Origin of the sequence: Hoyosella altamirensis, assembly GCF_014191505.1 — a bacterium.
Lineage (GTDB): Bacteria > Actinomycetota > Actinomycetes > Mycobacteriales > Mycobacteriaceae > Hoyosella > Hoyosella altamirensis.
Window position 1 is genome coordinate 1,595,537 of the sequence record NZ_JACHWS010000001.1, and the last position, 57,671, is coordinate 1,653,207.

The following is a 57,671-nucleotide window of genomic DNA, read 5'->3' on the forward strand; positions in this document are numbered from 1 at the left end:
TCGATAGCGCGGAGTTTTCGTCCTCGCCACGATTCGATCGACTCGGGTGACCGCGCCGCGAGATAGCCTGTCACGACGAGATGTTCGACCGCCTGGGAAAACCGGCTGCCGCGTACCACCGCGTGAGCTGCACTCCGGGTGCGGAGGACCAGAACATGCGTCGCGCCCCAGTGCCGCGCTGACGCTACCGGCACAGGCTCCGCGAGCCCCCCGTCGAAGAACTCCCTATTACCGACGACTACCGGTGGCCCGCCCACTAGGGGCAGGGCACAGCTCGCGCGCAGGGCAGAACGGATCTGCTCTGGGCCTGTCAGCAGCGCGTTGAGGTCCGCGGCTCGCCCATCAGCGAGCGCTGTAGCAATGGGGTGAAAGCTCGTGGGGTTGTGCATGATCGCGTGGAAGTCCATCGGGGCGATGCTCCGGTAGACGGTGTCGACGAGGTGGGCTGTGTCGAATGCCCGCCCGCGCGTGAGCAGCCGGGACGGGTCGACGACACGTTTGACGACGCGTGGGTCCCACCAGGTCCACATGGCCTCGCTTGCTCGCCCGGTGAGGAACCACGCGGCGTTCAGCGCTCCTGCCGAGGTGCCGAAAACTGCGTCGAAGCTACTGCTGAATCCGAGTTCTTCAAGAGCCGCAACCATCCCGCCGGAGTACGCACCGCGAGCCCCGCCGCCTTCGATAACCAGCGCAACCCAATGCGGGTCGTCGCGCGTTGCCGCCGTTGTTCCGGCCGTTCGCCGCGTATCCAGCACGCTGGCAACGGAGAGCGCCTCGAGGGGATCGAACACCATGAGCGGCAATCTACCCATATGTTGGGGTGCACGCCGCTTTGGGGCTTTGGTCCCTTGAGGTTCGGCCCAAGTTCTCTACCCGTGGCGGCCCTGAATGTGTGGGATGGGATGCATGGAGCGTAGGGACCGCGTGGACCGAACAACGTCTGTGGGCGCTTCGGTGAGCGCGCGCGGACATTTCGCCCGCACGTGGACCCTGGCGTTCGTTGGTGGTGAACTCGCCGGTTTCGTTCCGCCCGCGATCGTGGGCGTGGCTTTGGGAACTCTTGGGGCGCACGACGTCGTTTTCGTCGTTGCGCTAACGATCGCGGGAATCGCAGAAGGAGCGGCGCTCGGTGCGGCGCAAGCGTGGGTGCTACGTCGCTTCGCGCCGTCGATTGACTGGAGGCGGTGGGTGGCGGTCACCGCCAGCGCCGCTGGATTTGCTTGGTTCATTGGAATGAGCACGAGCCAGATCGGCGGCGCGTCGCCACTCGCGCCCTGGTTGCTGGTGTTGCTCTTCGTTCCCCTATGGCTTGCCGCGCTCCTCGCCATGGGTTTCGCACAGTGGACGGTGCTACGGCGTGTTGTTCCTGGATCCTCGAGGTGGATATGGGTGACGGCTGGTGCCTGGCTCATCGGGGTCAGCATTCCAGTTATCGCGCTCTCGATCGTTCCGGACGGCTGGCCGTTGTGGAGCCACGGAATCGTTGGTGTGGTCGCAGCCGTGGCCATGGGTCTCACGGTGGGTGCGCTCACGGGCCGGACACTCGCCTCGCTTCTTGCGAGACAAACGCGCAGCCTGCGCATGCTGGTTGAGCCGGGCCGGTTCGGGGTACGCGAGGCATGAACAGTCAACAGGAGGAGTCCCCATGCCACTGCGTACACCAACAGCGCAAAGCCCTCTAGCTGCCATCGTGACCGGCTCCGATTCGGGCATAGGACGCGCGATCGCGTCCGAACTCGCAGCACAAGGTATCAACGTCGGCATCACCTACAACAGCGACATTCAGGGCGCAGATGAAACGGCTGCGGAAGCCCGTGAGCACGGTGTACGGACCGCAGTCGCCAAGCTGGATCTCACGGGCCTTCCCCAGTCCGCACATGTCATCGACGACCTTGCGGATGCCTTAGGCGCGGTCGACATCCTCGTCAACTGCGCGGGTACCGGATCCTCCCAGCCCGCGTTGGACATGTCGTTCGCGCAGTGGCGTGAAGTGCTGTCAGTAAACCTTGATGGAGCTTTCCTCTGTAGTCAGGCGGCAGCGCGGCGAATGGCGGCCCGCGGCGAAGGTGGCCGGATAATCAACATTACGAGCGTGCATGAGCACGCGCCGCGCGTGGGCGCCGCCCCGTATTGCGCCTCGAAAGCCGGTCTCGGAGCGCTCACGAAGGTTCTGGCTCTCGAGCTTTCTGAATACGGGATCACCGTCAACTCAGTGGCACCTGGCGAGATTTCTACGCCAATGACCGGCCAGGCTGATGTTGACCCGAATTCGCAAGACCGGCCTGGCTACCCGCTCAAGCGGCCCGGGCATGCGCATGAGGTCGCTGCGGTCGTGAGCTTTCTCGCTTCGCCAGCGGCGGAGTACGTGACCGGAGCGTCTTACGTCGTGGACGGAGGCATGCTTCTGATGGGGCCGCAGGCGAGCGGCGCGCTCGAGAGCGCGGCGTGGCGCGAAGGGTAATTCCTCTGGTCTCGATACTCGTTCAACCGTCCCGGCGCAGCATATGGCGCAGCACATCTTCGGCGGTGAGTACTCCAGCGATCGCGGAGCCATCCATCACGACCACGATGTCCTGTCCCGTCTGCAAGGGTGTGCGCGTCACGACACTGCCGAGATCTGCGTCGATCCCGACGACGGAGCCGGGAGGGAGCGGCCGGGCGACCTGGCCGACCGTCGTGTTTACCCGGTCTTTCTCGGAAATGTTCCACAATTCGGCACCGCTGACCACGCCGACAGGCTCCCCGTCGTACCTCACGACGGGGAAAACGCTGCCGCGAGACGTGTGTGGGGTGCGTGCCAGGAAAGCATCAACGCACCACCATTCCGGTGCGGCATCGAACACCTGGGACATCACGTCACCGGTGCGGATACCGGTGAACTGGGCGCGTGCGGTCTCGGTAGCACGCTCAGCCGAAGCCGCCATCAGCATGAACCACCCGATCAGGACAAGCCACAGTCCGCCCGGAGAGCCGAGAATCGTCTGTATGAGGCCCAGTGCGATGAACGAAAACCCCAGGATTCGACCGATGCCTGCCGCCTTGAGCGAAGCCTGCGCACGGTCGCCTGTGCGCCGCCACAGGAATGCGCGCAGCACGCGCCCGCCATCAAGTGGTGCCCCGGGCAGCATGTTAAAGACAGCGACGATAGCATTGACAAGACCAAGCCAGATTATGGCCGCTAGCATCAGCGGGTCCAGCCACGTGCGAGTCAGGTAGGCGGCACCGAAGGCCACGATCGCTATGCCCATGCTCGCAACCGGTCCGACAATGGCGATTCTGAACTCAGCGCGGGCATCCCGGGGATTCGCTTCGAGTTCGGCCACGCCGCCGAGCAGCCAGAGCGTGATGCGTTTTACCCTGACGCCATGCTTCTGCGCCACAATCGCGTGTGCAAGCTCGTGCGCGAGAAGTGAGGCCAGGAAAACAACCGCGCCGACGATCGCGATTGGTGCGTAAGCCGCGCCGCTTCGCCCTGGGACGGCGGCCGGCAAAATCGATGTCGCCAGGATGATGGTGATGAGGCCGAAGATCGCCAGCACTGACCAGTGCGCGCCGATTGGGATCCCCCGCACCGTTCCCATTGAGACTCGTCCACGATCCATACTCGCCTCCCACGACTTGGCAGCGCCGTCACTACCCATTGTCCGCGTCGCTGAGCCGCCGAATCTGCTCAACGGACCACGGGCTCAACAGGCGGGGTGCCTCGAGTGCGAGAGAGACTACTGTGGCCCAGGGTAGCCAGGCCCAGTCACAGACTTCTTCCGGATTGGGTTCGGGATCCTTTTCGAGGGTCCCAGTCAGAATTGGGCAAAACTCATGCTCGACCATGCCGCTCGCGTCGACAGCGCGGTAGCTGAATTCCGGCACAGCGATTTTCACGCCAATGGAATGGGCACCGAGTTCAAAGTGCACGCGGCGGGCCGCTGCATCCACGAGCGACTCACCGGGCGCCGGGTGACCACAACATGTGTTCGTCCACACGCCCGGCCACGTCTGCTTGCTGAGTGCACGCCGAGTCATCAGCACTCTCGTTCCCGTGCTGTCAAAGAGGTAGCACGAGAATGCGTAGTGATACGGCGTCTCCGTACTGTGCACCTCCCGCTTGAGCATGCTGCCGGCCGGCTGGTTATTCCCGTCGAGCAGCACGACCAGCTCGTCGGATTCTGGCTGCACGAGGAGTCTCCATTCCCACTGCGCGGGCGGCTGCCAGTGTGGTCACGCAACTCGGCCGCCGCGACGAGTAGACGCAGCACCAGCATACTTACCAGCTACCTCTTGGCGTCGAACTCCCCGAGCACGAAAAGGCGAAATGCCTGCACTGGTCTACTCATTACGGTTCCTGCTTTCCAGATGATGCCGACGTCGCGAGTCGCACCTGGGCCCGCCAATGGAATCTGAACCAGGCCTTCCGGCAGCAACGGGTTCTGCTCGATAGGCATGATCGCCACACCGAGGCCAGCCGCGACCATCCCAGAGATCGTGAAGAGTTCGGAGGTCTCGAACGTGATGCGCGGCTGGAAGTTGGCGGCTGCGCAAAGTTCGTCGAGGATGCGGCGCATACCGTAACCCTGGCGCATCGTGATAAACGGTTCCGACGCAGCCTCAGCAAGGTCGACGCTCTGCCTCGTCGCCATGGGATGGCCTTCCGGGACTGCGAGTGAGAGCTGCTGATTGGTGAGAAGGCTCCACGCCACGCCGCCGGAGACTGGACGTGGAGAAACGATACCCACGTCTATTCGCCCGCTCTCCACCATGTCAGTGATGACGGTCGCCGCGTCTTGGGATAACTCGAACCGGACTCGCGGTTCGTGTGAACGGAATTCACGTATGAGGCGCGGGACAAGACGGACACCGAATGAATGCAGGAAGCCTATGCGGACGGTGCCCTGTGAGGGATTGGCCAGATCTGCAATACGCCGCCGTGCGGCGTCGAGTTCCGCCTTAGCGCGGCGCGCGTGTTCGAGGTAGATCTCGCCATTGACATTCAGACTGATGCGTTTGCCGTGACGGTCGAAAAGCGAAGCGCCGACCGACTGTTCTAAACGCCGGAGCCTCCGTGAGAGCGTCGGCTGGGCAATGCCGAGTTCTTCTGCCGCAGCGGTGACCTGCCCATACTCGGCAACTGAGATGAAAAGGTGAAGCTCATCACTCTCCATGCTGATATCCCTCCGCCGACCAGCCTATATACGGCATCAGCATAGAAGATCTATCGCTTATGCATTTCCATTAAATTACTACCGGGGCGGACGATCGATGCCATGACCGCCGTGATCGCCCGCTCGAACTCAGTTGAGCCCTACCCTGTGCGTTCACGCGGGTACCGCCGTATAACCGCGGCGCTCTTCATCGCGGGAGTAACCACTTTCGGCTCGATGTACTCGACCCAAGCCGTACTCCCCGAGTTCACCCGGTACTTCGGCGTGAGCCCGGCGACGTCCGCACTAGCCATGTCACTGACAACCGGCATGCTCGCACTGACGATCATTCCGGCAAGCGCCCTATCAGCGCGGTTCGGCCGAACCCGGGTCATGACCATCTCCGCTGTCAGCGCCGCGGTGATCGGAATTCTCATCCCCCTGTCCCCCACTATCGAAGTCGTACTCACCCTTCGAGCCCTCCAGGGTGTCGCCCTCGCGGGTGTCCCTGCTGTTGCCATGGCGTACCTGGCCGAAGAAGTGGACCGCGCCTCTCTCGGCCAGGCAATGGGCCGCTACATTGCTGGTACTACGGTCGGCGCGCTCATCGGACGTCTCCTGGCATCCTCGATGCTCGATGTCACATCGTGGCGCTGGGCGCTCGAAGTTGCGGCACTCGTCGCCGCGTTCAGCGCCATCGTGATGATCCGGATGCTGCCGCAGTCCCGGATGTTCTGTCCGCAACGAACGACGCCCTCAACTGTGGCGCGCGGTGTGGCCAGTCACCTGAAGAACCCGGCGATGCTGTCGCTTTTCATGCTCAGCTTCCTGCTGATGGGCGGTTTCGTCTCCGTATATAACTTCCTGGGGTACCGGCTGCTCGACGATCCATTCCGGCTCACCGCCACCCTCGCTGGGCTCGTTTTCCTGTTCTACCTTTCAGGAACAGTGTCGTCCCCTAAAGCCGGGCAGCTCAGCGATCGCTTCGGGCAGCGCCGAATTCTGCTCGGGGCTGTCGCGATCATGGCGTGCGGACTATTCCTCACGTTGCCCGACTACATGCCTACGTTGTTGACTGGCGTAGCGATCTTCACCATCGGCTTCTTCGGCGCGCACTCCGTGGCAAGCAGCTGGGTAAGCAACCTGGCCGCCAGCAACCGCGCGGAAGCGTCGTCGCTCTACCTGTTCAGCTACTACTTGGGCTCATCATTACTGGGCGGGACGGCAGGCCTTGTGTACATGTCTGCGGGCTGGTCCGGGATGGTCGTGTATGTTGGCGTCCTCGTCATTGTGGGTTTGCTGCTGGTGACGGTGACGCTGCGTTCCCGCAATCAGGGTCTTTCGGCCCCTGTGTCCCGGTTATCCGCCGGCTAGATTCGGGTTCATGATCGCGTGGAAAGACATGACCCCGGCCCAGCGTGGAGTGCTCCTCGGTGCGGCGTCCATACAACTCAGTCTCGCCGTGTCCGCCTGGGCCGACCTCGCGTCCCGCCCCGCAGGTGAGGTGAACGGATCGAAGGCGAAGTGGGCCGGGATCATTGCGATCAACTTCGTTGGTCCAATTGCCTACTTTGCCCGGGGCCGCAAGCGCTGAACCAGCGATGTACCCCGTTCGGGAAGGACGGATAGGACAGAAATGGCAACCCCGACCGTCTGGTTCACCCGCCCGGAAACACCAGCGGATCAGCCATCGATCCGTGCGGTCAACCTCGCTGCGTTCGACACCGCAGAGGAAGCTGATCTCGTCGATGCGCTGCGTGCTGACTCTGCGTGGATCGACGGGCTCTCCATCGTCAGCACGGACGGTGACGGCATGATCGTGGGCCACGCACTGATGACGAGGTGCCACGTCGACGATGTGGCCGCGCTGTGCCTCGCGCCGTGCGCGGTTCGGCCCGAATATCAGCGCTCCGGTGCCGGGGCGGCCGCAATCCGCGCGGTGCTCGACGCCGCGCGCGAAATGGGTGAGCGGTGCGTGATCGTGCTCGGACATCCGACGTACTATCCACGGTTCGGGTTCAGCCGCGCGTCCCAGCACGGAATCAGCCTCAGCATCGAGGTGCCTGATGAAGCGCTGATGGTACTGAGTTTGGACGGCGATCCGGAACTGCCCCGCGGCACCGTGCGCTACGCCGCACCATTCGGTATTTGATCTCACGCTTTCGCCCGAACTGTCAGGCGCGTTTCGCTCCAGCAACCACAGCCCCCGCTGCGATAGCTACGACACCCAGCGCCAGGATCGAAAACTTCAGCAGCGCTGCCCACCACGCAATTTGAGGCCAAGGCTCCGAAGGAGTCGTAAGCAGCAGGTTGAGCAGCGCTACATTCTCGATCATGTCGAACATGCCGGCCACGATCTGCAACGTCGCAAGTGCCCGCAAAGCCATGACGAAACGTCCGAATCGCTGTGCCACCCAGAGACATCCGATTGCGACGGCAGGCACCCAAGCAAGGATGAACAGGAAATCCAGCCCGAGGTTGAACGCAGCTTCGATACGACCACGCTCACCCCAGCTGTCCAGCATTGCCGCCGCAGCCTCCGAATCGCCCACAAATTCGAAAGACACGATGCCATGCGGCGCAAGATCATTGGTCAGGCTGCCGCTCGTAGCCCACATTCCCGCAGAAATGAGCACGGTCGCCGCGAGGAAGCCGAGGAACAGTTTCCACAGGGTGCGCGGGTGAAGGGAGTGGGGTGATACGGGCACAGCACGAATACTGCCAGATTTCACTCCATCTCGGACTCCGCCAGTAATTGTGCTGCCTTAGCTGGTTCGCGTAGCGCAGCGGCAACGAGATGGCGGCGTTCCCATTGACCGGCCGTCCAGCACAGGGCGCGAGCCAGCCCATCGTCGGTCGACGCATGAAGGTTACCCCCAGCGGTGAACCATTCGACCTCAACGTCATTGACTGTGAGAGGAGTGTGGTACCAGTAAGCACTCGCCGCGCCGATGATGAACTCCCGGACCCCGGGTGGTACATCACGCTGCGAACCTGTCGAGGTGACTCGCCCTTCGACTTCTTCGCTCGCCAATGCGATATCGAGAACATCAGCGAGGTCGGCGGCCAGTGGCGCGGGAACAATGATCAGGGGCTGCCCCGCCACTAAAGGCAGCAGTTCCGGCTGGTCAAGGATCAAAATTTCGTTGGCGTGAGCAACGACAATCTGGTTTCCCCGCACTGCCCGCGTCCGATCGGGCGGGGTCACCAGGTCGGCGTCAAGACCCGCCAGTTCCCGCCAGACCGTTCTTAAACCGTCGCGCTCCACGGGCTTCTCTGGATCTCCCAGCCTGCCAAGCAAATCTTCGGGACCGCCGGGCTCAGTAAGAATCTGTTGCAGATTACGCCGCACACCTATCGCCCGCGCCAACCCCGGGTCGACAGAAGACGGTATTTCCGCGTACAGGCTCTGCAAAGCTGGGTCCGCGTCCGCTGTACGGAATGACGACATCAATTCTCCGCTGACGCGTGCATTCATGCGGAGCCACCAGGCCGAATAAGACGGCACGTCGATCGTTTCACCTGTTTCCGTCAGCACTCGGCAGGGAGTCGTGACAGCAGCACGTACAGCAGGATCTTCCAGCATTGCCAGCGCGTGAGGCCAGCGATCGTCGGCAACGAGGTCAAGGTCGGCGACGCATACCAATTCAGCGATCATGGGCGGGACTGCCGGATCGCCGAGTCGGTGGAGAACCTCCTTGCCCCATGCATCGAGGCCGTCAATCAGTCCATCGAATGTCGCGTCGAGATCGTGACCGATCTCCACATTTTCAGCGCGCATGATAGTGAAGGCCCACAATGCGCCGACGGCCCGGAGAGGTTCGGTGCCGTAGCGCTCAACAACCGAATCGTGCACCGTGCCCAGCGGTGCGTCGTCGTACAGGACTCCCTGAATCGGCGCGCCCGGTATGACCAGCTCCGCCGCGGCCGAGAAGTCGTCCTCGTCGTCGCGCAGCGCGAGTTCTGATAGCCACGATACGTCCGCAGTCGTGATCCCTGACGCTTCCACGAGCATCAGCACGGCATCGGAAATGGCTTGCGGGTCATCGCTTTCGAGAGAGCCACGAACGGCCGCTTCAGCGCGCGGATCGGTGAGCGCGGAGGCTGCGGTCACTGGTGCCGCACCGAGCCGCTCGAGGAGTGGATCAGCGGCGTCCGGATGAATTACACGCAATCCGAGAGGGGCAAGCGCATCGGGATTCAGGTGTCCGCGCTGCTTGGTTCCGTCCCATTCCGGGGGTGGGAGGAGCGCGGTCCGCGCGCCTTGCACTAACCGTCCGTCCGCCAGCGGCACCGGTAGCGCACCCAGTTCGCCTAGGTCGGAGCCGTGGCCGGTAGATGCCCGGATGGCAGCATAGAGCTGACCCCACCAGACTGGGGAGTTCTGCCGTCCGGCAAGAATGTCGGCGACATCCGCGAGGCCTAATCGACGTATTCCGAGCGTGCGCAGGGCCGGAAACCGGGGCGTCCACGAACCAGGAAGAAGCCCAGAAACAATCGGCGCGAGCATGTCCGCAAGTGGTGCCGCGCCCTCCCCCGTTCCCAGATCGAGAATGGCGGCATCAGACGGAGCGACGCGCTGCCCCTCGTGTGTGACGAGAAAGGGAGTTTCGATAATCGCGGGTGACAGCTGCTGTCGTAACGCTGCTTCGAAGGAACCGCTGCTGAGCGAAGCGGAGGGAACTAAGTCGAGCACCGACTGGCCTTCGAAGCGAGTCAGCAGCTCGCAATAGGCATCCGCTGCCTGCGCTATAAGGAAGTCGGTAGCAGGCCCTGGCTGAATCTTGCGCCGGTCTGCGCCGAGCGGGAACGTACCGATCAGCACTGCGGGAAGGTCGAGCGCCGTGTCGCTTGGCGTGGGTGCATACACTACGGGTTCCACGTCCGGCGGCATCGGCGCGACCGATCCCGCCTCATTCACCGGCGTTGCCCATGTCAGCGTCCACGCGGTGTGTCTGCGTTCCTCACGCGGACGATCAGCGAGCAGCGCATCGGCGTGGACACCACTGCGCCGGACGGCGCGCCATAATGTCACGGTGCCATCCACTGTGGTGGCGAAGTCCGCGCCGTTCGCATCCTCGGAACGTGTCAGCAGTCGTTGCTGACCGTCGATCTCGATCACGACTTCCGTAAGGCCGGTAAGGGCAACGAGCAGTGTTTCTCCGGTCTGCTGCAGCAGATCCCGAATGCGCTCGCGTTCCCCTTCGGAACGCAGAAGCATCGCTACTTCGGTGTCGTATCCCGTGTGTTCTCGCGGTTCGCAAGGAAACGGAAGTCGCAGCGCCGGAACATGCCCGCCGCGACTGTGCACCTCGTTAGCGAGCCCAGTCAAAGCTTTTGTCGTGGAGCAGGATTCAATCATGGAGACCACCGCGTGCCGAGCGTCCTCCTGGGAAAACCGCACCGCGCTTCCGGTGGACGAGACGACGATGTCATCACTGACGGCGGCGACCGCCGAGAATCCCACACCGAACCGACCGGTTGACGCGCCCGCGTCGCGTTTCGAGGAGGCCCGCAGAGTCGACAGCGATTCGACGCCTTCCGGCGTGAGCGGTGCGCCGGTGTTGGCGGCAGTGAATCGCCGCCCGTGCAGCCTCAGCCGAAGGCGGCCAGGCTTGTTACCGCGGCGTGCCGCGTCCGCTGCGTTCTGAGCGAGTTCGACGACCACCCGGTCGCGGTATCCGCTCAGCGCAAAATCTTCTTCAGCATTGGCGTCTTCGCGGAAGCGAGCTGGCGCGTCGGCCCAGGCGGCAAGGACACGTCGCCGGATTTCCGAGGTCCCGAAGGGGTCACCGGCTGACGTGCTTTCCGGCATTGTGGATTCATCTTCGCGACGCATTTCTCTAGCTTGCCAGCATCGCGTCCACAATGGCCGCTGCCCGCACCGCACGCCACAAGGAGTTCAGCGCATTGTATTAGAGCACCCGCTCCGTTACTGTCTCCTCATGGCCCGTCCGCGCATCCACGATCTGGATCACGTCTATGACGCGACGGAACGCCTCCTCGTGCACGCAGGGCCAGCGGCCGTCACCGTTCGCGCGGTCGCTGCCGCAACCGGAATGCCGAACGGCGCGCTATACCACGCGTTCGGCTCGCGAGCCGGACTTCTGGGCGGCACATGGCTGCGTGCAGCGCAGCGCTTCCTGACGCTACAGACCACGCTCATCGACAATGCTCTCGGATCGACGACGGACGGGATCGAAGCGGTAGTTGCGGCAGCGGACGCTCCAGCCGTTTTCGCCAACCGGTTTCCGGCATCCGCGAAGATGCTCCACACCGTGAACCGCAACGAACTACTCGGGCAAGATCTGCCGCCAGACACAGCCACGGACCTTGGCAAGCTCGAACAGTTCCTGACCGATCTGCTGGTCCGGCTGGCCCTCAGACTCTGGGACCGCAAAGATCGCTGGGCGGTCGACGTGATCACCACCTGCGTGGTTGATCTCCCCACAAGCATTCTGCTCAGCCGGGATCGTCTGAAAAGCTCCATTGCTCGTGAGCACCTGCGCGCCGCCGTGCGCGCAGTACTGGAAGTCGGACCACCGCCACTTACAGCCCCAATTAAGGAGTAACCGCATGGCAACCAGCCTCACCTACCACGACAAGATCGCTGTCATTGACCTAGGTGACGACGAAAACCGTTTTGCACCAGAATTTATCGAAGCCATGAACGGTCACTTAGCTACTGCGGTCAGTGACGGCGCACAAGCGCTGGTCACTACCGCCAGCGGAAAGTTCTATTCCAATGGCCTCGACCTCGAATGGTTAATGGCAAACGCAGACCGCACCCAGTGGTATGTCGATCAGGTGCACGCGCTTTTCGCGCGTGTCCTCGCATTGCCCATACCGACTGCCGCAGCACTGCCTGGACATGCCTTCGGCGCGGGCGCAATGCTCGCGATGGCCCACGACTACCGGGTGATGCGCGCCGACCGCGGCTTCTTCTGCTTCCCTGAAGTCGACATCCACATCCCGTTCACCACCGGTATGGCGGCGCTCATTCAGGCGAAACTCACTCCGCAGGCCGCGATCGCTTCGATGACAACTGGCCGCCGCTTCGGCGGTACGGACGCGCTCGCCGCGGGAATCGTCGACGCCACCGCGGTGGAAGGTGCTGTCAAGAATGACGCGATCGGGATGGTTGCGCCGTTAGGGATCAAGGATCAAGCCACACTCGGCGCGATCAAACAGACGATGTTCGCCGATGCGATCGCTGCGCTGACGAAAAAATCTGAGGCGGAGGACGTCTAGATCCTGGAGAGCGCCGCTGCTCACAGCGGCGCTCTCTACAGCTAACGGGCTGCGGCTGGACTATGAGCCGAACCCGCCGCGGATTACTGCGTCGAGACCTCCGTCGAGGTACAACCTCCAGAGGTGCAGCGCGAACTCCAGTGCTAGGTCAAAGTCGAACATCGGGGACCCCTTCCCTTCGTTTTCCCGACCCTTTTTAAACGGCCAGCCAGAGGCGGCCTTACTCCATTTCACCACCAATGGGCTAAGATTTCGAGTGCTAATTAGCTACCCTAATAAGAAACGTGCTGTCAGTTTCCGGAAAGCCACGCGCGGTCACGCGCATTGTGCTGACGTTGCACGAGGGCAGTTAGGGGCAGCAGATGAGCATCGAGCAGACCCGCAGAGCACTGCACGGTGTGGCAGAGCTGCTAATCGCCGGGCCTCAATACCGGCGCCACGGCACAATTAGGCTGACGGTAACGCCTGGTGGATTCGGGGGCACTGCCTTGCCTGTGCGCGTAGACGGATCAGAACTGGTCTGGGCAATGGGGCGAGCCCGCATCACCGTTCCACTCCACGACATCGCGGAGAACGCACACATTGATGCCGGTGCGCCCCATGGCCTCTACACCGACGGAAGTGGCGTCTCCCTCGATGAAGTCATTGAGATAGACCCAGCAGCAGCCCGCCTTATCTCCGGCTGGTTCAGGCTGGGAGACCGGGCACTGCGGCATTTTGCTCCGGACTTGACGCCTGTGCTGTGGCCCGAGCATTTTGACCTAAGCATCACGCTCGAGAACACCACCTACGGTGTGAGTCCCGGCGACCAGAACGTCGACTTGCCGTATGCCTACGTCGCGCCCGCTGACAGGGGTGACCTTGGCGGAACGGACCCATTCTGGAATGCAGGTTTTGGCGCCTTCAGAACCATTGATGACATTTCGACCGAGCGTTCCATGATCGAGTTCTTTGAAGCAGGCAGGAAACTGCTGCTGAATCAGTGAGACCGTCTCGGGATCTTCTGTGCGAACTCCACAATGTTGCCGTCTGGATCTGCGATATGCAGGGTGCGTTCGCCCCACGGACGATCGACTGGACCGGTCAATGGCGTCACACCCAGCGCGCGCAGCGATTCAGCGGTGGCATCCACGTCGCTGACACGAAATCCGAGCTCGCCACATGGCGCCGTTCCAGCACGCTGACCGATGAGTTCTGCCAGTTTGCTGCGCTCGAACAGCGACAATTTGACGTTCTCCATCGCGAACTCGACATAACCGTCTCCCTCAATGCGGACCTCGAGCCCGATGATGTCGCGGTAGAACCGAACAGACTCGGAAAGCGAGTCGACGTACCAGATCACATAGTCAACGCGGCGCATCTTCGCGAGGCTATCAGTGCACGATCAAGAGCGGCGACTGTGCGCTATCCAGCAGCGCGATGCTTGTCGAGCCGACCACCATCCCCATGAAGCCACCGCGCCTGCGGCTCCCAACAACGACCAAATCGAGCGTCTTCGACAGCTTCGCGAGGGTGCGTGCCGCATCATCGGCAACCACGCAGCGGCTGACGTCAACTTCAGGGTACTTCTCGCTCCAGCCCGCAAGCGCCTCCGCCAGGATGATCTCCTCCGCCACGCGCGTTTCGTCCCACGGAAAGTCCCGGCCCGCCAGCGCTGACGCTGTCCCAATCTCAGCCCAGGTGTAGACGGCGATAAGCTCAGCGCCACGCGCAGCCGCTTCTTCGAAGGCCGTGCCGATCGCGGTCTCATTCCGGCGTGTTCCGTCGATGCCCACGGCGATCTTGCCGTTCCGGGAATGCGCCGCACCTGCGGGCACGATCGCTACCGGGCACTGTGAATGGGCGGCGAGTGCTGCAGCCGTGGATCCGATGACCTTGGGAATGCCCGAATCCATCGCACCCTGTGAACCCACAACGAGCCTGCTCGCCGACTTCGACATCACGACGAGTTCACGCACAGGCGGTCCCGTGACGATCCGCGAGAGGACGTCGACCAGCCCGTCACCAACCTCCTCACGCACAACACGTTCAGCACGCTCGATCGACGCGACACTCTCTCGTTCCAAGTCAGCAAAGTAACTCGACGGCATCCACGTCGACAGGAAGCCACCCGTCACACTGAAAAGCATGAGCGGCGCCTGCGCCTGTGACGCATCATGTGCCGCCCAGCGCACTGCGTCGTATGACTCCTCGGATCCGTCAACACCCACCACTACCGGCTGCTTCTCACTCATAGAAGCTATCTTCCGGGGATTATGGGCGGTGCGAGAGAGCCGAAGGTCACCAGAATTAAGGCCCTAGGGATGATCAACCGGGGCGCGTTACGCCGCGTCACCGGTCGGCTCAAACTCTGGCAGCGCAGCCTCCGCTGCGCCCAGGACGTTTGTGATGATTTCGCCAAAGCCGCGTGGGTCGTACAGCAGCCAGCCGTGACTCCCGTCGACCGTCACCGCCTCTCGGCTGCCCGCGGCGGCGCGCATCGAGGCGGTAGTGGCGGCGGGAATCACGTTATCTCGACTGCTCCACACAATCACTACTGGAAGCCGTCTCCGCTTGAGCTCTTCTAGCTCGCTTGTGAGGTCCGCCGTGCGCGCCATGAGCCCAGCCTGCCAAACAGACCTGAGATTTTTGACGAGGTTTGGCACGGCATCGCGGATTATTACCGGCAAAATCCTCGTCATTTGCCGCACGGGAAACAGATCGGCAGACAAGTGCAGTCCCCAGTCCCACAGCGGCCGTTCCACCAGCGACCTCGCGATGCCACGATCATCCGTCCAGGCGGATCCACCGATCGAGTTCACGAGCACAAGTCGCGCGACAAGATCCGGGTGATCATGCGCGGTACGAATTGCTACACCACCGCCGAATGAATGGCCGACCAGCGTCACAGGTGCAGTAATTTCTCCCCGCGCGGCAAGTTCACTGATGAAATCGGCGACCCAAACCCCATACTCCTTCAGGGTGACCTTTCCCGGATGCTTTCTCAGCAATGTTGCAGATCCACCGAAACCGGGCATCGTCGGCGCGACAACTCGCATACCCGCGGCAGCCAGCGCCTGGAGGCTGCGCGCGTAGGTCCGATGGGTAAGTCCCCATCCATGCAGGAAGACCACGCACGGCCCGCGTCCTCCAACAAGGTATTTGGCACGTGAACCAGCGATGACGGTCACGCGCGTTTCGAGACTCACCGTTCCTGAGGCGCACTGTATCGCCATTTGTCACCGCCGTTCACCGACCTGAAAGGCACTCTTCCGGGACCTTTCGGAACGATCCCGGTGCGCTACATCGGGAGGTTCTCTGGAGTCTCCCGAATTCATTCGTACTTATTCAACACGCGGACCTCGCTCTAAAATTCCCGCACTCGAGTGGTCATCAGTTGGCGGCACGCCATGTGTCGTCTCATATTCCCGAACGTACGCAGACACTGCGGTTGCGAGCGTGGGAAATATACGGTTCTCCGTCACCACGCTGACGAGGCCCCCTGCTTCTAGTGCCTCGCGAATGTCCTGCTTGACGCGAGCAATCCCGAAGACCACTCCCCTGCGCTCCAACTCGGCCTGCAGTTCGATCAGCATGTCCATAGCCGTGATATCGATCTCGACGTTCGCTTCCGCATTGAGGAGAAACCACTCAGCCCGCACAGGCGCATCGTCAACCGCAGCGAGAGCACGCCGCCGAAAGTCGTCTGCGTTGGCGAAGAACAACGGTGCGTCGTACCGATACACGACTAGTCCTGGAATGCGCAGTGAATCGGGATAATCATCAATGTCATGCATTCCGTCGATTTCCGCCGGATATCCGAGGATCGCGTCGTGCGGCCGCGCAACTTTACGGAGCACATCAAGAATCGACAAGGCGAGCGCAGCTAGTACGCCGTACAAAACCCCGAAAGCAAGAACCGATATTGTAGTCGCCAGAGCGAGGAATAATTCGCTCCGCCGAAACGCGCCGATCCGCCGGAATTCGCGGATGTCGACGAGCTTGATCGCAGCGAAGATAACCAGTGCGCCGAGAGCCGCCAGAGGGAAGACGGCAAGAACGGTCCCGCCGAACAGGAGCACAAGACACACCGCCGCCAGCGCGACCAGCGAATGGAGCTGCGTCCGGCTTCCAAACACATCACCTACCGCGGTGCGGCTGGCGCTGCTGCTCACTGGGAAACCTTTGAAAAGCCCGGCTGCGAGATTCGCCGCGCCCAACGCGAGTAGCTCCCTGTGAGCGTCGACGCGATAGTGGTTACGGGCCGCAAAAGCGCGTGCGGTGAGCACGTTGTCGGAGTAGCCGACGATCGCGACTCCCAGCGCGGGCAACAACAGCATCCCGACATCTCGAATTGTCACCATGGGAACTGAGGGAACCGGGAGGCCTTCGGGCAGCGCCCCGACAACAGCGACCCCCTTCTCCCTGAGGGATAGCATCACCGTCAGTCCCGAGGCCACGAGCACAGCGAACAAAGTCACTGGAAGCCGCGGCAAAGCTTTTGTCGCGGCGAGAAGGAACAGCAGTACGGCGATCGCAACCGACAGTGTCGGCCAATGCACAGTGGCGATGTTCTGCAGGAATGAGCGCACTTCAGTCAGCATCGAGTGTCCACGAACCTCAGCACCCGTTACCTTGCCGAGCTGACTCACGATCATCAGAACTGCGATGCCCGCCATGTAGCCAACGAGAACCGGCCGGGACAGCAAGTCAGCGAGGAACCCTAACCGCGCTGCCCAGCCAATGAGGCACACGACTCCGACTAGCATCGCGAGCGTCGCGGCAAGCGCGGCGTAGCGAACCGGATCACCCGCCGCGAGCGGACCGATGGCCACCGCCGTCATCAGCGCGGTTGTCGACTCAGGGCCGACGGAGAGCTGTCGCGACGAACCCACCAGGGCGTATACGACGATCGCTACCGCGATCGTCCACAACCCGGTAACCGGGGGTAACCCCGCGACGGCAGCGTACGCCATGACCTGCGGGATCAAGTAGGCAGCGACCGATACCCCCGCGAGAACATCGGCTCGTAGGTAGTCCTTCCGGTAGCCGCTTGTGAGCGTCGGCCAGCGTCCCTCGTCAGTCACGGTGGCTCCCAGATCAACAGGCGGCTGAGTAATCTCAGCCTTCCGCATTCCGGAGCCGCCCGGGAGGGCCGATCGTCGCCCCCGTTAGGGACCTTCTGCCCTCACCCTGCCACGATCACTCGTTCCGGGGATCGTCTTCAGGATTGATGTAATCGAGTGCCCACGGGCCAACCGTGCTGAGCTGAATGATGGTCTCCCCCTCTGCCCTGGCGTGGTGTGGGTTCTCGGGCGGAATCATGATGTAGGAACCCGTGTCGAGCTGCGTCATGTCATTCGCGATTTCCTCGCCATGACCGACATAAAACGTTCCAGAGATCACGGTGACCCGTTCGGTCGCGGGATGTGTATGAGGCGGGATGATGTAGCCGTCGGGAAGCTTTAGGCGCAGCGCAAAATAGTCGCTCACGGCAGGATCACCATCGAGGACTGCGACCTCTGCTCCCTCAGGCAGCACCTCTGGCCCCGGCTCCCACATAATGTCATCGGGCGTGAATACTGCGTGCTCGTCATTGGCATCCTCACCGTTGGACTCGTCGTTGCCGATGACAGCGTCCGGGCTAGCCGGGGCTGCGCCGTTCATATTTGGGTCATCTGCATCCGCGCATCCCGCCAGCAGGCCCGCCGTCAGTGCGCCGGCAGCGACGCAGGCTCGAATTCTCATTTCAGTTCCCCTCACTCGTCAAATTACTCTTCTTTACCCCATTGTTCTCTTTGCCCGTTTCGTCTCAATGACCCAAGTGATCAATTACCGTGTGTGGCCGCTTACGGCAGGTAAACACGGTGTTAGTTCGAGCTCTGAACGGGTAGCCGGTTTACACACTCGTTTGGAGAGGAGCGACGGATGAGGCACCACTCAGACGCCGATGCGTTAATCGGGATGACGTGTTATGGATCAGATGGCGAAAAAATCGGGAAAGTCATTGACCTCTATATCGACAATGCGACCGGCGAACCATCATGGGTCACGCTGCGTACCGGACTGCTCGGCGTTAAAGAGTCACTGGTACCGATTACTGAGGCGACGGTAACTGACGATGGCCTGCAGTTTCCGTTCACGAAACACAAGGTCAAAGACGCACCAGACATGGGCACAGAGGGAGACCTGACGCCCCAGCAGGAAGCGGCGCTCTTCCAGTACTACGGCCTGCCGTACCAGGATCCGAACATACAAAAGGCAGGTCAGCCTGTGACGCTGCAAGACGCCAATCCAGCGCCACCCGCACCCCCAGTGCCCCGCGCGCCTGCACACCGCGAGCCCCGCCCTGATGAATCCGGATACCGTGAAACACAGCCTGCCAGGACGGTGCCCCCCACGCCCGTAGCGCCCGAACACGGAAAGCCGCCCCCTGAGGGAGCCACTCCTGAAACACCCCGCCCTGAACCTCAGGGCCCCCGTCTGCGAAGACGGATTGTCCGGGAGACCCAAACCATTTCGGTGCCGGTCGAGAGGGAGGAATACGTCGTTGAGGATGACGATGACGAGCGCCGTCCACCCCCATCACGCAGATAAAGTACTGGTACTTACCACTACACTCTGGACTTTTCGGGCGTATTGTCAATAGAAAGGACAGCACAACGGTGTGCTGTCCACCTAGCGCCGAGGACGGTTCACGATGACATCGTCAGACTCGCTTCGAGAGACCCCCGTCGAGGAGTGGCACGACAAGAAGCGCTACTGGTGGATGCTCGGCTTTGTGGTGCCGAGCCTGTTTTTTGTCATGCTCGGCGCTATCCGGCTGTTCAACGAGGCAGGCTGGACCGTCCCGTCCCATATTGCCTGGTGGATGGGGCCGATCCTTGTATATATTCTCATCCCGATAATTGACGTTCTTCTCGGGCCCGACGGCTCGAACCCGCCCGATGAATGGATGGAACGTCTCGAGAAGGACAGGTACTACCGCTACATTCTGTACGCCTACATTCCTCTGCAGTACGTGGCATTCTTTGCCGCTTGCTACTTGCTGACAGCGGACAGTGTGAATTGGCTCGGTTATCCTGACGGACTCGCGCTGATCGACAAGATCGGACTCACGGCAAGCATCGGGATGATCGGCGGTATCGGTATCAATACCGCACACGAGCTGGGTCATAAAAAAGAGCACCTGGAACGCTGGCTGTCAAAGATCACCCTTGCGCAGTCGTTCTACGGTCACTTCTTTGTGGAGCACAACCGTGGCCATCACGTCCGAGTCGCCACACCTGAAGATCCCGCGAGTTCACGGCTCGGTGAGAGCTTCTGGGCATTCTGGCCGCGCACCGTCTGGGGCAGCCTCACATCCGCCTGGCACCTCGAGAAACAGCGCCTCGCCCGCGGTGGACACAGCCCATGGACGATCAAAAATGACGTCCTCAACGCATGGCTGATGTCGATAGTCCTCTACGCCGCGGTCATCGCAATCTTTGGTTTCTCACTCCTCCCCTGGCTGATCGTCCAGGCCGTCATCGCGTTCTCCCTGCTCGAGGTCGTCAACTATCTCGAGCACTATGGGCTGCTTCGGGAGAAGACACCAAGTGGCAGGTACGAACGGTGCAGCCCTCGGCACTCCTGGAACAGCGACCACATCTGCACGAACGTCTTCCTCTACCACCTGCAACGCCACAGCGACCACCACGCGTACCCGACGCGGCGCTACCAGATCCTGCGGAGCTGGGATGGTGCGCCAAGCCTTCCCGGCGGTTATGCGAGCATGATCTTGCTTGCGTACTTTCCACCGATCTGGCGTCGAGTTATGGACAAACGTGTGCTCGCGCACTACGAAGGTGACGTCACCAAAGCGAACATCCAGCCGAGCAAGCGAGAGAAGATTCTGGCAAAGTACGGCGCCAGCACAGACAGTTAAACCTGCTGGATATGGTCGAAATCCGCGGGGCGTGAGCAGTATTCGCGCACCGCGTTCGCCAGCCGGGATGCATGGCTGCCGTCTGCATAACGATGGTCGAACGTCGCCGTCACAGTCAGCATGGGACGGACGACGATCTCGCCGCGCACCGCTACAGGACGGTCCGTAACAGCTCCGACGAGCACCAGCAAGGGAACCTTGTAATACGGCGCCAACGGAGAGAAGGCGCGCCCGACTCCCCACATGCCGACGCTAGTTACCATTGCGGATCCAAATGCCTGCCGCCGCATCCCTAATCGCGCCAGGTCGAGATTCCGGTCAGAAGTTGCCCATGCCGCAACACGCAAGCCGATACGCAGAACAGGCAGAGGAAGACGCGTCATCAGCGCTTTGCTGCGGCCGAAATCCTCGTCCCTGCCAGTCCCCAGTGAACGCACGCGAGCATCAAGCTCCGCAGCGATGTCAGCCACTGGCTGGGCGTCAACGTCAGCTACCTTGACTCCAGTCAATTCCTCCCCATTCTCCGTGGCGACGATGAAGAAAATGTCGACGCTCTCCCGCGGGTACACCTTGCGACGAGTGATACGCACATTGAGTTCAGGGACGCACGTGAGTCCGTATGCGAGAGCCTTGCCAACCAGATGGGTAAGCGTGACGTGCGCGCCTGTCCGGGCACGTTCCTCCTGGAGAAACGCCACCAGTGCCCCTGCATCGATCTCGAGTTCACCGAAGAACTGAGGATCCTTCGGCGGACCCCAGGAGGCTCCCGCGAGCTTCCGCCAGCCACGGATCTTACGGCCATTGGATCCTTGAAAGACTCGGTCAGGCACCATGCGGCGGCTTCTCCTCGTCTGGTCACTCGGTTCAGATGGACAGGCACTACGGTGCGCTCAGCAGTTCACAACCAATCATGGAGCGTGAACGCGAATCTGGATAGGGTTCGACACCTCCACTTCGTTAGAGTCGAAGGTCCCACCGCCTGGGAACGTTTGGCTCTACCCGCTTCATCCGCGCGCCGGAAGCATTGGCAGGCATCAGCACATCAAGTTGAGGGAGCCTCATGATGGACCGCCAGATGCCCGATGCGGACACGATCAGATCCGCAGTTTCGCTCGCACTTCGCGCACCGTCGGTACACAACACCCAGCCGTGGTTGTGGCGCATCGGTGACGAAAGCATCAATCTGTATGCCGACCGTTCTCTGCATCTGCGGCACACCGATCCTGACCAGCGCGACCTTATCCTCAGTTGTGGAGCCGCGCTGCAGCACATGCGGGTAGCCCTCGCAGCGCTTGGCTGGCGCTCCGAAGTGCACCGGCTGCCGAATCCGGCTGACAAGGATCACCTCGCGTCGCTCGTGCTGCACCGCCACCACCCGAATGAGAAGGACGTGGCTCTCGCTGCCGCGATCCCCCGACGCCGAACTGACCGGCGCCACTACGGCGCATGGCCCGTACCCCCTCAGTATCTTTCCCGGCTCGCACAGTGCGCCGAGGACGAAGGCGTCGTATTCCGTGTGCTTGAATCGCGCGGCCGTTTCGCAGAACTCATCACAGACGCTGCAGCCATTCACACAACCGATAGCGCATACCAAGCTGAACTCGCGACCTGGAGCGGCCGGCACGGTTCCCCTGACGGCGTGCCTTCACACAATGCGCCAATCGCGGAGATCACGGCAGAGGGCATATCTGCCCGCCAATTCGCCTGGCCCGCACTTGCGCCAGCACCGGGCACCGACGCCGCCAGCGACGAAGCGGAAGTTGTCATGCTGACCACGGCGTCGGACGACGTACTGTCCCGATTGCGCGCCGGTGAAGCATCGAGCGCGGTACTGCTCGAGTCCACAGTACTGGGGCTTGCGTCCTGCCCGATCACTGAGCCGCTCGAGGTCAGATCTACACGCGAACAGGTACAAAGCGATGTCCTCCATGACAGTGGTGTCCCCCAGATCGCCATCCGTGTGGGGTGGGCGCATATCAACGCGGACCCACTTCCCGCGACCCCCCGCCGTCCTGTCGACGACTTCATTCGTCCGCTGGGAAGCTGACCGGAGGCCCCTTTATGGACTATGTGCGAACGATTCAAGAAGTTCGTCTCGAGGATGCCTCAGAAGCGGGAGGCAAGGGCGCAAATCTCGGTGAGTTGCAGGCCGCGGGACTCCCAGTACCCGGCGGGTTCGTCGTACTCGGAATCGGGTACGCACTCTCGATGGACCGCGGTGGAGTTGCCGGAGAACTTTCTGCGCTCCATCGTGAGGCCCTGTCACGCGCAGGTGATAGCGATCAACTCAACGAAATCTGTGACCGACTCCAATCGCTCACACACAAAGCTGCGATGGACGACAACATCCGTGAACAAATAGCTGCTGCGTACACCGCGCTCGGCACTAGCGAATCCGTTGCTGTCCGTTCATCGGCGATCGGCGAGGACAGTCTCGCAACGTCGTTCGCAGGGATGAACGCTTCGTTCACGAACGTGATCGGTGAAGATGCCGTCATCAGCGCGGTGCAACGGTGCTGGTCGTCGCTCTTTACCCCCCGCGTCATCAACTACCGTGCCAGCCAGCGCATTACGTCGGATCCGGTGATGGCAGTTGTCGTTCAGAAGATGCTGAAATCGGACCGCAGTGGTGTCGCGTTCACTGCAGATCCCAGCACGGGGAACTCCGGTGTGATCATCATCGAAGCCGCGTCCGGGCAAGGTGAAGTCGTCGTGTCGGGTGCCGTCGAACCTGACCACTATGTGGTCAGCAAAAGCGACATGAAGGTCAAGAGCACACACCTGGGTCACCAGACCTTCGAAATCATCGCTGACGAAAGCGGTGGAGACCGGCAAGTCCCGGTCGACCGCCACACGCAGCGAGTGCTCAATGATCGAGAGGTTGAGACTATCGCCAGGCTGGCACGACGCGCTGAGGACCACTATGGCTCGCCCCAGGACGTCGAATGGGTTTTTGAAGGCGGCACGCTGTGGTTTGTTCAGGCGCGCCCCATCACCACATTGGGAAAACCTGCCGCACCTCCGCTTTCAGCACCCCTGTCCGTTCCGCTGATCACTGGCCTTGGTGCCGCGCCGGGACGGGTTACGGGCGCCGTCCGGGTCCTCGCCATGCCGAGCGCAGGCCATCGTTTGGCCGACGGAGATATTCTCGTCGCCCCAATGACCAATCCGGACTGGATTCCTGCCATTCGCCGTGCCGCCGCAGTGATCACCGATAGCGGGGGCATGACGTGTCATGCTGCGATCGTTGCTCGCGAGCTCGGAGTTCCTTGCGTGGTGGGCGCGCGCACCGCCACGTCGGTTCTGTCGGATGGCCAGATCGTCACCGTCGACGGCGCTAGCGGCGAAGTGTTCGCGGGCAGTGTGCCTGCGAGTCCGCAGATATCTCAATCACGCCCCGCCACGTCCGGACCCATCAGCTTCGTGCCGACCACCGCTACAAAAATCTACGTCAACCTTGCGATGGCAGAGAAAGCGGAAGCCGTCGCAGCAGAGCCGGTAGACGGTGTCGGGCTACTGCGCGCGGAGTTCATGCTGACAGAAGCACTCGGTGGCCGGCATCCTCGAGAACTCATAGCGAACGGCCAGCAGGAAGAATTTGTCGCATCAATGGCCGGTGCCCTGGGCAGGATCGCAACGGCATTTGCTCCGCGCCCCGTTGTTTATCGGGCAACGGATTTGCGTTCGAACGAGTTCCGTGGGCTCACCGGCGGCGCAAAGTTCGAGCCTGTTGAGAACAATCCGATGATCGGGTACCGCGGCTGCTACCGGTACATTCGCGAACCCGAAATGTTCAGGCTGGAATTGGAAGCGATCCGGCGGGTTCGAGAGCGTACACCGAACGTTCACTTGATGATTCCATTCGTCCGTACCAAGTGGGAACTCGAGGAGTGTCTTTCGCTCGTTGACGCGTCTCCGCTTGGCCGTCATCGGACGATGAGTCGCTGGGTGATGGCTGAAGTTCCCTCCGTCGTGCATTGGCTCCCCGAATACATCGGCATGGGCATCGACGGAGTGTCTATCGGAAGCAACGATCTGACCCAGCTCATGCTCGGGATCGATCGTGACTCCGAGCAGTGCGCCGAGTTGTTCGATGAAGCTGACGCAGCTGTGCTTGATGCCATTGAACGGATCGTCGTGACCGCCCGCAAGCATGGGATCACCTCGTCGCTGTGTGGACAGGCACCGTCATCACGTCCAGGTTTCGCCGAACGTCTCGTGGCAATGGGCATCACGTCGATCTCCGTGAACCCGGATGCGGTAAACGATGTGCGCACCGCTGTGGCCGCAGCAGAACAGCGCATCATGCTCGACGTGGCGCTCAGCCACGGTCAATCAGCGGCCCATGGTTCATCGAGGGCGTGAAGGGTATCCAGCGTGGTGGACACATGGCATCTTGCATTCGATCATTACGATCCAGCGAGCGAGAAGCTGCGGGAGGCGCTCTGCACAGTCGGCAACGGATACTTCGCGTCCCGGGGTGCCGCACCCGAAGTCTCCGCGAATCAATCGCACTATCCGGGTACCTATATCGCGGGTATTTTCAATCGTCTTACCGATGTCGTATCAGGAACCACAGTTAGTAACGAAAGCCTGGTGAACTGCACCAACTGGCTGCCCTTCAGCTTTCGCGCGGGCGGCTCCGAGCAATGGTTCGACATCGATAGGACCGACGTCCTCGAATACCGGCAAGACCTCGATATGAAGCGTGCAGTCCTTGAACGGTTCGTCAAGGTGCGGGACGAATCGGGGCGAGTCACTCGGCTCACGCAGCGCCGCTTCGTTTCCATGGATTCACCGCATGTTGCTGCCCTCCAGGTAGCAGTACGACCCGAAAACTGGTCTGGTTCGCTTGAGGTGCGTTCAGCCCTCGATGGTGGGGTCCGGAACGACCTAGTCGAGCGTTATCGTGATCTCTCGCGGGTGCATTTTTCGAACGTGGAAACCAACTTTCTCACAGACGACTCGGTGCTCATCGAGGCCGAGACAACAGAGTCACGGATTCGGACCGCGGTAGCGGCGCGGACGCAGCTGCGACATGACCACCACGCTGAACCAGCTGAATACCGGCCCTTCCGTAGCTCCGCAGAGATCGGGCATGTCATCGGCGTCCCCATTTCAGCGGGGCAGGAAGTCACGTTCGACAAAGTCGTCACCGTGTACACCGGGCGCGACAGCGCCTGCGGCTCACCGAGCGTCGCGGCCGCCCGCTGGCTGCCGCGACAGGGGTCCTTTCGCGCCCTGCTCGACAAGCACGTCACCGCGTGGGAAAGGCTTTGGCAGCAGTTCGGAATCGATGTTGACGGTGACGAACGCACCCAGCGCATCATCCGGCTCCATCTCTTGCACATCCTGCAGACACTCTCACCGCATGTGGCCGACCTCGATGTGGGCGTACCGGCTCGCGGCCTGCACGGCGAAGCGTACCGGGGCCACATCTTCTGGGACGACCTCTTCGTTTTCCCCGTTCTGAACCTTCGTTTGCCCGCACTGACCGCAGCGCTGCTGAGGTACCGTTTCCGTCGGCTCCCTGAAGCGCGTCAAGCAGCGCTCGATGCCGGCTACCAGGGCGCGATGTTTCCCTGGCAGTCCGGCAGCGATGGCCGGGAAGAAAGCCAAACTCTGCACTTGAATCCCAGATCGGGACGCTGGAACATCGACGCGAGCCAACGGGCGCATCACGTTGGTCTCGCAATTGCCTACAACGTGTGGCAGTACTACCAGGCGACCGCCGACAACGAGTTCCTCGCAGACTTTGGAGCGGAAATTTTGGTCGAGATCGCCAGGTTCTGGGCGTCGCGAACCGAATTCGACGCGGTGCGGGAACGTTTCGTGATTCGAGGTGTCATTGGGCCCGACGAGTTCCACTCGGGCTACCCCGAAGCCCCGTATGACGGAATCGACAACAACGCCTACACCAATCTGCTGGCAGCGTGGACGCTTCACAAGGCCGGTGAGATGCTGGCCCTGATTTCTGATCAGTCACGCGCTGAATTGCTCGCCGCGCTTCGGATAGACGAGGGCGAAGTAGCGCGATGGGACCACATTTCGCGCCGGATCTTCGTGCCATTTCACGACGGTGTGATCAGTCAGTTCGAACGATACGGGAAGCTGCGTGAACTCGACTGGGATAAGTACCGGAAACGGCACGGCGACATTCAGCGCCTCGACCGGATCCTCGAAGCAGAGGGTGAGGACGTCAACTCCTATCAGGCATCCAAGCAAGCCGACGTACTCATGCTTTTCTACCTATTCTCGTCATCCGAGCTCCTGGAGGTGCTTTCACGGCTTGGGTACCATGTCACTCCGGACATCATCCCGCGGACGATCGAATATTACTTACCGCGAACATCGCACGGATCGACGCTCAGTGCTGTCGTGCACGCCTGGGTGCTCGCCAGATCCCGGCGATCCCACACGAGTGACTTTTACAGTGACTTGCTCGATGCCGACCTGACAGATATTCAGGGTGGTACAACGTCGGAAGGTATTCACCTCGCCGCGATGGCCGGGAGCGTGGACATATTGCAGCGCTGCTTCTCAGGACTGGAACTTCGCGATGACCGGATCATCCTCAACCCTTGCTACCCGGAATCTCTCGGCACGGTACAGTTCGGGCTCCGCTATCGTGGAACGCGACTCACAGTGCGCGCCAAAGGGACTACGGCCGAAGTGTGTTCCGCCCCCGGTCCCGGACTTCCTGTCCGCATTGAATGCAACGGCGCCACCGCGAATTTGTCGCCTGGATGCTGCGAGGTCTTCGCACATTGATCACGCGCTGTTCCGAGAACGCGCTGACACAGACACATGCGAGGGCGCCGGGTGACAGAATGGGTCTATGGTGCCTTCCTTCGAGACTCATGGTGAGCAGCCGGGCCAGGTCCGCGGAACCCTCTCTCAGCTCAGATTGCGTGAACTTCTCCGCGAAACCCAGCAGCGGATCGAAGAGATGATCGACTCGAAAGACCGCACTGATGGTCTCATCGAGGCAATGCTGGTTGTCACCTCGGGACTCGACATCGATGTCACATTGCGCACCATCGTGCACAAAGCGATCGAACTCGTTGACGCGCGTTACGGTGCGCTTGGGGTCCGCGGACACGACCATTCGCTGGTTCAGTTCATCTATGAGGGCATCGACGAACACACTCGCGAACTCATCGGTCCTCTCCCCGAGGGGCGTGGCGTGCTTGGACTGCTCATTGACCAGCCGAAACCGATACGCATGGATGACCTCTCGCGCCATCCGTCCTCCGTGGGCTTTCCGCCGCACCACCCGCCGATGAATACATTCCTTGGAGTTCCGGTACGGATTGGTGAGGAGGTCTTCGGCAATCTTTACCTCACTGAGAAAAACGATGGCCAGCCGTTTACCGCCGACGACGAGGTTCTCGTCGAAGCGCTCGCCTCTGCCGCGGGTATCGCGATCGCGAATTCCCGCCTTTACGAACAGGGCCAGATCAGGCAGGCCTGGATTGAGGCGACTCGTGACGTCAGTACAGAATTACTCGCTGGGCACGACCCCGATGTGGTGTTCCGAAACGTCGTCACCAAGGCGAACCAGCTCGGCGGCGGCGAGATATCCTTTCTTGCGCTACCAGAAGACCCTGAATTGCCTTTCAACGAGGTTCACGAACTCATTATCGTCGAAACCAGCGAGAAGGGCTCCGGTCTGATCCGGACCCGGATCCCGCTAGGGCGTACCTCTTTCGGGGCAGCGTTCATCGAGCAGAACCCGCAACGCTGTGAGCGACTCGAATTGCAATTTCCGGAACTGTCCCCGCACTGTTCAGGGCCGGCCTTGCTCCTGCCCTTGCGTGCAGAGGAGTCGAACAGTGGGGTCCTCGTCATCGCCCGCAGCCCGAACAGCCCGCCGTTCACCGATGAGCAGATGGGAATGATGGTCGGCTTTGCCGACCATGCCGCCCTTGCGTTGCGGCTCGCTGATGCGCAGGCACGGGTGCGCGAACTGGACATCATTGCCGATCGCGACCGTATCGCACGTGATCTGCATGACCACGTGATCCAGCGCCTCTTCGCAATCGGGCTCAGCCTCCAGGGCGCCATTCCCCGAACCCGGACGCCGGAGATCCGGCAGCGCATCTCCGATGCCACGGACGACCTTCAAACGGTGATTCAGGAAATACGGACGGCCATCTTCGACCTTCACGGTGGCACACATGGATCAGGCGGTCTGCGCAAGCGCCTCGACGAGGCGATCGCGCAACTCACGCGGGACAGCCCCCTCAAGACATCGGTACATATCGCCGGTCCGCTGTCCGTCGTGGAACCGGAACTTGCAGACCATGCCGAAGCTGTTCTGAGGGAAGCCATCAGCAACGCGGTACGACATGCTCACGGCAAATCGTTGACGGTGAACATTCGCGTCGACGACGACCTGAAGATCGAGGTTGTCGACGACGGCGTGGGCGTGCCCGCAGGAACACCGCATAGCGGGCTGCGGAACATGCGGTCCCGCGCTGAAGATCTCGACGGCGATTTTTCCGTCACGAGCACCGCCGACGGAGGGACGCGGGTCATGTGGTCCGCGCCCCTGCCTTAGCCAATCAAGCAGCGCTAGCGTGCTGAGATTCTGTCGCGGAGGCAGCGCTGCTGCCTTCCAGAAGGACTGAGACGACAGCGTCAGGGACATCGTTCATCGGCACATGACCGGCGAACGGCATCACTACAAGACGCGCGTGAGGGAAGACGCCGCGTACACGTAGTGCCTGATACACCGGAAGAATAAAGTCGAGGCCACCCCATTGGACCGTTACCGGGACTGAAGAATCAATTGGACCACTCAGCGTGAAGTCCGATTCTGCGACGCGTTCTGCAGTGACGTTATTAGCTAGCGATGCGGCGTCCGCCGCCGCATCCTCCGGGCTGATACGCCACGGTCTGCTGAAGAATGGCGCGAGCGCGGCGCCGCGGACAACCGGGTTGCGCAGAACCTCAAGCCGGACTGGGCTAAGCAGCCGCGACACAAAACGCAAACTGCGGAAGGTTTCGACCGTGCGCCGTTCATCGAGCGAGTTGACCCAAAAACCTGCGGGCGACAGCGCGGTTGCCGATGCGACGGCTCCCCGAGCCGCGAGTTCCAGCGAAAGCCAGCCGCCCAGAGAGTTACCCGCAATGTGCGCCCGCTCGCCGTGCGGCGTTACCTCATCTACGAAGCGTTCCAGGATGTCAGCCATCATGTGCGCGGCATTGTCACCCTCGCCGAGCTGCGGAGACAGACCATGCCCTGGTAAATCGACGGTGACTACCCTGCGATGCTCGGCAAGCTTGGCGATCACCGGTGACCACGCCTGCTGCCGGTGCACAACACCGTGCACGAGAACAAGAGTTGGGCCTTCTCCGTAGATCTGGTAAGCCAGGTCCATGTAGCTGCGTCCTCACCCTGATACCGGACCAGCCATTGCATGCAGGCACGTCGGTGTGCCGTGCGACTTGATCCAGCGCGCATGCGCCAATGCATGCGCGATTGATTCACCCTAGATTGAAACAATTAACGTTGTAAATATGGCGCGCCGAGTTCGATTTGGTGTCCCTTCCCCACCCGGGCGACGAATGTGAGCTACACCACTTGATGGGTCATGGGACGAGTACCGCGGCTCCACTGAATCGGCCCGCGGCAAGGTCGCGGAGCGCCTGGTCCGCCGATTCAAGCTCGTACTCGTGAGTCGTGACCGACAGCGTATGCGTGCCAGCGAAGTCGAGAAACTCCCGCGCCTGCGTGCGCGTATTCGATGTGACGCTCCGAATCTGACGCTCACGGAACAGGTGCCGCTGATAGTTCAGCGAGGGAACATCAGAGAGGTGAATCCCTGCAAGCGCAAGCGTGCCGCCCGCATCCAGTGCCTCGAGCGCAGGCAGTACGAGTTCCCCGACAGGGGCGAAAAGGATCGCTGAGTCGAGTGGCTCGGGAGGCGGGTCCGCTGCACCTTGAGCGGAGGCTGCACCGAGTTCACGAGCGAGCAAGCGGGCATGTTCTCCTCGCGTCATCACATGCACTCGTGCGCCCTGTGCGATCGCCACCTGGGCCGTCAAATGTGCACTGCCGCCGAAGCCATATATGCCCAGCGCGCCACCCTTCGGAACCTCCGCGCGGAGCAGTGCGTGGTAGCCGATGATTCCGGCGCAAAGCAACGGGGCCAATTCGGTATCTGAATAGCCGGCAGGAAGAGCCAGTGCGTATTCAGCGGGGACCGTCGCATACTCGGCGTAGCCGCCGTCCGCATCCCAGCCTGTGTAGTGCGATTTCAAGCACAGGTTCTCGGCGCCGCGGCTGCAGTAGCGGCACACACCGCACGTGTGACGGAGCCACGCAACACCGACGCGGTCTCCTGCAGAGAATCCCTCTCGGACTCCAGCACCGGCAGCGACGATTTCACCTACCACTTCATGTCCGGGCGTGACGTGAGCGCGGTGCACGGGCAGATCACCTTCGACGACATGCAAGTCAGTCCGGCAGACACCGCATGCCACGACGCGCACGAGTAACTCGTCGTCGGCCGGGTCCGGCACCGCTTCGGTCATCATGGTCAGCGGCGCCCGCGCGTCTGGGGCATGTCCGACTGGGCCCGGTTCTGTAACCCGCCAAGCACGCATTCGCTTCACCTCACCGTCCATTATCGTCGTTAGCGCTTACTTTCCCGAGATCTCAGCAAACTCGCTTGACCCGCTTCCGGGCGAGAAGTCGACACCCGCGCGCGAAAGCCCAGAGTCTTGACGAATGGGTGCCGCGGGGAATACTGGTGGACAAAATTGCCGTGTTGTGATGCATGCTGACGCTTCACCAACTATCGTCAGCGTCGTATACATGGCATGCTGGCGTGTCAGCATGCCACCGTCTTCACTGGAGAGGACAACGGTGTCGTCAACAGAAGTACAGTCAGGCGCTCCAGTTACCGAGTGGCGTGACAAGAAACGCTACTGGTGGCTGTTAGGCATGTTCGTGCCCGCGATCATGCTTGTGGTGATTGGCCTGGTGCGCGTGTTCAACGACCTCGGGCTCACGCCCGTTGGGCAGGTCTTATTCTGGGGTGGACCGCTTCTGGTCTACATCATCATCCCGACGATCGACCTGATTCTAGGGCCGGATGGATCAAATCCGCCGGATGAGTGGATGGACCGTCTAGAGAATGACAAGTATTACCGCTACATTCTCTACGCCTACATTCCATTGCAGTACATCACTTTCTTCCTGGCCTGCTACTTGATCACAGCGAATGATCTGAGTTGGCTTGGGTTCCCTGAAGGGCTGGCCCTAGTCGATAAGATCGGCCTTGCCGTCAGCATCTCGTTCGTCGGCGGTATCGGGATCAACACCGCACACGAACTGGGCCACAAGAAGGAAAACCTCGAACGCTGGCTGTCGAAGATCACCCTCGCGCAGACGTTCTACGGCCACTTTTATGTGGAGCACAATCGTGGCCATCACGTCCGGGTCGCCACACCGGAGGATCCTGCCAGTTCGCGTCTCGGTGAGACGTTCTGGGCATTCTGGCCGCGCACCGTGTGGGGCAGCCTCACTTCCGCCTGGCACCTCGAGAAGCAGCGCTTCCGGCGTATGGACAAGTCGCATTGGACCATCAAGAACGACGTGCTCAACGCATGGCTGATGTCGATCGCGCTCTTCGGAGTGGTCCTCGCGCTCTTCGGCTGGGAGCTTTTGCCATACCTCGTATTGCAGGCAGTTCTTGGTTTCTCACTGCTGGAGGTCGTCAACTACCTCGAGCACTACGGTTTGCGCCGCCAGAAGCTGCCAAGCGGGCGATACGAACGCTGCACACCGCAGCACTCCTGGAACAGCGATCACATGTGCACGAATGTGTTCTTGTACCATCTGCAGCGTCACAGCGACCACCACGCCTATCCGACGCGGCGCTACCAGATCCTGCGGAGCTGGGACGGTGCACCGAACCTGCCCAGCGGGTATGCGAGCATGATCGTCCTCGCATACTTCCCGCCCATCTGGCGGCGCGTGATGGACAAGCGAGTTCTCGCCCATTACGACGGCGACATCACCAAAGCGAACATCCAGCCGAGCAAGCGGGAGAAGTACCTGACCAGGTACGGCGCACCCGCGAGTGAGGCTGGAGCGACAACCTAATATCTCGGAATGTCAGTGCGGTCCCGGGCCTTCAAGGCTCGGGACCGTGTTGCGTTTTCGGACCACTGGCGCCAGCAAAGCACCTAACCGTTTGCCCACCTCTGAGCGACATTTGACGTCATCCGCTTGACGCCTGCACCAAGCAGCCGCGAACGTCGCCTTAGTTGTCGCTCAGAGGTGGGCCAGCAGTAATCGGCTCTGAAACCCCGCTCCCCGACGCACCAAACATGTCACACCCTCGGTGCAAGACTATCGCCGTGACAAGCAACAACCTACGGGCCTTCAAGGCTCGGGACCGTGTTGCGTTTTCGGACCACTGCCGCCAGCAAAGCCCCTAACCGTTTGCCCACCTCTGAGCGACAATTGACGCCATCCGCATGGGCGCTCCAAGCAGCCGCGAACGTCGCCTTAGTTGTCGCTCAGAGGTGGGCCAGCAGTAATCGGCTCTGAAACCCCGCTCCCCGACGCACCAAACATGTCAGACCCCGATGCAAGACTATCGCCGTGACAAGCAACAACCTACGAATAGTCAGCGGAATCGAACTGCGATATGTGCTCACGTGGACTCTGCTGAGATTCGGACAAATGACGGTGAGCGAGCTGGCGGAGTCACTGCATGTCCAGGGATTCGGGACGCGCGGACGCACATCGAAGAATATTTCGGATGCGCTCAGGTGGGAGGTCGGCAAGGGCAGGGTGCGCCGAAGGGGTCGCGGGCTTTACGGACCGGGCAGCATGCCGCGCCAAACAGAGTCCCGCATCCGTGATCGGGTCCGCGGGATGAGAGAAAGGGCAACAGCTACTTCTTCTTCGCTGCTTTCATCTGCCGCTTGAAGTCGCGCACCTCCTGGAGCGTCTGGTCATCCACGACATCCGCGATCGACCGCCGCGCACCGTCCTGCCCGTAATCTCCCGCCGCCTCACGCCATCCCGTGGCGTCGATCTCCAACTGCTTTCCGAGCAGCGCGAGGAAGATCCGGGCCTTCTGGTCACCGTAACCGGGAAGAGCCTTGAGCCGTTTGAGGATCTCCCGACCGTCCGGGCTGCCCTGGGTCCAGATCGCATCCGCCTTCCCGTCATAATTGTCCTCCAGATGCTGGCACAGCGCCTGAATTCGCTTCGCCATCGCACCCGGGAATCGATGTACCGCCGGGGGCTGCGCGCACAGCGCCGCGAATTCCTCCGGATCCATCGCGGCCATTGTCGCCGCATCGAACGACGCGAGCCGTTCAGCTAGCTTCTTCGGGCCCGCGAAAGCCGTCTCCATAGGGATCTGCTGATCAAGCAGCATCCCGATAAGAAGCGCGAGGGGGTCGGAGGACAACAACGCGTCAGCGTCGGGATTTCCCACTAATCTGAGCTGCACCATAAAAATAGTGTGACATGACGACGGAACACCACCCACCAATCCCCTCCCGCATCAGTCTCATTTCGCGAAGAACACGTTTTGGCAAATACGCGTTGCGTCGCTTTCTGTTGTGCCGCTGAGTTTCTAGTGTCGGCGGTGTTCCCTGAATTCCCTAATACAGAGGTGGGTCATGCACCGTCACATTTGGTCTCGCCGCATCGTCGCAACAGTCGGTTCCGCTGGAGTGGTCGTTGCACTCGGCGCTGCAACCGCCGCAGCTGAGCCGGAAACGGGCCCCGTCCTCGGCACTGAAATTCCCGCCGGAACTTTCGACGTCGCAGTAGAGCCAGCACAAACCGATGACACCGATCAAGAAGAGGCCGTCGGCACAGTCGATGCGCTTGACGAGGCTCCCGAAACCACCGAAGCCAGCGATGACGCTGAGGACGAAGCGGGTGAAGCGGAGTCCACGCCGCCCGCAACGGACTGGCTCAACGCGACACTGACTGTGCCCGCTATCAACGGCTGCCCGGATGAGGCAACCGTGACATTTGAGGAAGGGAAAGCCGAAACCGATACGCAGGTGTACCGGTTCGCCTTCGACGGGGTCGTCAAGTACGGCGACGTCACCGGAGACGGCAACGATGAGGCGCTCATTCTTCTCGACTGCGGCCCGCGCGACGCGCACTACACCGGCGCTCTCGTGGCGTTCAGTGAAGGCGATGAGGGAATCGAGCCGGTCGGTGTGGTCGTAAACCCCGCAACATGGACCGAGCGCCCAATCGATTTCACGGTATGGCATGGGGACATCGCAGTGGCAATGATCGATATTGACCTCCCAGCCGTCGCTGAAGACGCAGGTGAGATTTCGACAGAGTATTACCGCTGGTCAGCTGACACCGAATCATTCGAGCGGATCGACAACTGATATTCCGGGCGAAGATCACGTCACACCGGTAACGTTGTGGCGTGATGCACCCCGGTGTTGTTGACTCCTGGATTCGTTCACCTGAAGACGCAATCCACCTCATCAGCGAGCACACAATCACGCCTGCCGCGGACTTTACGGTTGGGGCTGAACTCGAATGGCTCGTGATTCGTAAATCGCATCCAGCCCATCGTGTTTCCGTGGAAGAAATCGCGCGTGCACTCGGTGTCTACGCGCCCAACGGCAACGGGCGTTCCGCACCGTTTCCCCGCGGATCCACGCTTACCCTCGAACCGGGCGGGCAGGTTGAACTATCGAGCGCACCAGCATCGTCCGCGTCCGCGGTCATCGACGCGCTCACTACCGATTCCACGGTGCTGCGCGCATGTCTCGCCCATGAGTCGCTCGAACTCGTAAGCGCCGCCGCCGACACGGTCCGAGCCCCACAGCGGATCCTCGATGCGCCCCGCTACCAGGCCATGGAGACAGCATTCGACCGTAACGGGCCCGCGGGTCGCGTGATGATGACGAACACGGCAGCGGCGCAAGTGTGCGTTTCTGCCGGGACGTCGATGGCGGACGCAGCTCAGCGGTGGGCGATGCTGAACGAAGCGGGGCCTGCACTCCTCGCGGCGTTCGCTTCGTCTCCCCGAGTCGCTGGGGGGCTTCCCGGCCGCTGGGAGTCACAACGCATGCGGTCCTGGTTCACGCTCGATCCGCAACGAACCACCTTGCCCGACGGATGCGGCGCCACGGACGAATATGCCCGATGGGCGCTGACGGTGCCTCTGTTGTGTGTGCGCCGCGATGGCGGCTGCTGGGATGCGCCTCCCGGCCTGACACTCGCGGACTGGATCGATATGGGCGGGACCTCGAAAGATCTGGGTTTTCTCCCCACGCCGTATCCCACTGCTGACGATGTGCTCTACCACCTCAGCACGCTCTTCCCGCCTGTTCGTCCACGCGGCTACTTTGAGGTGCGCTACCTCGATCAGCAACCGGGCAGTCAATGGCGGGCCGCCGTCGCTGTGGTGAGCACACTCGCCCAATCGGCATCCACCGTCAGCGCGTGCCGCGAAATTGTCGCTGGAACGACGCACCTATGGCATGAGGCTGCCCGGCTCGGAATGCGGCACCCTGATCTCCGCGCGGCCGCCGGGGAACTCCTCGCCCTCGCGGCCAGCCGCGCGGCGAGTCCCACACTCTCTGAACTCATCTCGCAATACCGCGGGGACAAACAGCGACTCGCTATGGCGACCGCGCCGACGGCACGCACGCCGCCACGAGGAGAAGTATGACCAGAGAAGAATTGCGCACCGATATCGCGATCATCCTCGACCGTGCGCGTAAGCGGACGAGTCTGCTCACCGAGACTGTGAGTGACGAGGAACTCTGTGCCCAGCACTCACCGTTAATGAGTCCGCTCGTATGGGATCTCGCCCATATCGGTAACCAGGAAGAGCTGTGGCTCGTGCGGGACCTCGGAGGGCGGGAGCCGGTCCGAAAAGACATTGACGAACTTTACGACGCATTCCAGCATCCCCGTGCAAGTCGGCCTCAGCTGCCGCTGCTCAGCCCCTCGGAGGCTCGCGGATACGTGAGGACGGTGCGCGACAAAGTTCTTGATGTCCTCGACCACACTCCGCTATATGGAACACCGTTGAGTGATCATGGCTTCGCGTTCGGGATGATCGCCCAGCATGAACAGCAGCATGACGAAACGATGCTCGCCACCCATCAGCTTCGGCGTGGCAGTGCGGCACTCCATGCTGCTCCGCCGCCACCGAAGTCGGCAGCAGTGGGTGGTGAGGCAGTTGTCCCTGCTGGCCCGTTCGAAATGGGAACTAGCAGTGACCCTTGGGCGCTGGACAATGAACGCCCCGCACACAACGTTCATGTCGATGCGTTCGCGATCGCGCGCGCACCGGTCACCAATGGCGAGTACATCGAATTCATCGGGGACGGCGGCTACTCCCGATCCGGGTTGTGGTCCGAGGCGGGATGGGCACACCGCAATGCTAGTGACCTCACAGCACCGCTTTTCTGGCGTCAGGATAGTGACGGCGTCTGGTGGCGGCGCCGCTTCGGTCTCGTCGAGGAAGTTCCGCTCGACGAGCCCGTGGTGCATGTGTCGTTTCACGAGGCTGAAGCATTCGCCCGGTGGGCAGGTAAGCGACTGCCCACCGAGGCGGAATGGGAGAAGGCTGCGCGCTGGGACCCCACGACTGGCCGTTCTCGGCGTTACCCATGGGGTGACGAAGCACCGTCTGCGGAACGCGCGAACCTCGGGCAGCGGCACCTCCAGCCTGCAACCGTGGGCGCCTATCCCGCCGGTGCGTCCCCGCTTGGCGTCCACCAGTTGATCGGGGATGTGTGGGAATGGACCTCAACGCACTTTCGTGGATATCCGGGGTTCCGCTATTTCCCCTACGCCGAATACTCGGAAGTCTTCTTCGGTACCGCACACCGTGTTCTGCGGGGCGGTTCGTTCGGCACCGACGAAGTCGCGGTCCGGGGGACGTTCCGCAACTGGGACTATCCGGTCCGTCGGCAGATCTTCGCGGGCTTCCGGCTTGCACGTGACGCGGAGCAGGACGAGAACATCTGACTATGTGCCGTCACCTCGCCTACCTAGGACCGCGTGTGTCCGTGCGTGACTTACTCACCGATGGGGAGCACTCGCTGCTCAATCAATCGTTCCAGCCTCGGGATATGCGGCGCGGCGGCGTCATCAACGCGGACGGCTACGGGGCTGCCTGGTGGGACTCGTCAGACCTGCGCAGGTACCGGTCCATCAAGCCAATCTGGGCTGACGCGTCAGGTTTTGAAACGCTCGGCGCTGTCGGCGGAAACGCCGTTCTTGCCGCCGTGCGAAGCGCCACGATCGGTATGCCTGTTATCGAAACTGCGTGCGCCCCGTTTATCGACGGTTCATGGGCATTCAGTCACAACGGCTTCGTCGCTGGCTGGCCCGCCTCGCTGGCCGAGCAGGCCCGGGATCTTCCGGTCACCGACCTCATGACATTGGAGGCTCCCACGGACTCTGCCGTTCTGTGGGCACTGCTGCGTCACCAGTGCGCGCCCGACGCAAGCACTGGGGAGTGGGCAGCTGCCGTCGCTGAACTCACCAACAGGGTGCGTGAGAGCGCGCCCGGCTCCAGATTGAACTTCCTGCTCAGCAATGGCTTGCAGATAATCGCGACAACGTGCGTTCACGCACTTTCCGTTCTGCTCACTGACGACAGTGTGCTTGTCGCAAGTGAACCCACCACTGATGACAAAGGTTGGCGGCACATCAAAGATGGACAACTCATCGTTGCCGAACCTGGACGCCTCAGCATCACGCCACTAAACCGCCAGTAGGAGCTATGACGAAGCCGCATCGCATTGATATGCACGTCGACCCCATCAACCGTGAGGCGTCGCTGATTTCTGATGTGCAGCAGGGCCTTTCACACCGCCCGCGCTCGCTGCCTCCCAAATGGTTCTATGATGCCGCGGGGAGTGAACTGTTCGAGGCGATCACCCAGCTACCTGAGTACTACCCCACACGCACGGAACGGGCTCTGCTGCGTGAGTGCGCTTCCGAGATTGCCGCGCTGACGCACGCGGAGACCCTCGTCGAGCTGGGTTCGGGTTCGTCCGAGAAGACGCAGCTGCTGATCGATGCTCTCCTCGCTGCCGGGAACCTCACAACGTACGTGGCCCAGGATGTCTCCGAAAGTGCACTTCTCGGTGCGATGAACGACATCGCCGATCGTTATCCAACGCTGGATCTGCACGGCGTGGTGAGTGACTTTTCGGCAGGGGAATTTCGGGACGGATTACGTTCCCTGCCGCACTATCCGGACAGCCTGCTCGCCTTCCTAGGCGGCACGATCGGAAATCTCGTACCCGAGGAACGAGCACATTTCTTTGCCGCTGTGAGGCAGAAACTCAAGCCTGGAGAACATCTGCTCATCGGCGTGGGGCTTATCGCAGAGGAATCTGCCATGATTGCGGCTTACGATGACGCAGCCGGCGTTACTGCTCGTTTCAACAAGAATGTCCTCAACGTGCTTAATCGCGAACTAGGGGCAGACTTTCCAGTTGATAAGTTCAGGCACGTCGCGGTCTGGGACCGGGCCAACTCGTGGATTGAAATGCGTTTGCGTGCTGTCGAAACCATGACGGTCCAGGTAAAACGCGCGGAGCTTTCGCTTCAGCTAGCTGAAGGTGAGGAGATCCGAACAGAGATTTCCGCGAAATTCGATCTCGCGGCCTTTTTGGCGGAACTTGAAGACGCTGGCTTCTCCCGGGTTACTGACTGGCGCGATCCAGTGGACCGTTTCGCGCTCATCCTCGTAAATGCCTTACCGGCCAGTATCTGACGTTTTGGCCACGGGAACATTACGGTCACATAAGGATTTCCCACCGCACTGCCACACGCCTATACCATAAGGAGAGGGTCGGAAACAGCATTTTTAGGTGGTGTGTGATGAAGAAAACACTCTCGGCCCTGGCGGGATCGGTTCTCATAGCCGGTGCACTAGCTGTAGTGCCAGCGTCGACCGCTTCTGCGACTCCTGCCCCGTATTGCGGGATCACGTGGGGTTCTCTGAATAAGTCGCAGATGCAGATGACGACGGCATCGGTGGTGAATGTCCGCTCAGGGCGGCACAACTGCTTCGATCGGCTCGTAGTTGATGTTGCCGGGCCGGTAACGGGTTACTACGCGGAGTACGTAGACACTGTGCGACATGATGGCTCAGGACACCCGGTGCCGCTACGCGGAGGCGCGTACCTCCAATTCATCGTTCAGGCACCCGCGTATGACCAGCATGGCAACCAGACGTACAGACCTGCCAATAATCGTGAGCTGGTCAACGTCAACGGCTACCAGACGTTCCGGCAGGTTGCATGGGCTGGAACATTCGAAGGCCAGACGACATTCGGGGTCGGCGTCCGCGCTCGCCTGCCGTTCCGTGTCTTCACCCTCGACGGCCCTGGCGACTATCACAGCCGGGTTGTCATCGACGTCGCACACTACTGGCACTAGCGCGAGAGTTCGCCCGCCTCGCACACGGTTAGAAAAGCTCCGAGTTCTTCGAGCCCGTGCGGGGTGGTCGGCATGAACTCGGTGAGCGTCGGCGACCGCACAATCATCGCGAGCCACTGCCCGCGTGAAATGGCGACGTTAAGCCGATTGCGGTTGAGCAGAAAGCTCATGCCACGGGGCACGTCTTCGATAGCGGACGCGGTCATCGACACAATAGCGACAGCAGCCTGGCGGCCCTGGAACTTGTCGACAGTGCCCGCCATCACCTGGTTAAGCCCGGCCATGCGCAGCTCAGCGAGAATTGTGTTGACCTGGGCGTTATAGGGTGCAACCACGATGACATCCTGCTGCTCGAGTAATCGTTCGGCGCCGCGTTTCGGGCGCCAGGGTGTGCCGAGAATCTTCTGGATCTCGGCACATATCGCACGGGCTTCCTCTCCGGATGCGGTTGAATTGCCCGTATGGGGAACCGTGATTGTCCTCAAGCCGGGCGGTATTCCGGTGAGGAGCCGCGCAGTGGTCACGGACTCTTCACTTGTCAGCCGTCCTTCATAGGAGAGGCCCGAGACCACACCGCAAAGCGCAGGGTGCATGCGGAAGGTGCGCTCAAGGAAATAGCCGAATTCGGAGGGGATAGTGCCGTGGTCCCCTATCAGCCAGCCCAGCGCTGACTCGTCGACGGGTTCCGGGTGGGTCCCCTGACTGACCTGCGGGAGCTGTTGCGGATCCCCCAGAAGCATCAGGTTGCGGGCGGCCGCTGATACAGCGATCGTGTTCGCGAGGGAAAACTGGCCAGCTTCGTCGATGACGAGAAGGTCCAGCGAACCCGCAGGAACCTGGTTCGGGTTGGCAAACGTCCATGCCGTGCCACCGACTACGGCTCCCCCGCTGCAGCTCTCCAGCGCACCGGCAATAGCGTTACGCGACCCGAGGGTCGTCCACAGAGATGATCCGAGTCGGTTGTCGGGTTTGAAGACCTGGGATCCCGGCACATGCGCTTCGACGATGCAGTCGAGCATGTTTTCGACAACCGAGTGGGACTGGGCAACCACGCCCACTCGCCACCCGTGCTTCAGGACAAGCTCCGCAATGACCTTTGAACCCGTGTAAGTCTTGCCGGTGCCGGGAGGACCTTGTACCGCCAGGTAGGAATGGTCGAGGTCACGCAGCGTCGCGATGATCGCTGCCGCAGTCTCGTTCGGAGCTGTGGGCGCGACAGGACCCGCGCCCGACAGAGTGCGCGGAGGTATCCGTCGCAAAACGTCCACCGCAGCTGTCCTCGGAATCTGCGGCCACTGGTCGGCGAAGCTCTCGGCGATGCGCTCGATTGCGTCCTTCAGGGGCTGCGCGGATGGGGGCGGCCCTGGAGTAATCGCGACGGGTGCGTCGCTGTGCGGCTCAGCGCCCTTCGGACATTTCTCTTCGAGGTAGATACATTCGTCGGATACAGGCAAACCGAGCTCATGGCAGCGTGTACTGCTCAGCAACTGCGCGGTGGTGAAGCCGCGGGCTCCTGGGACTGGCTGACGCGCACTTTGCGGGCTCGGTGCGTCGTACAGCGCAAACACATCGCCTCCCGCGCGGAGGGTGGCACCGTTTGGTGCTTCACCAGCGATCCGCAGCACGCGGCGAGGCACACGCTGCCTTGGTCCCATTGCCCAATCGCTCACCACGTCACAGCCTTCGATAAGGAACGCTTCAGAAGACTCCGCGAGGTCCGATACCGACGCCGATAGGCGATCGAAATGCCCCCACCAGAATGGTTTGTCCTCACGCCAGTGGTAATTCATTGCCGCGGCGAACATCGCGGCTGTCTGTTGTTCCCCCGACCGCCGCATCTGGGGCAGTTCACCCGCGTATTCGAGGAGCTGCACTTCGAGCGGGGAAGTGTCGAACTCGCCGTTCGCGTCTTCAGCCGCTTCTGCAACGGGGTTGGCAAGGGGCACGCTTTCTGCCTGCGCGCACCGGGCAAGCCAGTTGCGGAGATGCAGTGTCGAATCGCAGTCATACCGGTTGTAATCCTCGATTGAGGCGAGTACTCCAGCGGCTTCCTCTGCTGCCCCAGATTCGGCCAGCCCTGTAAAGCGGGCGTATTCGGCAATCGAGTCGCCCGCGGTGGTAACGTCGCCGCCTCGCAGATGTTCGCCCATGTACAACGGCTCGAGCTTCTTGATGCTGTACGACGGCTTGCCAACGCGAACTGCCTTGCGCACCAAAGGATAAAGGTCGACGAAGACATTGGCGCGCAGCAAGGTGTCGAGTGTGGCTTCGCATATGCCGTGGCGGCCGACGAGGCGACGCAGCGCGGTCTTTTCGTAGGGCGCGTAATGGTAGACGTGCATATCCGGAAAACGCGCGCGCCGTTCGGTGACATACTCGAGGAAAGCGTGCAGCGCTCGCTTCTCTTCAGCACGATTGTGTGCCCAGAACGCACGGAAAGTGGTGTGCACGCCGGGGTCGTGGTCGATACGGGCGTCCGGTGCCTCCACGATTCCGAAGAGGTACTCGAGCCCCCAGTCTGTCGAGCCGTCCTCAGCCCAGAGTGGGTCACCTTCAAAATCGAAGAAAATATCGCCGGGACTTGGCTGGGGCAGTTCACGCAACGCGGCTGGGTTGTGAACAACGTAATGCGGCTGCCCCGTCCTTTCCTCCTCAACCTGCGCCCCAGCCTGTGCACGCAGCCTGGCAAGCGCGTCCGGTGAAATCCCAGGGACTGTCGTCTTCGGATCTAGCGCGGCGAGCTCGTCGAGCGTCCGCACCCCTGCCCGCTCAAGCCGGGCCCGCTGCACCGTGGTGAGGCCCGCCACCAGGATGACGTCGCGGGTTCGCGTGATTTCATCAGCAGCGAGATCACTGCGCACGTCGGCGCTGTACCGGGGGTCGCCCCACGCTACCGGCGCGTTCTGAGCAAGATGCCCACTCAGGATCAAGTCGAGGCGAGCCCGCCGCTGACGGTAAACGGGCAGAACGTCTGATAAACGGTGGTCAGTGATGGTGCCGTCACCGAGAACAAGATGCATGACCGGTGAGACGGCGACACCCGCAGAGATCAACTGATCCGCATAGGCTGCGAGCTGCAAGAGTGCCGGTACACGCGCGTGACGTGAGAGCTTGGTGTCATAGACCGCGTACGCGGCACCATCGGACGTGTCCTCACGTACCAGGAAGTCACAGAAACCCGCGAAACTCCCATCGAAGAACGTGCCCTGATAGATCACCGGCGCATTGTCCTCGATTGCCGCGAACGTCTCCGCTCGTGCCGCGACGAGCCCCTCCTCCGTGAACGAAGGACGCCCGAGGCTGACGACCTTGTCTCCGTGCTGATCGACGAACTTCTCCAGCAGCCGGTGCTCATGCGCATCGCCGAGCTCGGCCGTCCTGGCGAACATTGGATCCTCGATGGCCGCCGCGGCTGGATACCGGCCAAGCTTCATATCGAGAGTGCGCAGGAAATCGAACTCACTCGCCGCGGCGACCGCAAGATCGGTCGCGCTGTAGACCACCCGGGGGGCGTTCGAGTTGGATGCCTCATAGCCGGCAGCTGCTGGAAGAAGAAACACGCGCCTAGCCTAGGCGGCTCCTCTGACAGATATCGCATTCGTGGCTGGCGAACGGTGAGCGTCAGCGCTTGCCGGAATCACTCCGGCCGAGTACGTGAAACGCCGCGAGTCCCAGCACGGCGATGACAGCGAATGCGGAGCTGGGGAGAACTGGACCGAGCATCGCACCACCGAATGGGGCACTGAAAAGCAGCGCCACCGCGAGAATAGCTATGATCAGGCCAGCGAGGATACCCACACCGCTGAGTTGCGCGACTGATAGCTGAGGCGGCAGCGGACTGCGGGCGGCGGCAAGGATCTGCGCAAGCGCCCGAGTGGCACCATGACGCCGCAGCGGTTCCTCGACGGTTCGTCCACGGTAGCTTCGGCGAAAATCTCGCGCTGTCGACGTGTGGACACCGCGGCTCACGGGTTTGCGGCGACTGCCGGAATTGTCTGCGCGCGCCATGTGCTCGCAACCTCCTCCGGCATAACGTTCAACTTTAGGTTGATTCTAAGCGCATCTGCGGGACCCCGTAACCGTGTTTCGCGGTTAGCTGCATCACGGTGAATTAGGTTCTTGCGTTAGCGAATTCAGGGTAAATCCCTCAGCCGCGTGCAATTCTTCAACACTTAGGGTTGACTTACCTGTTTGTGACCTCCGACCCCGCTGCGCCACAGACTGGCACCGCGATCCTGCGCCGCACACTGCGGCGTCATCGATCTCGCCTCAGCGGCGCCACCGCGCTATTGGCAACGCATCAGGCCGCCGAAACTGCTGTACCAATCGCGATAGGGCTGATCGTGGATTACGCGATCGCAGTCGGCGACCTACCGCGCCTCGCTTTCTCCCTCGCCGGGCTCGCAGCGCTGTTCGTCGTGCTTTCCTTCGCCTGGCGCTACGGAGCCCAGCTGCTCAACGTGGCATACCAGCGTGAGTCCCATGCGCTGCGTGTAGAAGCCGCCCGCCACATCCTGAACCCGCGTGGGATTTCGTCATCTATGGCGACCGGGGAGTACATCACCGTATCCACGTCAGACGCCGACAACGAAGCCAGCATTCTCGACGCCATACCTCGCGGCATCGCGGCAACCGTCGCAATTGTGTTCACCGCTGCGGTTCTCGTAACAATTCATGTCCCGCTCGGGCTCGCGGTCGTTATCGGCACCCCGCTAATTCTCATATTGCTCCATGCCGCGACTCCCCACCTCGTCCGTCGTACGCACGCACAGCAAGAAACTGTCGCGCGGACGTCCGCGATGGCGACAGACCTGTTGAGCGGACTCCGTCCGCTGCGCGGCGTCGGGGGTGAAGCCGCCGCATCCCAGCGGTACCGGAGTGCCAGCCGCCGAGCGCTCGAAGCACGAATAAGTTCCGCGACCGCGCAAGGCGCGTATACGGGCGCAAGCATGACCGCCAGCTCGCTTCTCGCCGTCGCGGTAGCCGGCGCCGCGGGCTGGCTTGCCCTTAGTGGCTCCCTCACTGTGGGCCAGCTGATCATCGTCGCGGGGTTAGCTCAATTCCTGCTCGAGCCGTTGTCGACCCTTGCCGCCGTTCCCGGGCTGCTTGCCCGCGCCCGCGGATCCGCTGACCGTCTAGCACTCGTCCTGTCTGCACCCCCACTCCTCCCCGCGGGTGAGCGGGCCGCCCTAGCACCGGGCACCTTGACGCTGCAGGAAGTGGAACACCGCTCGCTGCGGTCGGTCTCACTGACTGTCGCACCAGGCGAATTCGTCGCGCTCTTCGCCTACGATCCGGCTGACGGCGAAGCTCTCGCTAGCGTCCTCTCAGGGCAGATCGCACCCAGTGAGTACCGCGGTGCCGTCTGGATCAACGGCGTACCAATCGCGACTGCAGAAACGAACGCCGCGCGCGCAGTCTTGCTGAGCGAACCCCACCACACAGATCTCTTCGCGGGAAGCCTGCGCGACAACATCACCCTGGGAAGTAGAAGTACGAACGCCACGAACGACACGGACGACACCGTCCTGCGCGAAGCTTTGCACGCGTCGGCCGCCGACGATGTGGCGGGTCTTCACCGCGACGGGCTCGACCACGTTATCGGTGAGCGCGGTGGCACGCTGTCAGGTGGCCAGCGGCAGCGCCTCGCGCTCGCGCGGGCCCTCTATGTGCGTTCCCCGATTCTCGTTCTGCACGATGCGACCACCGCCGTAGACGCTGTGACGGACTACGAGATCGCGCGCGGCGTGAAGGCGGCGCGCTCGGGCCCGGGGCAACGCCACACCACCGTGGTAATCACGACGAGTCCGGCATTCTTGTCCGTCGCGGACCGCGTGATCGTCATCAAAGACGGGACGGTTACCGGTGAGGGTTCCCACGCCGCGCTCGTCACGAACGATCCGCCCTACCGGAAGGCAGTGGCACGATGACCCAGCAGTTGCTCCCCATCGCGCGCACAGTTGCCACGGCGCGATGGCTGGTGCGCGAAGTGCTTCTGCGCTGGCGCCACAGCCTCCTCACCGTGGTGGTTTCGACGCTGGCGGCAGCCGCGGCAATCGTCCCCATCTGGGTACTCGGAATCCTCGTCGACAGAGTGCGCGACGGCGCCCCCGCCAGCGGAATCGGCGGGCTAGTAGCAGTGATGGTCGCGGCCGCGCTCGCCGCGGGCGTGCTCAGTGGGATCGGTTACCGGCTCATCGCATCGCTGGGCGAAACAGTGCTCGCTGATCTTCGTGAGAGATTTGTCGACCGGGCGCTGCGACTGCCGCTGCACCAGGTTGAGGCCGCGGGCCGCGGTGACCTGCTGGCACGCGCGGGTGACGACGTCGCCGTAATCAGCCGTGCTGTGTCAAACGTGGTCCCCACCCTCATGACAGCGATGCTTACCACCGTGCTGAGCATCGCCGCTATGGTCGGCCTCGACTGGCGCCTCGGTCTTGCTGGTCTCGCTGCACTGCCGATGTATGTGCTCGCGCTGCGTTTTTATCTCCCGCGTTCCGGGCCGCTGTACGCGGAGGAGCGCGTAGCGATGGGTGAACGCACACAGGCACTCGTCAGCAGTATCGATGCGGCGAAGACCATCCGCGCCTATAGGTATGAAGAACCTCGCCTTGCTCTGATCGACACTGCTTCCGCCCGGGCACGCGACATAGGGATCACCGTGTTCCGCCTCGTCACCCGATTCGCCGCGCGTGGCAACAGAGCCGAATTCGTCGGACTCGCTTCAGTTCTCGCGGTCGGCTTCGCGCTGGTCAGCAACGATACAGTGACCGTTGGGCAGACCACCGCGGCCGCACTGCTGTTCCACCGCTTGTTCAACCCGATCGGCATACTGCTTTGGACGTTCGACGACATCCAGTCAGCTGGGGCAAGCCTCGCTCGCCTCGTCGGGGTTGTTCAGATACCCGCCATCGGGACCAGTTCGCAAACAACCACACCGTCGGAGCCCACCGATGCGAGCCTGGAACTGCGGAGCATCAAGCACACGTACGACGGGGAAAGCTTCGCGTTGCGCGGAGTCAATCTGCACATCAGTCCTGGTGAGCGTGTCGCTATCGTCGGTGCGACGGGTGCGGGAAAGTCGACTCTGGCTGCGATCGCAACGGGCACTCTGGCGCCGACGTGCGGTGACATCCGCGTTGGTGGTGTCGTGCTGAGCGACCTGGGCGGCCAACTGCGCGGCCATATCGCCATCGTCACGCAAGATGTCCATGTCTTCGCCGGTTCCCTGGCCGACGATGTCCGGCTCGCTGCGCCGGAGGCTCCCGACAGCGACATCCGCGCCGCGCTCGCGGCTGTCGGTGCACTCGTGTGGGCTGATGCGCTGCCTGATGGTCTCGGAACGCGGGTCGGTGAGGGCGGCCATCCACTGACGGCGGCGCAGGCGCAGCAACTCGCCCTCGCGCGCGTCCTGCTCGCGGACCCCGCGATCGTGGTCCTTGATGAGGCGACAGCGGAAGCAGGAAGTGCAGGGGCTCGCGACCTCGAGCAATCCGCGCTCGCCGTAACAGAGGGGCGCACAAGCCTAGTAATCGCGCATCGTCTCACACAGGCGATGACCGCGGACCGCGTCGTGGTGCTCGAACACGGCATGATCACCGAGGAGGGGACACACGCCGAACTCGTGGCACGTGGCGGCCACTACTCCGCGTTGTGGCGCGCATGGTCTGGGCAGGTCACGGGAACGCCTCAGCACCTCCCTCAAGTTTCCCGATAGGCTGCAAATGTGGGAAGACGCCCGACCGACAACAGCGAATCCGCCAGAACGCCCGTCCTCACCGATGGCGTCGTCACGCTGAGGCCGTGGAATGACGCGGACATTCCAGCAGCCGAGCGCGGTCACGACGAGGAAATCCGCCGCTGGACGGATGCACAGTCGGCGAACACCCTGACCAAAGCGGTCAAGCGCGGGCGCGAGAAACCAGACCCGGAGCGCGGCGTCAGCCTCGTCATCGAGCACGACGGAATAGCTGTCGGATATGTCGAGGTCCGGCGTACCACCGACGACACTGGTGAGCTCTACTGGGTTCTGTTCGCAGGCCAGCGGGGCCGGGGGCTCGCTACCAGGGCGCTAGCCCTGCTCGCCGAATATGCCTTCGACGAACTTGGTTTCGCGCGCATCGAAGCCCACGTCGACGTGGAGAATCTTCGTTCCATACGCCTCGCGACGCGCGCCGGGCTGCGCCGTGAAGGCCTGCTCAGGAAAGGGCGGCGCCAGGGGAAAGAGCGCAGAGACACTGTGGTGCTCGCCCGCCTCGCCGACGACCCGCCGCTACGCGACCCCGGCGGATTTCGCGAGATACTCAACGCTTTCCTGCCTCGGAAGCGCGCGATTTCGCAGATGCTCATCCGCGATGATGCAGACCGCGTGCTTCTCTGTGAACTCACGTATAAGCGGGACTGGGACCTTCCTGGCGGGGTTGTCGAGGTCGGAGAGTCGCCGTTTCTCGCGGTCAGTCGGGAACTACAGGAGGAATTGGGCCTCGATGTGCCTGCCGGACGACTGCTGCTGACGGACTGGCTGCCGCCCTGGGGCGGCTGGGACGACGCGGTGTGCCTGGTTTTCGACGGCGGTGCTCATCCGTCCTCATTGCTGGACACGATGGTGGCGGATGCCAAGGAGGTGCGCACCGCTGAGTTCTGCACGGTTGAAGAAGTACGCGCCCGTTGCACCGACTTCACTGCTCGCCGGATCGAATCGGCTCTCCACTCGCTGGAAGGCGGTGGGCCGCAATACACCGAATCAGGACGCCCATGACACTCGATCAACTCGGCACAATCGAACTACGAGTGGGAACAATCCAGACGGTAGAGGAGAACCCAAAAGCCCGGAAACCGGCCTACGTCCTGACAATCGACCTTGGCCCCCTCGGGCAGAAGACCTCAAGCGCGCAGATCACGGACCGGTACGAGCCCGATGACCTAGTGGGCCGACAGGTGGTGTGTGTATGCAACCTGGAGCCGAAACGCGTCGCAGGAGTGAAGTCGGAGGTCCTCACCGTCGGTGTGTACACCGCTGACAACACCGTCACGCTGGTCTCAGTGGACCATCCCGTCGCTAACGGAGCCCTGCTGGCGTGAATCAGCTCTGCGGGCCTGCCTCGTGTCCGGGGCGCCCCGGAGTGCGGCGCTGCTCTTTCATCTCAGCCTCGTGAATATGGCGGACACCGCCGGCCAGTTTTTCCCGGGCCTCTCGTTCTATCGCGCGGAACGTGGACCAATATCCGTCGTCGAACTCCTCGACGACCTGGAACGTCCACCGGCCAGAAAGTACATTCAGGCCGATGACGGTGTCTTCGATCCGCTGAGCGAGTTCGGTGTGGCCCGCGTCCCTCAGTTGTTCTACGGCCTCGGAGAGCTTAGCGTCGCCACCACCGATCAACTGATGGAACGAGTAAAGGTGCCCCCGTGCTCGTTCCACCATTTCCAGGGCCTCCGACATGAGGCCGAGCGCGGCCACTGTGGTGTCGTCGACACCTTCAGGCCGTCGATGGTCGGATGGTCGCGCGATCGGAAAGTCGTCAGTCACGTGTCAACTCTACTTTCGTGCGATGCGCCTGTTCACGGCGCGCAGCAGGCGTAAGGGCGTGATCTGTGCGCTGTTGAACATCAGCGCGGCCTGAGTTCCTACCGGAATGTGGGTCGGGCGCGGAATAGGGTTCCGTGCGGGACGTGTGGTCTGGAAGATCTTGTCGGCCACATCACCAGCGGTAAGGTTAACCCCCAGCGAAGTCATCGATCCAGTACGTTCCGTCGCGATCATCGAGGTGTCCACGAACAGCGGCCAGAGCGCGAATACTCGTATGCCCTCAGGGCGCCACTCGATGTCCAGGGCTTCAGTTAGCCCCCGTACCGCGAACTTGGATGCGGAATACGCGGCGAGTTCAGCCTGCCCGTAGATCGCGGACGCCGAGCACATATTCACGACCTGCGCGCCCGGGGTTGCCTTGAGGTACGGATAGGCCGCGTAACACCCGTTCATCACACCGTCTACGTTCACGCGAATAACGCGCTGCTGCGCATCGAGCGGCAGATCGACGAAATTACCGGCCCGGAGGAGTCCGGCGTTGTTGACGAGAATGTCTAAGCGTCCGCTCGTCCGTTTCATGAAGTCATCGAGCACGCCCTGCCACTCGTCTGCATTTGTCACGTCGAGCGCGGCCCCGGTTACGCTCCCCTTGGGTGCCTCGGCCTGCAGCGATCGGAGACCGGCTTCGTCCACATCGGTGGCGCACACCAGATAGCCCTCTGACGCGAACCGCAATGCGGTCGCACGGCCAATACCCGACGCGGCACCCGTTATGAACACACTTCCATGTGTAAACGCCATTGACGGCCCTCCCCCTCAACGAACCAGCCAGCCACAGTTCTCACTCAGGACGCTACCTGTTCTCGCGACAAGAACTTCGCGGGGTGATGTATCAGTTTCGACACGCAAACCGGATACATCACCCCGCGAAGCTGGCGGGCGGGCAGCCGCGTCAGTGACGGCTGTTCGCGGTCTCCCACGCCCTGTCATAGGGGCTCGAGCCACGCTTCGCGACGTCCTTACTCCGGTAGACGACGTATGGACGGAACAGATACCCCAGCGGGGCACTGAACACGTGCACTAGCCGCGTGTACGGCCAGATCGTGAACAGCACGAGCGCCGCGATCGCGTGCAACTGGAAGCTGACCGGGATGCCGATCATCAGGTCCGGATTTGGACTCAGCATGAAGACACTGCGGAACCACGGGGATACTGTTTCGCGGTAGTCGTACCCGCCAGCGACGATGTTCTCCCAGACGGTGTTCACCATGCCGGTGAGCACCGTGAAGATGAACACCGCATACATGAAAACGTCGCCTTTGGTGGTTGCTTTCCGTACCGACGACACAGTGATTCGCCGGTACAGCAGAATAACCAGGCCAGTGATCACGGCAATTCCAGCGAGGGTTCCGGGAATCACGGCCAGATAGTGATAAGCGTGATCGGAAATACCGAGGGCCTGTGTCCACGATTTCGGGACCGCAAGCCCTCCGACATGCCCCGCGATCACTGCGAGCAACCCGAAGTGAAAGAGCGGGCTGCCGATTTGCAACAGGCGGCTCTCATACATTTGCGACGAACGAGTGGTCCAGCCGAACTGGTCGTGCCGGTACCGCCACACGTGGCCAAGCGCAAAAGAAGTGAGCGCAACGTACGGCAGAATCAGCCACAGGAAAGTATTCACTGGTGCCCTCCCGAGGCGCCGGGGAACGAGGGCGTCGGGAGAAGTTCCGGCGCCGTGACAGTGGGGTCTATCGAGTAGGGGTCGAGTCCCACCTCTTCTTCGGGCGGGCCTTCAGCGGCGAGCACACGGATTTCGGCGCGGTCGGTCGTCGTGAGCGGGCGCAACGTGTCGCATAGCGCATCGACCACTGCGGCATAGGGGGATTCGCTGTCGTGCAGCGACAAGCGCAATAGTTCAAGGACGGCACGGTGGCGTGCCAGGATCCGGCCACCAGCACGCGCGTCGATCGTCGATGCGAACTCCAGGACCGCAGGCAGATAGTCCGGGAGCTCCTGCTCATCCATCTCGGCACCAGCCGACCTGTAGGCCTGCTTCATCATCAGCAGCGCACCACCACGCTTCCGCGTATCACCGTAGGCGTAGTAGGTGAGGTGCAGACTCGACCGGCGGCGCATATCGAACGTTTCGACGTAATGCCCCGCCAGGGCAATCTGGTCGGTGTTCTGCGCATAATCCAGAAATGACTTCAGCTGCGCCCGAGCGGGTCCGGGTACGCGCGCCACCGCCGCGACCAGATCTGGGAGCATCACGAGGGTCCGGGGGTGCGGATAGTCGAGGAGCAATGCGCACAGCCTCCACACGAGCCGCATGTCGCGTTCGGTGTAGTCGTCGCGTTTGCGGCGCCCGCGAATGATGCTCACGACACGCTCTCCGGGTGTTTCTCCGCCGGGTCCTTGGGAACGCCTTCAGGCACGATTCCGCTGGTGGACTTACCATCCCAGTTCAGCAAGTTCACCCGTCCCGTTTTGTCCTCTGGGGCTGCGCCATTGGTGTCATCGAGAAGGTGGAACTTCTCTGCCATGACGTCAAACGCCGTCATGCCGGGGCCGCCATCATTGTCGAGACTGCAGGACGTCGCGATCGCTTCGAGACGGTGCGCATCCGACGTCGCGCCGGTGGGGATCACGTAGCGGTCCTCGTACTTCGCCAGCGCAAGCAGCCGGTACATCGCCTCGATCTCGTAAGTTGTAAGCCGGACGGACGCGGCGATCGACGGATCGACCTCTTCCTGCAAGTTGACCTGGCGCATGTGGGCGCGCATCGCAGCGAGGCGCTGCAATGAGGCACGTACAGGTCCGACATCACCGGCCGTGAAAAGCTCCGCGAGATATTCGATTGGGATTCGCAGGGCGTCGATCGCCCCGAATAAGTTGTCGCCGTTCTCGCCGTCACCGCCGGATTCGGTCACCGCGTCGACAACCGGGGACAGCGGCGGGACGTACCAGACCATCGGCATCGTTCGGTATTCGGGATGCAGGGGCAGCGCGATCTGGTACTCGGCGATCATCTTGTATACCGGCGAGTTCTGGGCCGCTTCGATCCAGTCGTGCGAAATGCCGGCTTTTTCGCATGCGTCGACAACGCGTGGGTCGTGCGGGTTGAGGAATACGTTCAGCTGGGCGGGGTACAGGTCCTTGTCATCAGGCACCTGAGTCGCCTGGGTGACAGCGTCCGCGTCATACAGCATCACGCCGATGTACCGCAGGCGACCAACGCAGGTCTCCGAGCAGATAGTCGGGATCCCCACCTCAACGCGCGGGTAGCAGAAGGTGCACTTCTCGGCTTTGCCGGTCTTGTGGTTGAAGTAGATCTTCTTGTAAGGACAGCCCGTCACGCACTGGCGCCAGCCTCGGCACTTGTCCTGGTCGACGAGAACGATCCCATCCTCGGCGCGCTTGTAGATGGCACCCGACGGGCACGACGCAGCGCACGACGGATTGAGGCAGTGCTCGCAGATGCGCGGCAGATAAAACATGAAGGTCTGCTCGAACTCGAGTTTGATCTTCTCGTTCACCCGCTGAAGAATCGGGTCCTGTCCCACCTGCTCCGAACCGCCACCGAGATCGTCGTCCCAGTTGGCGCCCCATGTCACCTTCGTGTCTTCACCGGTGATCGCCGACTTCGGCCGCGCCACCGGCGTCGTATCCATCGGGCCTGACCCAAGAATGGTGCTGTAATCGTAGGTCCACGGTTCGTAGTAGTCCGCGACAGTCGGAAGGTCTGGATTCGCGAATATGTTGCCGAGCCGCTTCAGGCGTGACCCCGACTTCAGGGTGACCTTCCCGCGTTTGGTGCGGGTCCACCCGCCCTTCCACCGCTCCTGATCCTGATACTGGCGCGGGTACCCTTGGCCTGGGCGGGTTTCGACGTTGTTGAACCACGCGTATTCGACACCAGGACGATTCGTCCACGCTTGCTTACACGTGACCGAGCAGGTGTGACAGCCGATGCATTTGTCCAGGTTCATCACCATGGCAATCTGAGCCATTGGTTTCATCAGTACTCAACCTCCTGCGCGCGACGACGGATAGTGGTGACTTCGTCGCGCTGATTGCCGGTCGGTCCGTGGTAGTTGATCGCGAATGACTGCTGTGCGTAACCACCGATCATGTGGCTCGGTTTGATCATCACGCGTGTGAGCGCGTTGTGGATGCCGCCGCGTTTCCCGGTTCGTTCGATACGAGGCACATCGACCGCGCGGTCTTGGGCGTGATACATGAAGACTGTGCCTTCAGGCATGCGGTGGCTGACGATCGCGCGTGCGACCACGACGCCGTTCCGGTTGACCGCTTCAATCCAGTCGTTGTCCTTCACACCGATCTTGTTCGCGTCGACCTCTGACATCCAGATGGACTGACCGCCCCGTGACAGTGTGAGCATGTGCAAGTTGTCCTGGTAGGCAGAGTGAATGGACCATTTGGAGTGCGGTGTCAGGTAGCGCACGGTGATGCCTGCCGTGCCTTCCTGGTTCCCCACATCCCCGACGCGTGGCTCGCTGAACAGCGCGGTCATGTCCAGCGGGGGCCGGAAAATGGGCAACTGCTCCCCCAGTTCAGCCATCCACTCGTGGTCGAGGTAGAAGTGCTGACGGCCGGTGAGAGTGTGCCACGGCTTGAGCCGCTCAGTGTTGATGGTGAATGGCGAGTACCGCCGCCCGCCTGACTCCGAACCAGACCACTCCGGGGAAGTGATTACTGGCACTGGCCGGGATTGTGTGTCTGCGAACGTGATCCGCTTGCCTTCGTGTTCCGCGGCAAGGTCAGCCAGCTTCGTTCCGGTGCGGGTTTCGAGGCTCAGGAAACCTTCGGTGGCGAGACGACCGTTGGTGGTTCCCGAGAGCGCAAGTACGGCCTCCGCGGCGTGGGTGTCCTTCTTGAGCGACGGCCGCCCAGCCGCGGGTCCGGTCGGTATGACGCCGTTCATTTCCTTGAGGTATTCCACCTCTTCGGCCGGGTAGGTCGTGACACCTTTGACGGTCAGGCCTATCTGCTCAACAAGCGGTCCGAGCGCTGACATCTTGTCCGCTAGTGCCGGGTAATCTCGCTCTACGACAGTGAGTTTCGGCATGGTCTTACCCGGGATGGGTTCGCACTCGCCTTTCTTCCAGTCCAGAACTTTTCCTCCGGGCTGGGCGGTCGCATCCGCCGTGTCGTGCATCAGCGGCGTGGCGACGACGTCTTTGCGAACACCGAGGTGTTTCTCGGCAAGCCAGCCGAATCCCCGGGCGATGCGGTGGAACGCCTCAAAGTCCGTCTTCGATTCCCACGGCGGACTGATGGCCGGCGAGAAGGCATGCACGAATGGATGCATGTCGGTGCTCGACAGATCGTGTTTCTCGTACCACGTTGCTGCGGGGAGAACAATGTCGGAGAACAGAGTTGTCGAGGTCATCCGGAAGTCCAGCGACAGCAACAAGTCGAGCTTGCCTGCGGGTGCTTCGTCACGCCACTTGACTTCCTCGGGCCGGATGCCCTCCGCGTCAGTCGTGCGCAAGTTCGTGTCGGCACCGAGGAGGTGTTTGAGGAAGTACTCGTTGCCTTTCGCTGATGAGCCGAGCAGGTTCGACCGCCACACAGTCAGCACTCTGGGGAAGTTCTCTGGGGCGTCCGGGTCTTCGCATGCGAATTGCAGGTGCCCCGATTTCAGTCCGTCGACCACGTGGCTGACAGGGTCCTTGCCGAGGCGTTCCGCTTCGTCCGCGAGGTCGAGTGGGTTGCGGTTGAACGTGGGGTAGGACGGCATCCAGCCGAGCCGCGTGGCCAGGGCGATGTTGTCGGCGGCGGTCCGGCCCCGGAACGCGCCCTTGGCGAGCGGCGACGCCACGACCTCGGACGTGAAAGGGTCATAGCGCCACTGATCCGTCGCGAGGTACCAGAAAATGGTGCCCTGCATCTGGCGCGGTGGACGTGCCCAGTCGAGACCAAACGCGAGCGTGCCCCACCCAGTGAGAGGTCGGCACTTTTCCTGTCCGACGTAATGAGCCCAGCCACCGCCGTTCACGCCCTGGCAGCCAGTCAGCAAGGTGAGAGCGAGGAAGGAACGGTAGATCTGGTCTGAATGGAACCAGTGGTTCGTTCCCGCTCCCATGAGAATCATGGAACGGCCACCGGAGCGGTCGGCATTGTCGGCGAACTCTCGCGCCACCTTGATGGCTGAGGCGGCTTTGACTCCGGTGATTCCTTCTTGCCATGCGGGTGTGTACGGCTGGGAAGGATCGTCGAAGCCCTTGGGCCAGGAGCCCGGCAAGCCGTCCCTGTGCACTCCGTACTGGGCCAGCATCAAGTCGTACACGGTGGTGACGCGCTTGCCTGCAACTGTGCGCACCGGGACACCACGAGTGAGAACTTCCGGCGTTGTGGTGTCGAATCGGGGCAGTTTCACCTCTGCGGTCTCCGCCGATCCGTGCAGTGTCAGTGCCGGAATCACGTCGCCGAGATCAAGGTTCCATTTCCCCTTTCCGGACGCGGTGAATCGGTGGCCGAGTGAACCACCTGGCACCACTGCCTCCCCCGTCTCCGAGTTCAGCAGTACCGTCTTGAACTCCGCGCCTTCCGAGGTTGATCCGAGATCCGCGGCCGTGAGGAACTTTCCCGGAACAAAGGACTGACCTGTGCTGTCGTCCTCCAGCGTGACGAGATAGGGCAAATCCGTGTATCTGCGGACGTAATCAAGGAATCGTGGCGTCGTCTTGTCGACGAAGAATTCTTTCAGAATGACGTGTCCCATGGACATCGCCAGCGCGCCATCGGTTCCTGGGCGGGCGGGCAGCCACTCGTCGGCGAACTTCGTGTTGTCCGCATAGTCCGGAGAGACAACGATAACCTTCTGGCCCCGATAGCGTGCTTCCGTCATATAGTGGGCGTCCGGTGTGCGGGTGACCGGCACGTTTGAGCCCCACATGATGAGATACCCGGCGTCGAACCAGTCAGCTGATTCGGGCACGTCCGTCTGGTCACCGAACACCTGGGGTGAGGCTTCCGGCAAGTCCGCGTACCAGTCGTAGAACGACAGCATCGTTCCGCCGAGCATCGAGACGAAACGCGCACCAATTGCGTGGGACACCATCGACATCGCCGGAATGGGTGAGAATCCAGCGACACGGTCCGGGCCGTACTTCTTGATGGTGTGAACATGCGCGGCCGCGATCATCTCCGCCGCTTCCCACCATTCAGCGCGGACGAACCCACCTTTGCCGCGTGCACTTTTGTAGCGTCGCGACTGTTCTGGGTCTTCGACGACGTCAGCCCACGCCAGCACTGGGTCTTTCAGTCGCTCCTTGGCAGCGCGGTACAACTCAAGGAGCGTTCCGCGAACGTACGGGTACCTCACCCTGGCCGGCGAATACGTATACCACGAGAAAGACGCACCACGCGGACATCCGCGGGGCTCATACTCTGGTTTGTCCGGGCCGATAGACGGGTAATCCGTTTGTTGCGCTTCCCAGGTAATAATTCCGTCTTTGACGTAAATCTTCCACGAGCACGATCCCGTGCAGTTAACGCCATGCGTGGACCGCACAACTTTGTCGTACGACATTCGGTCGCGATAGAACGCGTCTGCCTGGCGTCCACCGGACTTGTGAATCGCCCGTAAGTCGCCGGAAGCGTCACCTCGCTGAAAATGACGTCCGAGCCTTAAAAGCGATTCCGCTACATCTGGGGTGCCGGTGGTACTGGCACGCTGATCGGCGAGGTCGGTCACAACTGTCCTCTCGAGGGAGCACCTGATGGCGGATCCGTTAATTCCGGCATCTGGCGCAAACTGCGATGGGCTGAGCAGGTTGGGACGACTGTATATACCGTTTGACCTGCGGTTCAACGCTGATCACGTATCGCACGCCGAAGCCTCGCACCCGGTGCGACCCGTGCAACGTCCCGGTTACATCAAATGTGACGAAAGCGATAGCTGTCGTGGACTGAACAGGGACTTCGCCTCCGCTCGACGCACCGCCGCCCGCTGCGCGGTGAAGAGTGCGGAACAAAGAATTAACTATCTCGAGGCGGTGACAACGCCGGCAGGTGCCCGATTCTCCACCCCTAGGGTGCCTGGATACGAAGCATGCTCGCTGCGAACCTAGAGAAACACGACCTGCACCGAAGCTCGGAGAACCGCCGCGATTGCCGAAACAGCGGAAAACACCGGCAGCGCAGCGTAAACGCACGGGCGCAAATGGTGGCGCATTTGATCGGGCGTATCGAATGATAGACGCCAGTGCGGCCGAGTGGGAAACTATGAATGGCTGCCCACAAGTCAATCATCAGCGGGCACGTGAAACGTCCTCCAATAGAAGGCTGGGACGAATGGCAGAAGAAGGCGACACACCTACGCCCGGCGGTTCTGGGCCGGGGATTGCCGACGAACTTTCGGCTGCCGGTTTCATCAATGCCCGAATG

The 57,671-nt window shown here is 61.8% G+C and carries 50 protein-coding genes (2 of these 50 running past the window's edge); 27 read left to right on the plus strand and 23 right to left on the minus strand.

All coding sequences use genetic code 11. From position 1 onward, the window contains the following. Positions 1-794: the 5' portion of a patatin-like phospholipase family protein gene (locus tag FHU29_RS07810; protein WP_064438990.1), read on the minus strand. The gene continues 172 nt to the left of window position 1, outside the view; only the first 794 of its 966 coding nucleotides appear in the window; it begins with the start codon at positions 792-794; its stop codon lies beyond the left edge, outside the window. Between the two features lie 130 nt (positions 795-924). Between FHU29_RS07810 and FHU29_RS07815 the strand changes: the two genes are divergently transcribed. After that, complete coding sequence (locus tag FHU29_RS07815; protein ID WP_157094911.1) at positions 925-1,623, plus strand: hypothetical protein; 699 nt, start codon at positions 925-927, stop codon at positions 1,621-1,623. 22 nt (positions 1,624-1,645) lie between these two features. After that, a complete protein-coding gene (locus FHU29_RS07820) occupies positions 1,646-2,461 on the plus strand; it encodes an SDR family oxidoreductase (protein WP_064438988.1) in 816 nt (271 codons plus the stop codon). A gap of 22 nt (positions 2,462-2,483) precedes the next feature. Here the strand turns inward: FHU29_RS07820 and FHU29_RS07825 are convergent, their stop codons facing one another. The 3 genes from FHU29_RS07825 to FHU29_RS07835 all read right to left on the minus strand — a co-directional run bounded on the left by FHU29_RS07825 (position 2,484) and on the right by FHU29_RS07835 (position 5,156). Further along, positions 2,484-3,602: a site-2 protease family protein gene (locus FHU29_RS07825; RefSeq protein WP_064438987.1), complete on the minus strand. Its 1,119-nt coding sequence runs from the start codon at positions 3,600-3,602 to the stop codon at positions 2,484-2,486. 31 nt (positions 3,603-3,633) lie between these two features. Then, the gene (gene idi / locus FHU29_RS07830; RefSeq protein ID WP_064438986.1) at positions 3,634-4,173 is read right to left on the minus strand and encodes an isopentenyl-diphosphate Delta-isomerase; all 540 of its coding nucleotides are present in this window, start codon (positions 4,171-4,173) and stop codon (positions 3,634-3,636) included. Positions 4,174-4,268: 95 nt separating this feature from the next. Then, a complete protein-coding gene (locus FHU29_RS07835; protein ID WP_064438985.1) occupies positions 4,269-5,156 on the minus strand; it encodes a LysR family transcriptional regulator in 888 nt (295 codons plus the stop codon). Between the two features lie 102 nt (positions 5,157-5,258). Between FHU29_RS07835 and FHU29_RS07840 the strand changes: the two genes are divergently transcribed. Genes FHU29_RS07840 through FHU29_RS07850 form a run of 3 tightly spaced genes read left to right on the plus strand, consistent with a single transcriptional unit; the run spans position 5,259 to position 7,287 of the window. Beyond that, positions 5,259-6,509: an MFS transporter gene (locus tag FHU29_RS07840; protein ID WP_064438984.1), complete on the plus strand. Its 1,251-nt coding sequence runs from the start codon at positions 5,259-5,261 to the stop codon at positions 6,507-6,509. 10 nt (positions 6,510-6,519) lie between these two features. Then, the gene (locus tag FHU29_RS07845; RefSeq protein WP_064438983.1) at positions 6,520-6,729 is read left to right on the plus strand and encodes a PLDc N-terminal domain-containing protein; all 210 of its coding nucleotides are present in this window, start codon (positions 6,520-6,522) and stop codon (positions 6,727-6,729) included. 42 nt (positions 6,730-6,771) lie between these two features. Continuing rightward, positions 6,772-7,287: a GNAT family N-acetyltransferase gene (locus FHU29_RS07850; RefSeq protein ID WP_064438982.1), complete on the plus strand. Its 516-nt coding sequence runs from the start codon at positions 6,772-6,774 to the stop codon at positions 7,285-7,287. Positions 7,288-7,309: 22 nt separating this feature from the next. Here the strand turns inward: FHU29_RS07850 and FHU29_RS07855 are convergent, their stop codons facing one another. After that, entirely contained in the window at positions 7,310-7,843 is a 534-nt protein-coding gene (locus FHU29_RS07855) for a hypothetical protein (RefSeq protein WP_157094909.1), read from the minus strand. Between the two features lie 20 nt (positions 7,844-7,863). Beyond that, on the minus strand, positions 7,864-10,974 hold the full coding sequence (locus FHU29_RS07860; RefSeq protein ID WP_083962125.1) for a sacsin N-terminal ATP-binding-like domain-containing protein: 3,111 nt from the start codon (positions 10,972-10,974) through the stop codon (positions 7,864-7,866). 106 nt (positions 10,975-11,080) lie between these two features. Here FHU29_RS07860 and FHU29_RS07865 point away from each other — a divergent pair, with 106 nt between their 5' ends. From FHU29_RS07865 to FHU29_RS07875, 3 genes are all read left to right on the plus strand, one after another. Beyond that, complete coding sequence (locus FHU29_RS07865; protein ID WP_064438979.1) at positions 11,081-11,707, plus strand: TetR family transcriptional regulator; 627 nt, start codon at positions 11,081-11,083, stop codon at positions 11,705-11,707. A 4-nt stretch (positions 11,708-11,711) separates the two neighbouring features. Further along, positions 11,712-12,386, plus strand: a complete 675-nt coding sequence (locus FHU29_RS07870) for an enoyl-CoA hydratase-related protein (RefSeq protein WP_064438978.1) — start codon at positions 11,712-11,714, stop codon at positions 12,384-12,386. 362 nt (positions 12,387-12,748) lie between these two features. Next, positions 12,749-13,372, plus strand: coding sequence for a hypothetical protein (locus FHU29_RS07875; RefSeq protein ID WP_064438977.1), 624 nt, complete (start codon positions 12,749-12,751; stop codon positions 13,370-13,372). On the opposite strand, the gene FHU29_RS07880 is transcribed toward FHU29_RS07875, so the two are convergent. The 5 genes from FHU29_RS07880 to FHU29_RS07900 form a co-directional block, all read right to left on the minus strand. Then, a complete protein-coding gene (locus FHU29_RS07880) occupies positions 13,366-13,746 on the minus strand; it encodes a VOC family protein (RefSeq protein ID WP_064438976.1) in 381 nt (126 codons plus the stop codon). The genes FHU29_RS07875 and FHU29_RS07880 overlap by 7 nt on opposite strands. A gap of 13 nt (positions 13,747-13,759) precedes the next feature. Beyond that, positions 13,760-14,620, minus strand: a complete 861-nt coding sequence (locus tag FHU29_RS07885) for a universal stress protein (protein ID WP_064438975.1) — start codon at positions 14,618-14,620, stop codon at positions 13,760-13,762. An 87-nt stretch (positions 14,621-14,707) separates the two neighbouring features. Then, positions 14,708-15,574 carry an alpha/beta fold hydrolase gene (locus FHU29_RS07890; RefSeq protein ID WP_232322867.1) on the minus strand — a complete coding sequence of 289 codons (867 nt, stop codon included), beginning with the start codon at positions 15,572-15,574 and terminating at the stop codon, positions 14,708-14,710. 135 nt (positions 15,575-15,709) lie between these two features. After that, complete coding sequence (locus tag FHU29_RS07895) at positions 15,710-17,464, minus strand: SulP family inorganic anion transporter (RefSeq protein WP_083962148.1); 1,755 nt, start codon at positions 17,462-17,464, stop codon at positions 15,710-15,712. 103 nt (positions 17,465-17,567) lie between these two features. Next, a complete protein-coding gene (locus FHU29_RS07900; RefSeq protein ID WP_232322866.1) occupies positions 17,568-18,113 on the minus strand; it encodes a cupin domain-containing protein in 546 nt (181 codons plus the stop codon). A gap of 180 nt (positions 18,114-18,293) precedes the next feature. Between FHU29_RS07900 and FHU29_RS07905 the strand changes: the two genes are divergently transcribed. Together FHU29_RS07905 and FHU29_RS07910 are read left to right on the plus strand one after the other, a co-directional pair. After that, entirely contained in the window at positions 18,294-18,962 is a 669-nt protein-coding gene (locus FHU29_RS07905; protein ID WP_064438972.1) for a PRC-barrel domain-containing protein, read from the plus strand. Positions 18,963-19,065: 103 nt separating this feature from the next. Further along, the gene (locus tag FHU29_RS07910; protein WP_064438971.1) at positions 19,066-20,292 is read left to right on the plus strand and encodes an alkane 1-monooxygenase; all 1,227 of its coding nucleotides are present in this window, start codon (positions 19,066-19,068) and stop codon (positions 20,290-20,292) included. Here the strand turns inward: FHU29_RS07910 and FHU29_RS07915 are convergent. Next, positions 20,289-21,125 (minus strand): 2-oxo acid dehydrogenase subunit E2, encoded by an 837-nt coding sequence (locus FHU29_RS07915; protein WP_064438970.1) that lies wholly within the window; start codon positions 21,123-21,125, stop codon positions 20,289-20,291. The two genes, FHU29_RS07910 and FHU29_RS07915, sit on opposite strands and share 4 nt — an antisense overlap. A gap of 230 nt (positions 21,126-21,355) precedes the next feature. On the opposite strand from FHU29_RS07915, the gene FHU29_RS07920 reads away from it, so the two are divergent. From FHU29_RS07920 to FHU29_RS07935, 4 genes are all read left to right on the plus strand, one after another. Further along, a complete protein-coding gene (locus FHU29_RS07920) occupies positions 21,356-22,339 on the plus strand; it encodes an Acg family FMN-binding oxidoreductase (protein WP_064438969.1) in 984 nt (327 codons plus the stop codon). A 14-nt stretch (positions 22,340-22,353) separates the two neighbouring features. Beyond that, positions 22,354-24,657: a phosphoenolpyruvate synthase gene (gene ppsA / locus FHU29_RS07925; protein WP_064438968.1), complete on the plus strand. Its 2,304-nt coding sequence runs from the start codon at positions 22,354-22,356 to the stop codon at positions 24,655-24,657. A gap of 12 nt (positions 24,658-24,669) precedes the next feature. Beyond that, positions 24,670-27,063 (plus strand): glycoside hydrolase family 65 protein, encoded by a 2,394-nt coding sequence (locus tag FHU29_RS07930; protein ID WP_064438967.1) that lies wholly within the window; start codon positions 24,670-24,672, stop codon positions 27,061-27,063. 67 nt (positions 27,064-27,130) lie between these two features. Beyond that, on the plus strand, positions 27,131-28,855 hold the full coding sequence (locus FHU29_RS07935; protein WP_064438966.1) for a sensor histidine kinase: 1,725 nt from the start codon (positions 27,131-27,133) through the stop codon (positions 28,853-28,855). Between the two features lie 4 nt (positions 28,856-28,859). Here FHU29_RS07935 and FHU29_RS07940 read toward each other — a convergent pair whose 3' ends face one another. Together FHU29_RS07940 and FHU29_RS07945 are read right to left on the minus strand one after the other, a co-directional pair. After that, positions 28,860-29,678: an alpha/beta fold hydrolase gene (locus tag FHU29_RS07940; protein ID WP_064438965.1), complete on the minus strand. Its 819-nt coding sequence runs from the start codon at positions 29,676-29,678 to the stop codon at positions 28,860-28,862. Positions 29,679-29,889: 211 nt separating this feature from the next. Further along, a complete protein-coding gene (locus FHU29_RS07945) occupies positions 29,890-30,906 on the minus strand; it encodes a zinc-binding alcohol dehydrogenase family protein (RefSeq protein ID WP_064439137.1) in 1,017 nt (338 codons plus the stop codon). 232 nt (positions 30,907-31,138) lie between these two features. Between FHU29_RS07945 and FHU29_RS07950 the strand changes: the two genes are divergently transcribed. Then, positions 31,139-32,410 carry an alkane 1-monooxygenase gene (locus FHU29_RS07950; RefSeq protein WP_064439136.1) on the plus strand — a complete coding sequence of 424 codons (1,272 nt, stop codon included), beginning with the start codon at positions 31,139-31,141 and terminating at the stop codon, positions 32,408-32,410. 504 nt (positions 32,411-32,914) lie between these two features. Continuing rightward, positions 32,915-33,244, plus strand: a complete 330-nt coding sequence (locus tag FHU29_RS23155; protein ID WP_074390728.1) for a hypothetical protein — start codon at positions 32,915-32,917, stop codon at positions 33,242-33,244. Here FHU29_RS23155 and FHU29_RS07955 read toward each other — a convergent pair. Then, positions 33,210-33,779 (minus strand): HhH-GPD-type base excision DNA repair protein, encoded by a 570-nt coding sequence (locus FHU29_RS07955; protein WP_064438964.1) that lies wholly within the window; start codon positions 33,777-33,779, stop codon positions 33,210-33,212. The two genes, FHU29_RS23155 and FHU29_RS07955, sit on opposite strands and share 35 nt — an antisense overlap. Positions 33,780-33,948: 169 nt before the next feature. Here FHU29_RS07955 and FHU29_RS07960 point away from each other — a divergent pair, with 169 nt between their 5' ends. The 6 genes from FHU29_RS07960 (at position 33,949) to FHU29_RS07985 (ending at position 39,724) form a co-directional block, all read left to right on the plus strand. After that, entirely contained in the window at positions 33,949-34,686 is a 738-nt protein-coding gene (locus tag FHU29_RS07960) for a hypothetical protein (RefSeq protein ID WP_064438963.1), read from the plus strand. Between the two features lie 44 nt (positions 34,687-34,730). After that, complete coding sequence (locus tag FHU29_RS07965) at positions 34,731-35,984, plus strand: glutamate-cysteine ligase family protein (RefSeq protein ID WP_064438962.1); 1,254 nt, start codon at positions 34,731-34,733, stop codon at positions 35,982-35,984. Further along, on the plus strand, positions 35,981-37,294 hold the full coding sequence (gene egtB / locus FHU29_RS07970) for an ergothioneine biosynthesis protein EgtB (protein ID WP_064438961.1): 1,314 nt from the start codon (positions 35,981-35,983) through the stop codon (positions 37,292-37,294). The genes FHU29_RS07965 and egtB overlap by 4 nt, the downstream gene beginning before the upstream one ends. Before the next feature lie 2 nt (positions 37,295-37,296). Continuing rightward, positions 37,297-38,049, plus strand: coding sequence for an ergothioneine biosynthesis protein EgtC (gene egtC / locus FHU29_RS07975; RefSeq protein ID WP_064438960.1), 753 nt, complete (start codon positions 37,297-37,299; stop codon positions 38,047-38,049). A gap of 5 nt (positions 38,050-38,054) precedes the next feature. Beyond that, entirely contained in the window at positions 38,055-39,056 is a 1,002-nt protein-coding gene (gene egtD, locus FHU29_RS07980; protein WP_064438959.1) for an L-histidine N(alpha)-methyltransferase, read from the plus strand. A gap of 107 nt (positions 39,057-39,163) precedes the next feature. After that, positions 39,164-39,724: an AMIN-like domain-containing (lipo)protein gene (locus tag FHU29_RS07985; RefSeq protein ID WP_064438958.1), complete on the plus strand. Its 561-nt coding sequence runs from the start codon at positions 39,164-39,166 to the stop codon at positions 39,722-39,724. Here FHU29_RS07985 and FHU29_RS07990 read toward each other — a convergent pair. Further along, entirely contained in the window at positions 39,721-43,284 is a 3,564-nt protein-coding gene (locus tag FHU29_RS07990; protein ID WP_232322865.1) for a TM0106 family RecB-like putative nuclease, read from the minus strand. The genes FHU29_RS07985 and FHU29_RS07990 overlap by 4 nt on opposite strands. A 61-nt stretch (positions 43,285-43,345) precedes the next feature. Continuing rightward, positions 43,346-43,732, minus strand: a complete 387-nt coding sequence (locus tag FHU29_RS07995) for a hypothetical protein (protein ID WP_064438957.1) — start codon at positions 43,730-43,732, stop codon at positions 43,346-43,348. Between the two features lie 185 nt (positions 43,733-43,917). On the opposite strand from FHU29_RS07995, the gene FHU29_RS08000 reads away from it, so the two are divergent. Genes FHU29_RS08000 through FHU29_RS08015 form a run of 4 tightly spaced genes read left to right on the plus strand, consistent with a single transcriptional unit; the run spans position 43,918 to position 48,805 of the window. Beyond that, on the plus strand, positions 43,918-45,654 hold the full coding sequence (locus FHU29_RS08000; protein ID WP_064438956.1) for an ABC transporter ATP-binding protein: 1,737 nt from the start codon (positions 43,918-43,920) through the stop codon (positions 45,652-45,654). Next, entirely contained in the window at positions 45,651-47,441 is a 1,791-nt protein-coding gene (locus tag FHU29_RS08005; protein WP_064438955.1) for an ABC transporter ATP-binding protein, read from the plus strand. The genes FHU29_RS08000 and FHU29_RS08005 overlap by 4 nt, the downstream gene beginning before the upstream one ends. A 9-nt stretch (positions 47,442-47,450) precedes the next feature. Then, positions 47,451-48,482 (plus strand): NUDIX hydrolase, encoded by a 1,032-nt coding sequence (locus FHU29_RS08010; protein WP_064438954.1) that lies wholly within the window; start codon positions 47,451-47,453, stop codon positions 48,480-48,482. Further along, positions 48,479-48,805 (plus strand): tRNA-binding protein, encoded by a 327-nt coding sequence (locus FHU29_RS08015; RefSeq protein WP_064438953.1) that lies wholly within the window; start codon positions 48,479-48,481, stop codon positions 48,803-48,805. The genes FHU29_RS08010 and FHU29_RS08015 overlap by 4 nt, the downstream gene beginning before the upstream one ends. Position 48,806: 1 nt before the next feature. Here the strand turns inward: FHU29_RS08015 and FHU29_RS08020 are convergent, their stop codons facing one another. From FHU29_RS08020 to FHU29_RS08045, 6 genes are all read right to left on the minus strand, one after another. Beyond that, positions 48,807-49,253, minus strand: a complete 447-nt coding sequence (locus FHU29_RS08020; protein WP_064438952.1) for a hypothetical protein — start codon at positions 49,251-49,253, stop codon at positions 48,807-48,809. Between the two features lie 9 nt (positions 49,254-49,262). After that, the gene (locus tag FHU29_RS08025) at positions 49,263-50,054 is read right to left on the minus strand and encodes an SDR family oxidoreductase (RefSeq protein WP_064438951.1); all 792 of its coding nucleotides are present in this window, start codon (positions 50,052-50,054) and stop codon (positions 49,263-49,265) included. Positions 50,055-50,205: 151 nt separating this feature from the next. Beyond that, a complete protein-coding gene (gene narI / locus FHU29_RS08030; RefSeq protein WP_064438950.1) occupies positions 50,206-50,937 on the minus strand; it encodes a respiratory nitrate reductase subunit gamma in 732 nt (243 codons plus the stop codon). Further along, positions 50,934-51,638 carry a nitrate reductase molybdenum cofactor assembly chaperone gene (gene narJ / locus FHU29_RS08035; RefSeq protein WP_064438949.1) on the minus strand — a complete coding sequence of 235 codons (705 nt, stop codon included), beginning with the start codon at positions 51,636-51,638 and terminating at the stop codon, positions 50,934-50,936. Before narJ ends, narI begins: the two co-directional genes overlap by 4 nt. After that, on the minus strand, positions 51,635-53,266 hold the full coding sequence (gene narH / locus FHU29_RS08040) for a nitrate reductase subunit beta (RefSeq protein ID WP_064439134.1): 1,632 nt from the start codon (positions 53,264-53,266) through the stop codon (positions 51,635-51,637). Before narH ends, narJ begins: the two co-directional genes overlap by 4 nt. Positions 53,267-53,274: 8 nt before the next feature. Beyond that, positions 53,275-56,979, minus strand: a complete 3,705-nt coding sequence (locus tag FHU29_RS08045) for a nitrate reductase subunit alpha (protein WP_064438948.1) — start codon at positions 56,977-56,979, stop codon at positions 53,275-53,277. 599 nt (positions 56,980-57,578) lie between these two features. Between FHU29_RS08045 and FHU29_RS08050 the strand changes: the two genes are divergently transcribed. Next, positions 57,579-57,671, plus strand: the start of a protein-coding gene (locus FHU29_RS08050; RefSeq protein ID WP_064438947.1) for a serine/threonine-protein kinase. 2,997 nt of this gene lie beyond the right edge of the window; the window shows 93 of its 3,090 coding nt (coding positions 1-93); its start codon is at positions 57,579-57,581; its stop codon lies beyond the right edge, outside the window.

What these genes read in the sequence shown, in the direction of transcription:
- FHU29_RS07820 (WP_064438988.1), top strand. Translation starts at nt 1,646, where the DNA reads ATGCCACTGCGTACACCAACAGCGCAAAGCCCTCTAGCTGCCATCGTG.
- FHU29_RS07825 (WP_064438987.1), bottom strand. Translation starts at nt 3,602, where the DNA reads ATGGATCGTGGACGAGTCTCAATGGGAACGGTGCGGGGGATCCCAATC.
- FHU29_RS07835 (WP_064438985.1), bottom strand. Translation starts at nt 5,156, where the DNA reads ATGGAGAGTGATGAGCTTCACCTTTTCATCTCAGTTGCCGAGTATGGG.
- FHU29_RS07840 (WP_064438984.1), top strand. Translation starts at nt 5,259, where the DNA reads ATGACCGCCGTGATCGCCCGCTCGAACTCAGTTGAGCCCTACCCTGTG.
- FHU29_RS07845 (WP_064438983.1), top strand. Translation starts at nt 6,520, where the DNA reads ATGATCGCGTGGAAAGACATGACCCCGGCCCAGCGTGGAGTGCTCCTC.
- FHU29_RS07850 (WP_064438982.1), top strand. Translation starts at nt 6,772, where the DNA reads ATGGCAACCCCGACCGTCTGGTTCACCCGCCCGGAAACACCAGCGGAT.
- FHU29_RS07860 (WP_083962125.1), bottom strand. Translation starts at nt 10,974, where the DNA reads ATGCGTCGCGAAGATGAATCCACAATGCCGGAAAGCACGTCAGCCGGT.
- FHU29_RS07865 (WP_064438979.1), top strand. Translation starts at nt 11,081, where the DNA reads ATGGCCCGTCCGCGCATCCACGATCTGGATCACGTCTATGACGCGACG.
- FHU29_RS07870 (WP_064438978.1), top strand. Translation starts at nt 11,712, where the DNA reads ATGGCAACCAGCCTCACCTACCACGACAAGATCGCTGTCATTGACCTA.
- FHU29_RS07875 (WP_064438977.1), top strand. Translation starts at nt 12,749, where the DNA reads ATGAGCATCGAGCAGACCCGCAGAGCACTGCACGGTGTGGCAGAGCTG.
- FHU29_RS07880 (WP_064438976.1), bottom strand. Translation starts at nt 13,746, where the DNA reads ATGCGCCGCGTTGACTATGTGATCTGGTACGTCGACTCGCTTTCCGAG.
- FHU29_RS07885 (WP_064438975.1), bottom strand. Translation starts at nt 14,620, where the DNA reads ATGAGTGAGAAGCAGCCGGTAGTGGTGGGTGTTGACGGATCCGAGGAG.
- FHU29_RS07900 (WP_232322866.1), bottom strand. Translation starts at nt 18,113, where the DNA reads ATGAGAATTCGAGCCTGCGTCGCTGCCGGCGCACTGACGGCGGGCCTG.
- FHU29_RS07905 (WP_064438972.1), top strand. Translation starts at nt 18,294, where the DNA reads ATGAGGCACCACTCAGACGCCGATGCGTTAATCGGGATGACGTGTTAT.
- FHU29_RS07910 (WP_064438971.1), top strand. Translation starts at nt 19,066, where the DNA reads ATGACATCGTCAGACTCGCTTCGAGAGACCCCCGTCGAGGAGTGGCAC.
- FHU29_RS07915 (WP_064438970.1), bottom strand. Translation starts at nt 21,125, where the DNA reads ATGGTGCCTGACCGAGTCTTTCAAGGATCCAATGGCCGTAAGATCCGT.
- FHU29_RS07920 (WP_064438969.1), top strand. Translation starts at nt 21,356, where the DNA reads ATGGACCGCCAGATGCCCGATGCGGACACGATCAGATCCGCAGTTTCG.
- ppsA (WP_064438968.1), top strand. Translation starts at nt 22,354, where the DNA reads ATGGACTATGTGCGAACGATTCAAGAAGTTCGTCTCGAGGATGCCTCA.
- FHU29_RS07935 (WP_064438966.1), top strand. Translation starts at nt 27,131, where the DNA reads ATGGTGCCTTCCTTCGAGACTCATGGTGAGCAGCCGGGCCAGGTCCGC.
- FHU29_RS07940 (WP_064438965.1), bottom strand. Translation starts at nt 29,678, where the DNA reads ATGGACCTGGCTTACCAGATCTACGGAGAAGGCCCAACTCTTGTTCTC.
- FHU29_RS07945 (WP_064439137.1), bottom strand. Translation starts at nt 30,906, where the DNA reads ATGCGTGCTTGGCGGGTTACAGAACCGGGCCCAGTCGGACATGCCCCA.
- FHU29_RS07950 (WP_064439136.1), top strand. Translation starts at nt 31,139, where the DNA reads ATGCCACCGTCTTCACTGGAGAGGACAACGGTGTCGTCAACAGAAGTA.
- FHU29_RS07955 (WP_064438964.1), bottom strand. Translation starts at nt 33,779, where the DNA reads ATGGTGCAGCTCAGATTAGTGGGAAATCCCGACGCTGACGCGTTGTTG.
- FHU29_RS07960 (WP_064438963.1), top strand. Translation starts at nt 33,949, where the DNA reads ATGCACCGTCACATTTGGTCTCGCCGCATCGTCGCAACAGTCGGTTCC.
- FHU29_RS07965 (WP_064438962.1), top strand. Translation starts at nt 34,731, where the DNA reads ATGCACCCCGGTGTTGTTGACTCCTGGATTCGTTCACCTGAAGACGCA.
- egtB (WP_064438961.1), top strand. Translation starts at nt 35,981, where the DNA reads ATGACCAGAGAAGAATTGCGCACCGATATCGCGATCATCCTCGACCGT.
- egtC (WP_064438960.1), top strand. Translation starts at nt 37,297, where the DNA reads ATGTGCCGTCACCTCGCCTACCTAGGACCGCGTGTGTCCGTGCGTGAC.
- egtD (WP_064438959.1), top strand. Translation starts at nt 38,055, where the DNA reads ATGACGAAGCCGCATCGCATTGATATGCACGTCGACCCCATCAACCGT.
- FHU29_RS07985 (WP_064438958.1), top strand. Translation starts at nt 39,164, where the DNA reads ATGAAGAAAACACTCTCGGCCCTGGCGGGATCGGTTCTCATAGCCGGT.
- FHU29_RS07995 (WP_064438957.1), bottom strand. Translation starts at nt 43,732, where the DNA reads ATGGCGCGCGCAGACAATTCCGGCAGTCGCCGCAAACCCGTGAGCCGC.
- FHU29_RS08005 (WP_064438955.1), top strand. Translation starts at nt 45,651, where the DNA reads ATGACCCAGCAGTTGCTCCCCATCGCGCGCACAGTTGCCACGGCGCGA.
- FHU29_RS08015 (WP_064438953.1), top strand. Translation starts at nt 48,479, where the DNA reads ATGACACTCGATCAACTCGGCACAATCGAACTACGAGTGGGAACAATC.
- FHU29_RS08025 (WP_064438951.1), bottom strand. Translation starts at nt 50,054, where the DNA reads ATGGCGTTTACACATGGAAGTGTGTTCATAACGGGTGCCGCGTCGGGT.
- narH (WP_064439134.1), bottom strand. Translation starts at nt 53,266, where the DNA reads ATGGCTCAGATTGCCATGGTGATGAACCTGGACAAATGCATCGGCTGT.